Origin of the sequence: Limnospira sp. (genome assembly GCF_051859755.1) — a bacterium.
In the GTDB taxonomy this organism is placed as follows: Bacteria; Cyanobacteriota; Cyanobacteriia; order Cyanobacteriales; family Microcoleaceae; genus Limnospira; species Limnospira fusiformis.
The window spans coordinates 1-45,639 of record NZ_JBIMLI010000024.1 but is presented as its reverse complement, the minus strand read 5'-3'; the positions used below and the strand labels follow the sequence as shown (position 1 = coordinate 45,639).

Annotated in this window: 37 protein-coding genes, 1 tRNA gene and 1 pseudogene; 26 read left to right on the top strand and 13 right to left on the bottom strand. The window is 42.3% G+C overall.

Going from position 1 to position 45,639, the window contains the following annotated elements; translation table 11 throughout:
• Positions 1-354: 354 nt before the first annotated feature.
• Positions 355-428 (bottom strand) — tRNA-Arg (locus ACTIE0_RS06670).
• 271 nt (positions 429-699) lie between these two features.
• Here ACTIE0_RS06670 and ACTIE0_RS06665 point away from each other — a divergent pair.
• The 3 genes from ACTIE0_RS06665 (at position 700) to ACTIE0_RS06655 (ending at position 3,602) form a co-directional block, all read left to right on the top strand.
• Complete coding sequence (locus tag ACTIE0_RS06665) at positions 700-1,371, top strand: Npun_F0813 family protein (protein ID WP_006624902.1); 672 nt, start codon at positions 700-702, stop codon at positions 1,369-1,371.
• 145 nt (positions 1,372-1,516) lie between these two features.
• Positions 1,517-2,512 carry a hypothetical protein gene (locus ACTIE0_RS06660; RefSeq protein ID WP_006624903.1) on the top strand — a complete coding sequence of 332 codons (996 nt, stop codon included), beginning with the start codon at positions 1,517-1,519 and terminating at the stop codon, positions 2,510-2,512.
• A 178-nt stretch (positions 2,513-2,690) separates the two neighbouring features.
• On the top strand, positions 2,691-3,602 hold the full coding sequence (locus ACTIE0_RS06655) for a helix-turn-helix domain-containing protein (protein ID WP_006668241.1): 912 nt from the start codon (positions 2,691-2,693) through the stop codon (positions 3,600-3,602).
• A gap of 93 nt (positions 3,603-3,695) precedes the next feature.
• Here ACTIE0_RS06655 and ACTIE0_RS06650 read toward each other — a convergent pair whose 3' ends face one another.
• The gene (locus tag ACTIE0_RS06650) at positions 3,696-4,193 is read right to left on the bottom strand and encodes a Spy/CpxP family protein refolding chaperone (protein ID WP_006624906.1); all 498 of its coding nucleotides are present in this window, start codon (positions 4,191-4,193) and stop codon (positions 3,696-3,698) included.
• Between the two features lie 178 nt (positions 4,194-4,371).
• On the opposite strand from ACTIE0_RS06650, the gene ACTIE0_RS06645 reads away from it, so the two are divergent.
• The 8 genes from ACTIE0_RS06645 to ACTIE0_RS06610 all read left to right on the top strand — a co-directional run bounded on the left by ACTIE0_RS06645 (position 4,372) and on the right by ACTIE0_RS06610 (position 17,122).
• Positions 4,372-5,730 carry a sensor histidine kinase gene (locus ACTIE0_RS06645; RefSeq protein WP_006668242.1) on the top strand — a complete coding sequence of 453 codons (1,359 nt, stop codon included), beginning with the start codon at positions 4,372-4,374 and terminating at the stop codon, positions 5,728-5,730.
• Positions 5,708-6,370, top strand: a complete 663-nt coding sequence (locus ACTIE0_RS06640) for a response regulator (protein ID WP_006624908.1) — start codon at positions 5,708-5,710, stop codon at positions 6,368-6,370. Before ACTIE0_RS06645 ends, ACTIE0_RS06640 begins: the two co-directional genes overlap by 23 nt.
• A gap of 122 nt (positions 6,371-6,492) precedes the next feature.
• A complete protein-coding gene (locus tag ACTIE0_RS06635) occupies positions 6,493-7,479 on the top strand; it encodes a nodulation protein NodZ (RefSeq protein ID WP_006624909.1) in 987 nt (328 codons plus the stop codon).
• A gap of 293 nt (positions 7,480-7,772) precedes the next feature.
• A complete protein-coding gene (locus ACTIE0_RS06630; RefSeq protein WP_439516862.1) occupies positions 7,773-9,941 on the top strand; it encodes an McrB family protein in 2,169 nt (722 codons plus the stop codon).
• A 6-nt stretch (positions 9,942-9,947) separates the two neighbouring features.
• Positions 9,948-11,531 carry a DUF2357 domain-containing protein gene (locus ACTIE0_RS06625; protein WP_006624911.1) on the top strand — a complete coding sequence of 528 codons (1,584 nt, stop codon included), beginning with the start codon at positions 9,948-9,950 and terminating at the stop codon, positions 11,529-11,531.
• On the top strand, positions 11,524-13,077 hold the full coding sequence (locus ACTIE0_RS06620) for an AAA domain-containing protein (RefSeq protein ID WP_006624912.1): 1,554 nt from the start codon (positions 11,524-11,526) through the stop codon (positions 13,075-13,077). The genes ACTIE0_RS06625 and ACTIE0_RS06620 overlap by 8 nt, the downstream gene beginning before the upstream one ends.
• Positions 13,074-14,771, top strand: coding sequence for a phospholipase D-like domain-containing protein (locus ACTIE0_RS06615; RefSeq protein ID WP_006624913.1), 1,698 nt, complete (start codon positions 13,074-13,076; stop codon positions 14,769-14,771). The genes ACTIE0_RS06620 and ACTIE0_RS06615 overlap by 4 nt, the downstream gene beginning before the upstream one ends.
• 5 nt (positions 14,772-14,776) lie before the next feature.
• Positions 14,777-17,122 (top strand): hypothetical protein, encoded by a 2,346-nt coding sequence (locus tag ACTIE0_RS06610; protein ID WP_235677508.1) that lies wholly within the window; start codon positions 14,777-14,779, stop codon positions 17,120-17,122.
• A gap of 96 nt (positions 17,123-17,218) precedes the next feature.
• Here ACTIE0_RS06610 and ACTIE0_RS06605 read toward each other — a convergent pair whose 3' ends face one another.
• Both ACTIE0_RS06605 and ACTIE0_RS06600 read right to left on the bottom strand, forming a co-directional pair.
• The gene (locus ACTIE0_RS06605; RefSeq protein WP_006668247.1) at positions 17,219-20,431 is read right to left on the bottom strand and encodes a UvrD-helicase domain-containing protein; all 3,213 of its coding nucleotides are present in this window, start codon (positions 20,429-20,431) and stop codon (positions 17,219-17,221) included.
• A gap of 38 nt (positions 20,432-20,469) precedes the next feature.
• Complete coding sequence (locus ACTIE0_RS06600) at positions 20,470-23,121, bottom strand: PD-(D/E)XK nuclease family protein (RefSeq protein WP_006668248.1); 2,652 nt, start codon at positions 23,119-23,121, stop codon at positions 20,470-20,472.
• Positions 23,122-23,280: 159 nt separating this feature from the next.
• Here ACTIE0_RS06600 and ACTIE0_RS06595 point away from each other — a divergent pair, with 159 nt between their 5' ends.
• Positions 23,281-24,873, top strand: a complete 1,593-nt coding sequence (locus ACTIE0_RS06595; protein ID WP_006624917.1) for a serine/threonine-protein kinase — start codon at positions 23,281-23,283, stop codon at positions 24,871-24,873.
• Here ACTIE0_RS06595 and rbsK read toward each other — a convergent pair.
• The 3 genes from rbsK to ACTIE0_RS06580 form a co-directional block, all read right to left on the bottom strand.
• Positions 24,853-25,791: a ribokinase gene (gene rbsK / locus ACTIE0_RS06590; RefSeq protein ID WP_006668249.1), complete on the bottom strand. Its 939-nt coding sequence runs from the start codon at positions 25,789-25,791 to the stop codon at positions 24,853-24,855. The two genes, ACTIE0_RS06595 and rbsK, sit on opposite strands and share 21 nt — an antisense overlap.
• A 33-nt stretch (positions 25,792-25,824) precedes the next feature.
• The gene (locus ACTIE0_RS06585) at positions 25,825-26,127 is read right to left on the bottom strand and encodes a PP2C family protein-serine/threonine phosphatase (RefSeq protein ID WP_338085928.1); all 303 of its coding nucleotides are present in this window, start codon (positions 26,125-26,127) and stop codon (positions 25,825-25,827) included.
• Between the two features lie 283 nt (positions 26,128-26,410).
• Positions 26,411-26,878, bottom strand: coding sequence for an EVE domain-containing protein (locus ACTIE0_RS06580; RefSeq protein WP_006624920.1), 468 nt, complete (start codon positions 26,876-26,878; stop codon positions 26,411-26,413).
• Positions 26,879-27,092: 214 nt separating this feature from the next.
• Between ACTIE0_RS06580 and ACTIE0_RS06575 the strand changes: the two genes are divergently transcribed.
• From ACTIE0_RS06575 to rlmB, 4 genes are all read left to right on the top strand, one after another.
• On the top strand, positions 27,093-29,009 hold the full coding sequence (locus ACTIE0_RS06575; protein WP_006668250.1) for a heavy metal translocating P-type ATPase: 1,917 nt from the start codon (positions 27,093-27,095) through the stop codon (positions 29,007-29,009).
• 107 nt (positions 29,010-29,116) lie between these two features.
• On the top strand, positions 29,117-30,271 hold the full coding sequence (gene carA, locus ACTIE0_RS06570) for a glutamine-hydrolyzing carbamoyl-phosphate synthase small subunit (RefSeq protein WP_006624922.1): 1,155 nt from the start codon (positions 29,117-29,119) through the stop codon (positions 30,269-30,271).
• Positions 30,272-30,448: 177 nt separating this feature from the next.
• Positions 30,449-30,799, top strand: coding sequence for an STAS domain-containing protein (locus tag ACTIE0_RS06565; RefSeq protein WP_174447161.1), 351 nt, complete (start codon positions 30,449-30,451; stop codon positions 30,797-30,799).
• A gap of 104 nt (positions 30,800-30,903) precedes the next feature.
• Positions 30,904-31,818 carry a 23S rRNA (guanosine(2251)-2'-O)-methyltransferase RlmB gene (rlmB, locus tag ACTIE0_RS06560; RefSeq protein WP_006624924.1) on the top strand — a complete coding sequence of 305 codons (915 nt, stop codon included), beginning with the start codon at positions 30,904-30,906 and terminating at the stop codon, positions 31,816-31,818.
• 27 nt (positions 31,819-31,845) lie between these two features.
• On the opposite strand, the gene ACTIE0_RS06555 is transcribed toward rlmB, so the two are convergent.
• Positions 31,846-32,559 (bottom strand): DUF928 domain-containing protein, encoded by a 714-nt coding sequence (locus ACTIE0_RS06555; protein ID WP_006624925.1) that lies wholly within the window; start codon positions 32,557-32,559, stop codon positions 31,846-31,848.
• A gap of 182 nt (positions 32,560-32,741) precedes the next feature.
• On the opposite strand from ACTIE0_RS06555, the gene ACTIE0_RS06550 reads away from it, so the two are divergent.
• The gene (locus ACTIE0_RS06550; RefSeq protein WP_006668252.1) at positions 32,742-35,300 is read left to right on the top strand and encodes an EAL domain-containing protein; all 2,559 of its coding nucleotides are present in this window, start codon (positions 32,742-32,744) and stop codon (positions 35,298-35,300) included.
• A 13-nt stretch (positions 35,301-35,313) separates the two neighbouring features.
• On the opposite strand, the gene ACTIE0_RS06545 is transcribed toward ACTIE0_RS06550, so the two are convergent.
• Positions 35,314-35,589, bottom strand: a complete 276-nt coding sequence (locus ACTIE0_RS06545) for a PEP-CTERM sorting domain-containing protein (RefSeq protein WP_228116355.1) — start codon at positions 35,587-35,589, stop codon at positions 35,314-35,316.
• A gap of 209 nt (positions 35,590-35,798) precedes the next feature.
• On the opposite strand from ACTIE0_RS06545, the gene ACTIE0_RS06540 reads away from it, so the two are divergent.
• Genes ACTIE0_RS06540 through ACTIE0_RS06530 form a run of 3 tightly spaced genes read left to right on the top strand, consistent with a single transcriptional unit; the run spans position 35,799 to position 36,697 of the window.
• Positions 35,799-36,029 carry a hypothetical protein gene (locus ACTIE0_RS06540; protein ID WP_006624929.1) on the top strand — a complete coding sequence of 77 codons (231 nt, stop codon included), beginning with the start codon at positions 35,799-35,801 and terminating at the stop codon, positions 36,027-36,029.
• 3 nt (positions 36,030-36,032) lie between these two features.
• Complete coding sequence (locus tag ACTIE0_RS06535; protein WP_006668253.1) at positions 36,033-36,389, top strand: type II toxin-antitoxin system RelE/ParE family toxin; 357 nt, start codon at positions 36,033-36,035, stop codon at positions 36,387-36,389.
• A complete protein-coding gene (locus tag ACTIE0_RS06530; RefSeq protein WP_006624931.1) occupies positions 36,386-36,697 on the top strand; it encodes a helix-turn-helix domain-containing protein in 312 nt (103 codons plus the stop codon). The genes ACTIE0_RS06535 and ACTIE0_RS06530 overlap by 4 nt, the downstream gene beginning before the upstream one ends.
• A gap of 55 nt (positions 36,698-36,752) precedes the next feature.
• Here the strand turns inward: ACTIE0_RS06530 and ACTIE0_RS06525 are convergent, their stop codons facing one another.
• On the bottom strand, positions 36,753-37,193 hold the full coding sequence (locus tag ACTIE0_RS06525; protein WP_006624932.1) for a sulfotransferase domain-containing protein: 441 nt from the start codon (positions 37,191-37,193) through the stop codon (positions 36,753-36,755).
• Positions 37,111-37,371, bottom strand: a pseudogene (locus tag ACTIE0_RS06520) (HNH endonuclease); the annotation flags it as partial. The pseudogene ACTIE0_RS06520 and the gene ACTIE0_RS06525, both read right to left, overlap by 83 nt.
• Between ACTIE0_RS06520 and ACTIE0_RS06515 the strand changes: the two are divergent.
• Together ACTIE0_RS06515 and ACTIE0_RS06510 are read left to right on the top strand one after the other, a co-directional pair.
• The gene (locus ACTIE0_RS06515; RefSeq protein ID WP_006624933.1) at positions 37,344-37,739 is read left to right on the top strand and encodes an EAL domain-containing protein; all 396 of its coding nucleotides are present in this window, start codon (positions 37,344-37,346) and stop codon (positions 37,737-37,739) included. The pseudogene ACTIE0_RS06520 and the gene ACTIE0_RS06515 overlap by 28 nt on opposite strands.
• A 346-nt stretch (positions 37,740-38,085) precedes the next feature.
• Positions 38,086-38,220, top strand: a complete 135-nt coding sequence (locus ACTIE0_RS06510; protein WP_006624934.1) for a hypothetical protein — start codon at positions 38,086-38,088, stop codon at positions 38,218-38,220.
• A gap of 18 nt (positions 38,221-38,238) precedes the next feature.
• On the opposite strand, the gene ACTIE0_RS06505 is transcribed toward ACTIE0_RS06510, so the two are convergent.
• Positions 38,239-38,856 carry a Uma2 family endonuclease gene (locus ACTIE0_RS06505; protein WP_006624935.1) on the bottom strand — a complete coding sequence of 206 codons (618 nt, stop codon included), beginning with the start codon at positions 38,854-38,856 and terminating at the stop codon, positions 38,239-38,241.
• A gap of 114 nt (positions 38,857-38,970) precedes the next feature.
• Here ACTIE0_RS06505 and ACTIE0_RS06500 point away from each other — a divergent pair, with 114 nt between their 5' ends.
• The 4 genes from ACTIE0_RS06500 (at position 38,971) to ACTIE0_RS06485 (ending at position 44,142) form a co-directional block, all read left to right on the top strand.
• Complete coding sequence (locus ACTIE0_RS06500; RefSeq protein ID WP_006668255.1) at positions 38,971-40,314, top strand: S-layer family protein; 1,344 nt, start codon at positions 38,971-38,973, stop codon at positions 40,312-40,314.
• A gap of 18 nt (positions 40,315-40,332) precedes the next feature.
• The gene (locus tag ACTIE0_RS06495; RefSeq protein WP_006668256.1) at positions 40,333-41,247 is read left to right on the top strand and encodes a tetratricopeptide repeat protein; all 915 of its coding nucleotides are present in this window, start codon (positions 40,333-40,335) and stop codon (positions 41,245-41,247) included.
• 297 nt (positions 41,248-41,544) lie between these two features.
• Positions 41,545-42,912, top strand: a complete 1,368-nt coding sequence (locus ACTIE0_RS06490; protein ID WP_006668257.1) for a CHAT domain-containing protein — start codon at positions 41,545-41,547, stop codon at positions 42,910-42,912.
• A gap of 66 nt (positions 42,913-42,978) precedes the next feature.
• A complete protein-coding gene (locus ACTIE0_RS06485; RefSeq protein ID WP_006668258.1) occupies positions 42,979-44,142 on the top strand; it encodes a DNA cytosine methyltransferase in 1,164 nt (387 codons plus the stop codon).
• A 62-nt stretch (positions 44,143-44,204) separates the two neighbouring features.
• On the opposite strand, the gene ACTIE0_RS06480 is transcribed toward ACTIE0_RS06485, so the two are convergent.
• The gene (locus tag ACTIE0_RS06480) at positions 44,205-45,284 is read right to left on the bottom strand and encodes a PIN/TRAM domain-containing protein (protein ID WP_006624941.1); all 1,080 of its coding nucleotides are present in this window, start codon (positions 45,282-45,284) and stop codon (positions 44,205-44,207) included.
• Positions 45,285-45,639 lie beyond the last annotated feature (355 nt).

Sequence of the window (45,639 nt, the reverse complement as noted above, 5' to 3'; positions counted from 1 at the left end):
CGTGGTTGAAAGCCCGCATTCGCCATTGTATTGAGCAGTTTGATTCTCTCCATGATGCCATGGATTCCGTTCTCAAAGCTGCGTCCTAACCACCTTGACTAATACTATACATCAGGAGCCGTGTGCTGGGAAACTCGCAAGCACGGTTTTGAATTGGAGTTGGGGAAGGCGACTTCCCTTTCGACCATAACTGCTTATTGATTAACCCGTCAATAATTAAGATTTGTTGCTAAGGGATATGCGCTAATTATCCTGTGTGTTAAGACTTAATGAAGTGTATTTTGTGCGCAACGATACCACTATCGGGTTGAGCGATATCACGCGATAGTAGTCAGGATAAGGGTTTACAGTAAACGGGTGTGGTAGGACTCGAACCTACGACAAACGGCTTAGAAGGCCGCTACTCTATCCAGCTGAGTTACACACCCAGGCAAGTCTTGCATTTTACCTGAAGTTGACACCTATAGTATCAACTAGTATCAACCTAAATCAAGTAAACTCAAGTCCCAAGGCTTGATCATCAATGGACACGTGTAGATGATAACATAAAAGCGATCGAGATTGACAGTTGACTGGCAAAAATTATCTGGGATGATTAAGTTTGCCACATTGGAGATTATAGCGCCATGGGTTCAACAAGCACTACAATAACAAACACGAGCCGACCTGCAACTCTGCCAAGAGTAGGTACATAGTGTTATGTTTATTCTGAAACGACAGGATGTTGAGATCTCCACGATCCAACACCCCAATCGGGATCAACAGATTCCCATTCTCTATTATCAAGGGCAGACGTTCCGTCTGATGAAGGTTTTTACTGTTCAGCAAGAAAACGAAGCCAGAGCTTATTGGCGAGACTTGACTGATAACAAGGGTAAAGCCTGCGTACTACTCGAAGAACCAGAACGCTATAGTGTTTGGGGTAAAGTTCGCCTTGAACAACTCGGTAGTGAGGGGGGTGGAGGTACTGATGCTAAGGTATCAGGCCTCATTCGCGCTTCTCTATTGGTCTTACAAGCAGTTTACTTTGATGTTGAGGATTTATTGGGGTCAAGACAAGCTGTAGCCTTTGAAAAGGATCTGCTCAAGATTCTTCAAAAAGGTAAATTTCCCGCCCATGATAACTCAGAGGCGGTCAAAACTCTTTTGACCAAAGACCCCCTGGAAAGTTTACAAATTCCTTCCTGGAATGAAAATAACCTGAAAACATTGCTAGAAGAAGTTTACCGTCTGGGTAAGAGCTACTTCGGAAATACTAGCTTTGCAGAAGGCTTAGATGAAGTTCTACAGGACTTGGCCCAAGAAGACCGGGATTCATTTATCAGTTGGCTGGGTGAATCTACTCTGGGAAATCTCTGGGAGATAAGTTAAGTAATGTTAGGATTTTTTGGTTTTGGTATCTAAATATGGGAGGCTCGAATTGAGATTAGTTTTTGAATGAGTATTCTTGGGCAAATCTATTGCGATCTGGTTTAGTAATGGTTTTCAACTGTAGATTTCTTGTTATTGTATCGCTATGAGTAGCACGTCACAACAAAAATCATCGGTTATATCATCTCTGGTATCTCCGCAAAATCTGCTGATATTTGGCATCACCTGGGTGGTTCTGGCTCTGTTGTTCTTCCTGCTGTTTAGTGTAAGTGCGCCAGGGGAAGAACGACCTTTATGGTATTCCGTTGGCACTTATATCTTTGAATTGGGTGCTTTTCTGATGGCTGCACTGGTTTGCTATAGAAATTGGCGTAGCCCCCAAATGGTCAGCGGACGCAATGTCTGGCTGGGAATTGGTCTAGGATCACTGTTTTATTTTATGGGAGGTTTACTATTTGGTTTATGGGAACTGGTATGGAACCTTGACCCGGTGGTTTCCCTAGGGGATGGGTTCTATGTCCTCAGCTATTTGTTGTTTGGCTGGGGAATGGTTACGGCGGTGACTTCTAAACGCCTAAATCTGGAGGTTTGGCAGTGGGCGACTCTGGCTGGTGTGGCGATCGCTGGTATAACTTTGGCAACCTGGGTAGCTGATCCGTCATTTTTTGGGCTGTTAGGGACTACTGAAGAACCCCCGGGTCAGGAACAGATAGTCACTACCCCTAATGGAGTGGCTATGGTTGATGAAGCCATGGCTGAGGAGGAAGAAGAAAGTACGGCCCCAGATTGGGTGCTGGCAGTTGATGCTAAACTTGAACCTCTGGGATTTTGGCTGAATTTGTTTTACATCTATGGTGATGTGGTGTTGCTGATTCTAGCAACTGCCCTGATTCTGGCTTTTTGGGGAGGGCGCTTTTCTCAGTCCTGGCGTATGATAGCCTTTGCTATCTTCTCGCTGTATGTGGCGGATACTTACTTTAAATGGTCTGATTCTCGGGTCGAAATTGAGTATGAAAGTGGCAACTTGCTAGAAGTGTTTTTTGTCTTTACTGGCATTTTGTTTGTGATCGGTGCGGTCCTAGAATATGACATATCAACTCGTTCTCGCCAAAGCCGACGTAGACGCACCAGCAGAGGCTAGAATGAAAGTTGATATGTCTAGTTTTGTCGCTGGATTTTTCAGAGAACTTCAAGTTTTGATGTTCCTAATCGTTCAAGAAAATCTGTAGAGAAAATTAGCCAAAGAGGCGATCGCACTTAGAGGGATCCCTTCTAAGCCTGTGGAAATTAACTCCAATGTCCAATTTAGACCAAATCTGATGACATCCTCAAAACTTTCTGACTCCCAAAAACAGGAAATCGTTAGGCTTTATCAAGATGTACCGGAGGAAACGACCATCACCCTAGCGGAAAAGTTCGGGGTGAGTAGTTCTACGGTAAGGCGTATTCTACAAAGTGCCGTCCCACGGGATGTTTATGATGTTCTAACTCATCAGAAGCAACGGTTACGAAATCAGAAAAAACCCCAACTCAAGGATAGCAGATCTGAATTTACTGATGGGGAGTCTCAAGCATTGGAATCTGAGGATTCTAAGTTAGATTCTGATGCTACGACGGAGGTCTGCCTGCGGAAACGCTCATCTGTGTTAGAACCTGAGACTGTAGAAGCCACGCCAGATTCAAATTCTGGGGAAACTACCCGTGCGCCGTTGCGGGAACAACCCAATTTGAAAACTCCAAATGATGAGATGGAGGAGTTGATCACACCGGAGTTGTTTTCTGGGGAAGAATTTAGCGATTTTGAGGATGATGAGGATGAGGATGAGGATGAGGATGAGGATGAGGATGAGGATGAGGATGAGGGTTATGGGGACAATGATCAGGATTTGTTCGATCGCCCCCTTACCCCTGATGCTAACAGCTTAGTTCAAATTCTCCCCCTGACGGAGGCTGAGTTACCTAAAATTTGCTATTTGGTGATTGATCGGGCTTCGGAACTGATTGTTAAGCCTTTGAAGGCTTTTGCGGAGTTAGGACGTATCCCGTCGGAAGAAATTCAGGAAAAAACTCTACCTGTTTTTGATAATCATCGGGTGGCTAGTCGGTTTTCGGCACGCAATCAGCGGGTTTTTAAGGTTCCTGATGGCAGGTTAATACAAAAAACAGCCCCCCATTTGCAAGCGAAGGGAATCACTAGGTTGTTGATTGACGGTCAGGTTTATCACTTTTGAGTTGGGTTAATTTAGGGAACAGGAAACAGCTTTCACGCGCCCGGTTTCCTGTTCCTATTGTTGAGGAGTTAGTTAATTGGCTTGATCGCTATTCTAACGAACACTACTAGGAACAACACGACCAGGACCACGACCATTACCGGGACCACCACCGGGACCACGACCATTACCGGGACCACCACCAGGACCAGGACCACGACCCTGACGTTCCCCCATTCTTTCTTGGAGTTGCGATCGCTGTTCTGGGGTGAGAACTTCCCGCATTTCTAACATGGTATCGAACCGCTGGTCACTCAAGGCGCGACTCAACTCTTGGATTCTTTGACGCTGTTGGCGCAATTGTTCTGGACTGGCGTTGCTTTGTTGTAGCGATCGCATTTGTTCCCGACTGGCTTGGAGTTCCTGGCGTTGACGCTCTGAGGAAGTGGCGGCGCGATCGCGAATTGCTTGCATCATCTCCTGTTGTTGGGGGGTTAGGTTCAGACTATCAAAGCATTGACCTTTACGGGGACCAGCAAAAGCGGCGGTGGTAGTTATGGGGACAATTAAGGCGGTAGCAGCCATTAGAGAAAATAAGCGTTGCATATTCATAATCTATAATCCGGGAATATCTTTGAGATTATCGACTCGGTTTGAGCTTTAATCTCATTGTAGGTAGATACAAGCTGCGATCGCCTCGATCAGAATACCCAAATCATGATAGGTCAAAGGTAACGGTTTCTGATAGTCCTAAAGTACCAAAAGAGATATCCGGGGGGGTTGGCTGCTCGTGAAAAATATTTTGGGTCGTCGGAGTTTTCCAGTACCTTTGCTGCTGTATTTAGAGTGGGTGCTGTTGGCGATCGCCCTGTTAACCGCCTTTAGCCCCCCTGTCATCCACAGTCCCGGACAACAGGGACAGGGACACAGGATTCACCGTCACATCCACAGACCAGAAACTATAACGGATAATCAACAGAGGCGATCGGGGTATGGCGCGCGCCAGAGAAACCGGAATTGGGGACACTACCGCAGTCGTCGGTTTCCCCTGGGGATTTTGGTTAGTATTGGGAGTTTGGGTCTCATGGGGTTGAGATTACCTGAGCGATCGCGCACACCTGCGATCCGGTGGGTATATATCGCCTGTGGGTTTACCTTTAGTTGGTTGGCGGTGGTATTTGGGGGGCGGGGGGTGAGTTTTTTATCCGCCCTGTTGCTAGTCGTGGTTATTCGCGCCTGTCTGTTATTTTCCTGGCGCGATCGCATTGCGGTCGCTATTTTTGCCTATGGCTTATTTCTGCTGTGGGTATTTCTGCGCCTGAGACCCCTGGCTGGTAATTGGGCTGATCCAATTCAGGGGCTAGTATTGACTCTGACTTTTAATTCTAGTGTTTTATTTGGGTTAGTATTACTGTTTGTTTTATTGTTAGTAGGAGCGCTATTATCAGAGCAAGAAAGTCGCCAGAAATTGGCGGAAGCGAATCAACAGTTAAGGGAATATGCTATGTTGATTGAGGATAGGGCAATTAGCCAAGAACGTAATCGCATCGCCCGAGAAATTCATGATTCTGTAGGTCATCATTTGACTGCCCAAAGTATTCAATTGGAAAATGCGGCTCTATTTATCGCTGAGGATAAACAACGGGCTGCCCGACATCTTCAACAGGCTAGGGAGTTGGGGAAGGAAGCCTTAAAAGAGGTGCGGGCATCGGTGAAATCTTGGCGATCGCATCCTCTAAAACAGTCTTTTTTGCAGGCACTATCACAGCTAATTTCCGAGTTTGAGGCGACTACATCAGTCCCGGTAGCATCTAATTTACAAATCCCGGATACATTACCCCTTGATATTTCTATCGTTTTATATAGGGTCATTCAGGAGGCTTTGACCAATATATCTAAGCACGCCCAAGCCACAAAAGTAGATTTATTTTTATTAGAAAATAGCCGAGAATTTGCTCTGAAAATTGAGGATAATGGCTGCGGGTTTAATCCTGCCCAAAATACCACGGGATTTGGCTTGCAAGGTATGGGGGAAAGGGTGATGGCTGTGGGGGGTCATTTCGACTTAAACAGTTCTCCCGGTGAAGGGTGTAAAATTGAAGTAAAAATCTGGAAAAATCAGCATCATGATTCGAGTTCTGTTGGTTGATGATCAGGGGATTATTCGGGAAGGGTTACGGAGTTTATTAGAGGCGAAACCAGACTTGGAAATAGTGGGAGAGGCTGAGAATGGGAAATTGGCGGTGGAATTAGCCTTAAAATTAAAGCCGGATGTGGTGTTAATGGATGTGCGAATGCCAATTATGGATGGGGTGGCGGCGATGCGATCGCTTGCTGAACAACAGCCGGAAATTAAGGTTTTGGTATTAACGACTTTTGATGATGATGAATATGTCACCCAAGCTATGGAATCCGGCGCTAAAGGATACCTATTAAAGGATACACCTTCCGATGAACTAGCGCAAGCTATTCGGGCAGTGTATAAAGGATATACACAGTTAGGACCGGGTTTATTTGAGAAGGTGATGGCTGCTAGGTCTAAGGCTTCTAGGGATGAACCTTTACCAGATAATTTACAAGATTTAACTCCTAGGGAATTGGAGGTTTTGCGGTTAATTGGTAAGGGTTACAGCAACCGAGAAATTGCCCAGGAGTTATTTATTAGCGAGAGAACTGTGAAAAATCATGTTTCTAGTATTTTAAGCAGTCTGAATTTACGCGATCGCACTCAGGTGGCTTTACTGGCTAATCAATACCCAATTCTGTCTGATCATCAACCTCCCCCATAATTGACTCTGAGATACTATAAATCCCCGTGCTAGGCTTCCCTGTCAGAAGTGGCGATCGACTCCCAAAATAGTAAAATCGTGCTAAATTAATCATCATAACTTTACCAATAATCATTATAACTATGACTAACTATATTGTTGTCAAGGGAACATCAGGCATTGGTAATCGTGTTTTTGCAGTAGCTACCGGGATTTTATATGCTCAGTTGAGTGGTCGTCAGTTAGTAGTTGATTGGCGAGATGGGAGTTATTCTAATAGTGGAACTAACTTATTTTTCCGGTATTTCGACTGTCCCGTAGCACAGTCCGTAGAAGTGTTACCCGCCACCGATTCGATTTATCCTACCCATTGGCAAAATAAACTTAATCGGTCTTTGGGTTCTGTAATCAATGAGTCGGGTCTTAGTTGCTATAAAGACTTGTCCTTTGATGTGTCTCGTTTGGATTATACCGAAACTATTATAGTGTTGTCCGCTTATACCCATAAAATTGGTTTTATGCGCCCTTTATTTACTGGGTCAGCTAGTCGTTTTGCCTCAATGAATAATCTGGAAATTCTCCAGTTGGTTTTGCAGTCTAACCTCAGCTTAAAAGAGGACATTCGGTTACAGGTTGAGGAATTTAAACGAGAATATTTTGCCGATTATATGATTGGGGTGCATATTCGTTACTCCGATATGAAAGTGCCTTTATCAGAGGTAGAATCATCTCTGGCATCAATCATCAGGTCGGTTAAGTCAAAACACCCTAACTATAAGATATTTGTAGCCACCGATTCTCAAGAGGTGCTGTCTTCATTTAAACAGAAATTTCCGGTTATTATCTCAACTAATAAGTGGTTTTCTGCTTCGGGAAAACGACTGCATCAAAATCCCGAAGAATGCGAGGACTTAATTCAAAATGGCATTGAGGCTCTGGTAGATTTAGATTTGCTGGCTGCTTGTGATGAGTTACTATTTGCATCCCGCTCATCTTTTGGTTTATTGTCGAGTATGTTAATGGATAAACCCCAGGCTATTCGCCATGATATTGATACCCAAAAACCACTAATCAAACGAGTTCAACTCAAGCTAAAAAATCTAGCCAAGAAGCTGAAGATTGGGGGGTAAATCAACGATCACAAAATCGACGATAGCCAATTATAGAAGTCAGTGGCTGATGATTACTGCTTCTATAGCTTGAGGCAGTTGGGGGGAGAGTTGATGAACACTATTATAATGAGGGTGTCAGGTTGAAGGGTTGGTGAAATTCCCCAGAGGAGATTCTAAATTTTCTGGACTTCTACCCTGGACTGTAATTGGGGATGTTCACAAAAATTTACATAACTTGTGCCTGAATTTGCGTAATTTCTCGATGCTGCGCCGATAGGATAGTAGAGATAGAAGAGTTCAGGGTATCTGGGATGATCAAAAATTTGGCGATCGTCGGTGGTTCTTGTCTGTTGGGAGGTGCGGCTGTATTCTTTATTTCCCCATCCCGAGACGCTTGGAGTACCATCTTCGGAAGTACATTGGGGGGATTAGGGGGTGCAACAGTTACTATTGAAAGCATCAAAAAATCTAGCAAAGAAGTCATCAAAACTCAACAGCAAATCCAGGATTTAAAACAAGAACATCAACAGCTATTAGCAAAAGTCCAAGAAATCCAAGATAGACACAATAAATTGACCCAACAATTGAGTCGCGCACAAGGTCAGCTAACTAATAAAAGGCATGATTTAAATAATCTGCAAAACAGAGTTCAGGAAATTGAACAGCAAGAACAGGATTTAAAAGTTCGCCTAGAGAGACTCAGAATCAGCAATCCCCAATTAGAGACGTTAGAACAAATGGCAGCTCAAATCGGAGAATTGAGCCAAAATAAAAGCGGATTAGAAGGTGAAATTGCTGCTCTAAATTCCCAGTTACAAGAGTTAGCGAATCAACGAAATTCCCTCGCCCAAATTGAAGTGCAATATCACGCTAAAAAGGCTGAATTACAGGAACTCACAGAGCAAATTCAAGCTAGGACAGAGTCACTGCAAACCCTTCAGACTCGACAAGGGGAGTTGGAAGTTATCAGAGCGAGTTATGATGCTTTATCTGCTGAACAGCAACACTTGCAAACCAGAATCGAGCAGCTACGTCCAGAAATTCAGCGTTTGGAAGGTGAAAAGCAACGAATTTTACAGGTGATTCAGCAACACCAACAAGATTATCAAGAAATTGAAAATTTAAGAAGGCAAATCAGAAATCTGAATGCTGAAATTCGCAGAAAAATGCTGGATTTACAAGATATAGAGCATAACATAAATACGGCTAATATAACTATGAATGGCTTGCGAGTTAAAAACGCTCAATTACAAGAGGAAAAACAGAGACATCAAGAAGAGATTGATGGTTTGAAAGGAGAATTAGAAAATCTCAGTAATAGCACTGAAGTGGCGATGAAGGCGCTCAAGGATAAGTTGTGGAATCATTTGCCGACACCACCATGGAATATCGGCAATAGCGGAGATATAGAAAAGCAATTTTTACAAAGTTTTACAGCATTCCTGAACTTACAAGGATTGACATTTACTCGGCGGGTAGTCAATGCTTTTCACACTTCTTTAAAAGTGCAGGATATATCGGCTTTAGTGGTTTTGGCGGGGATTAGTGGGACTGGAAAAAGTGAACTTCCCCAAAGGTATGCTGATTTTATTGGCGCACAGTGTTTGACTTTGGCGGTGCAACCCCGTTGGGATTCTCCGCAAGATTTGCAAGGGTTCTACAATTATATCGAAAAGAAATTTAAACCGACGGATTTGATGCGGGGTCTGTATCAATACAATCATGACAATCAGATGCAAAATCGAATCGTTATCGTGTTGCTAGATGAGATGAATTTAGCGCGAGTTGAATATTATTTCAGTGATTTTCTTTCTAAGTTAGAAAGCCGTCGTTCGGGGGACACTTATTTAGAGATTGATTTGGGAAGTTTGCCGCTGAGGGAGGAAGAACGTCGCCTGAAAATTCCAGAAGAGTTTTTGTTTGTGGGGACGATGAATGAGGATGAAACGACCCAAACTTTATCGGATAAGGTGCTAGATAGAGCGAATGTTTTAACTTTTGGTAAGCCAGAAAATTTGAAGCTACGGGAAGACGGTAACAACAGTCCTGGGGTTAATAGACCTCAAGGTTATTTGGATTATGAAAAGTTTAAGGCTTGGAGAAGAAGACCACAAGTTAATTCTCCTGTGGTTCGCAAAGTTAAAGAATATTTGGATAGAGCCAATAATGTGATGGAGAAAATTGGACATCCTTTTGCTCATCGTGTTTATCAAGCTATCACTCAATATGTGGTTAATTATCCGGGAGTTTCTGAGGTTAACTCGGCTGAGTTTCGCTATGCTTTGGCTGACCAATTTGGACAGAAGTTATTGCCGAAATTGCGGGGGTTGATGATTGATGATTATCACGAAGAATTGGAGGAGATGAAACAATTGATTGAGCAATTGGGGGATGAACCTTTGACTAAGGCTTTTGAAAAGTCTAGGAATAGTTCGACGGGTCAATTTGAGTGGAAAGGTTTGATTTATCCAGAGGAGTAGGGAACAATGCAAATTTATCGGAGTTTATTCGCGTATCTGAATGGCGCTAATCCTGTGGCTAATAATCAGGTTTTACAGGTGCGCGATCGCCCCATTATTTTGGCAAATGAAGCCGAAAATTTGACCGGTAAAGAAGCGATCGCTCTCGGTGGGGGATTGTATGAAATTGCTTTTCCTTATTTGGAAATCTCTGACCTGGAACATCAGAATAATAGATTGCTATACGAGTTGACTTTGGAGCCGACTTCGGTGATAATTAAGGTGGCTGATGAGGTGTGCGATCGCGATAATTGTGAGGACGAAAGCCAATCGAAAATCTGGGAGGAAAAATTAGGCGATCGCTTTGATGATACCGTCTCCAGATGCTTACCAGTTTTGACGGGTTTGTGGGAAAACTTGGTGTCGGAAAAATTGGGAAACCAAGCCAGAGTTCGCCTCCTAGATTTACCAAACCAAGATGCTAAAATTCAAGATGCACAAAAACCTTTAATTATCACGTTGCAAAATCGCTATGAATTAAACCAAAAGCTACAAACCATTACTCCCAAAATGCGGCAACAACTGCGACGTAGAGCGGAATTAACCCCCATCGGACGCATTCAAGAAATGGACGCTTATTGCTTGCGAGATTATACGCGCCGTCCTGGCAGAAATGCTGCGGAAAAAGGGGGTTCCCGTCAACAGTTAATGGCGATTAGACGCTATCAAGATTATAACACACCGGAAAATAAATTGCTGATTTATTTTGTGGGTAAAATATTATATTTAGAGTCTACGCGCTTAAGTTCAGAATATGCCACAGATAACCGCAGTTTTAGCAAATCAATTAAGGTATTTAAAAATCAAACCCACGTCCGGGAAATTCTCAGAAAGTTGAGACAATTTCAACTGCTAAAACCCAATTATGTTTTGCTTCAACATCCAATTTATAATAGCTTCTATCGCGCCTATCTGGATTATCTTGCCAAAAGAAAGGAAAAGCAAAAAATCTGGGGTTTTCGGAATCAGTTATTCGCTGACGTTATCGGTATCTGTTTGTTGATGGCATTGACCAAATTAGCAAATTTTTATGTAGATCCCACCGCCGAATTATGGCGGCAAACGGTTCCCGAAAAAGGACGTTATTTCAGCCAAAAAAATGAAGAAAATCTGAAAATTCAAGTTTTCTTAAAAGACAAAGTTTATAATTTTAGGGTGGAAAAACCGGATAATATTAGCTTGGGAGATTGGCTGTTAAACCTAGAAATTCATGATTTGAGGTCAGCGAGTCTGACCACTCGGACAATTAAAATCCCGATTTGGGTGTTTTGGTATGGTCCCAGTAATGAGATGATTTTGGAAGGTATTAACTATCTGAAAAGCCAACAACAACAGCAACCAGAGATTAAAACCGCACTGATTTTTTACTTGCAGATTTCTCCCCATAAATTTTTGTCGGAGATACCCAATTCATGGAATTTTGAGAACCCCAGAAAAGTTTGGCTGATGCAAACTCCTAATTTTCTCGCGGAGGACGGTTTGACGCAGACGGTTAATATGATGTCTGGCTTTATTAAAGGTTTAATTAATCAATTAACGGATAATGAATGAACAACAGTTTTGGTCGCATTTAGACAGATTACTAAATTCTAAACAGGTATCGCGGTCAATGATACAGGCGATACAGCAACGGTTATCGCAGCTACGAAATCAACCGACATTACCGCTAAAGTTAATTGTAGAAACAGTTGGTGCTGGTGGGGTCTATTTGCGACCAGAATCAGGTCTAAATTTTCCCAGTATTACTCCGGTATATTCGCTGACTGGTCATCAGGAAATCGCTTTAGAAATGGGTCTTTCAAATAGTGCGATCGCCTTAATTTCTGGCCCTCCCGCCACCGGAAAAACCCGCATTGCTGCCAGTTTAGCTGATGCGGCTATAAACCACGAAAAGCGAATTTTAATCCTGAGTTATTATCCCACTGTTCTCGATGCTTATGAAAAATTACCCGGCTATCCATTGCGGCTGAATCAATCTGAAAGTCATCAAAACTCCATCGCTGAACAACTGCGAAATCATCACTTATATCAGCCAAAGATGGACTATTTACCCGCCTACTATCTGCCAGATTTGGAATTGGCAAAACTGCGAACTCCCGCCAAACTGGAAACCTGGTTGCCGCGAATTGAAAATAAATCTCACGCGGAAATTTCCCAGCTTCTCCAACGGGAATTTCCCGATTTAACCCCAGCTAGGCGGGATATCGTCGCCATTCAACTGCAACGGCTGACTCCCTTACTCAAACAACAACTCAGCCTCAGTCAACTGTTCGGAAGTCTCCCAGAAACGGAAATCGAACAATTAGCGAAACAGTTGGCAAATAGTCCCCAAATTCCCATCTTGGCAACGGCTAGAGAGTTTTTTGATGTAGCAAATCAATCCCTATGGGAAAGTAAGTTTGACTTGGTAATTGTGGAAGAATCTCAATATTTAAGCTGGGATGAATTGATTTTATTGGCAGGTTTAACTCAAAAATTAGTCTTGTTTGGCGACGAAACCCATACTTATATAAGTCAACGCAATGCCAACACCTTAACCCGCGTTGATGCCTTTTCCTTTCTCTCTCACCATTTACTACCAGCTTATTCCTATAAACTAACTCAACAGTTTCGCTTGCATCCAGAAATTGCGGTTCCTGTCTATTCGCTAATTTCTAATGACTGGATTCAAACTTACACGGAACCTATATACTATAATTTACCGTCCTTAAATCATCGCTTAGTTTGGCAAGATGTTCCCCAAACAACCGAAATTCAAAACATCTCAAACTGCTTAAAAAATTTACCTGACAATCGAGAAGATATCGGCATCATTGCCACGTCGGAAGGAGAACGAGAACGGTTAATTCAGGAATATCCGCAATATTTTATCGACACGATTGATAATTGGAGAGGGAAAGAGAGAAAAATTGTGGTTTTTTGCTGTAGTGGAGAACCTCAAAATGTGAAGTGGGAACAAACAAAAATTGCCTTAACTCGCGCCAAAGATTATTTGATTATGGTGGGAGACTTTGAGCGATGGCGACCTAATTCGCCGTTGCAAAAATTAGCAGTTACTCGATTAAAAAGCACAGAAAGGACGGTAATTTTATCATGAAAGTTGAATGTCAATTTAAAGGAATATTTTATCGTCAATCTCCCACGCCGTTGGGGAGTAGCATCTCTATGGCTGAATTGTTGCGGGAGGTTGAAGCTGTTGCTACTCAAACCCAGAGGCGGACTCCTCGGCTTTTGCGAGAATCTTTTGGTTTGGATTTTGTGCCTAATTCTGTATTAATTGAATTATTAAAACAGTTGCATCAAGTGACTAATGACAATGAATTATATCAATTGTCGGGGTTGCAACTTTTAAATCCCCAGGTTTCCAGGAATCTTCCCCCTCCCCAATTTTACGAGTATAAATTTGTCAGTTACGGGGAAGAAGCACAATTTTCGCTACAACCGGACGATCGCCAAATTCCCATTTTTCCTTATCAAGAGTCCCAACAGGAGGGAATTTATACGTTAATTTTAAATAGCGATCGCCATCCAAATTTATCTCCCCAACTGTCTGAGAAGATCTGGAAAGAGGCGATCGAGACTTGGGAAAACTTGGAAGATTCCGCCAAAATAGATTATTTTTTGACCTCCATATCCGGCGCAGCTAGGGTCACTTTTTCGCCTCAATTATCGCTGACGGTTGAATTGGCGGAACTTTCCTCCTCTCTACAGCAAGCGATTCAATTCCTGCAAAAACGGGAAGATAAACCACCCGAAGATATCGCCGATTTGGTGGAAAAATATAGATGCGATCGACAAATCAAAATCAGTCATTTTCCCAACCATCTTCAACCCCAACCCAGTTTTTCACCCGCCCAAAAGTTTGTTATTAAAAGACAATATCATAATTACATCACCCAAATTATTAATAAATCCGCAGAATTTTTGCTAATATCTAGCTATATCATTGAGGCGGAAGATGTCGTTGAAATGATTTGTCAAAAATCTGAACAACTCTCTCAAGGGGTGTGGATTCTCACCGATTTAAGAGACGAAGTAATTGATAGAATTGACAGTCAAGTGGAGTCCAGACAACAATTACCAATCAGTTACCAAAGGTCCGACCAAAACAAGGTAAGGTGTCTGCGGAAATTGTTGGGAACCAATACCCATAAGCTACAAATTAGAAGCGGAAAATTTCACTTAAAAACCTGTATTTCTGAACAATATGCTTATCTGGGTTCCTGCAATTTGACCGCCGGAAGTTTAAAGCGAAATTTAGAATCAGGGATGATTTGGAGAAATACCCCCTTACATTCCCAACTGATTCAAACATTCGGTCACTTTTGGGATAACCACACCCAAGATGATATCATCGTTTCTGGTAATGTGTTGACCTTGCGTTCCATTCCCCGTCCCTCTCAATCCCAAATTATTTCTAATCCTCAGCTTTTAAATCCCCGCCAATACTATCAAGATTTACTCAACGAACTCCGCGAGTTTCGGGGAAATATCGTTATCATCAGTCGCAGCTTTCGACCTACGCCCGAATTAAGAGAACTTTTAAAGTTATCACAAACGCAAGTTGTTATTGATAGCCAAATGAATAGCCAAGATGCTGATTTTAACATCAGAATTATCGATTATTGCCATGCTAAAATAACCCTACTTCACGATAAAGTTGCCTATATCGGAGGTGTCAATTTTAACTTTTCTAGACGTAGCTTTGATTTGCACGATTTAATGTATAAAACGACCGAATTACAAGAGATTAAGCAAATTTTCAATTCTTTAACCAATCAGGAAAATTAATGATCATGACAACGCGATTATTTAATTTGGAATCTTACGTTGACTGCTGTCAATATGCCAACCAATTTAACAAATCCATAGACAGCTTAACTCCCTCCCCTGGAGATTTACCGAGAGGCTATAAAAACTTGATTAAAGATTATGGCAATTCTCACTATTTGAATCAACCCATTTTTACAGAAAATTATCCGTCAAGGTTGACCCTTCAAACAACAGCAGCGACTTGGATGGGAACCCCGTTATCCGCTGGGGAGACTCCACGACTGTTTATTATTCCCGATACTATCGACTTATTAACTCTTAGTACCAGTCATTTTTTAGCCTCCCAAGAAGCCTATTTATATAGTAGTGCTTATCATTACTGGAATAATTATTCTCTTTGCCAAAAAAGCCGAATAACTAGACCTCTGTTGTTCTTGAATTTAGATAACTGGGTTAGTCGGGAAATGATTACGATTGAAATGAATAATAATATCCCCATTTTGAAGCATCAAACTCCGATTAAACATCAATTTAATTTGAATCCCCTCGACACTTATCAGTCAATATGTAAAGATTTGGCATCAGCAATTTTGCAAAATAATTTTCGGATGTTAGCGAATCAATCACAGACCATTAAACATCTGGCGAATTACTTGCAAAAAGTCGCATTTTTTCAGCAACATATTATCAATCAACAAAATATCATCTTTGTTGGTGAAATCTGGCATCAAGATCGCATTTTTTATAAAAAGGTGACGGTATCTCGCCAGACAATCAGAGAAATTATTTTAAACCGAATCGATTTAACTCAGATTCAAAACCTCATCCAAACTTATCCCCAATATCAATTTGTTTTAGTTTCTCAATATCATCCATTCATCGAATCTCAAGTCCAATCTTTGCTTCCCGGAGTGATTTTTGTTTCTAGCCAGCTTCGAGAATTTGACCGCATTTGGCAATACAAGCAGAATCATGGGTCAAGATTTCCTCTGTTTGGAATTTACCTAGATAAAATCGAGTTTAAGATTGCTATTGAGGGTCAAGAGAGGTGGATTCAACTGACGGAAGGCGATATTATTTCCTATGAAGGGGAATCTCGCGAGTTGATTGGCAAAATCCCGGAACTTGATAATAAAGATACTTTTAGAATCCCCCAAGATAACTTAAATCCGACTCTGCCAATTCGGGTTAATGGCGCAGATTTTTGTAAAAACGATGTTCCCCAAGATTATAGCATTTCTGTGGTGGAAAATGAAGTAACGGAAGATGTAGAGGTGAGGATAAAATTCACCCTCAAACCGGGGTCGTCTCCCCTGCTGGAAGTTGAAGATATTAACAATAAGTATAACATCAAAGCGGAGTTAACTAATCGAATTGTTACGGTCAGATACTATGGTTATATTCCCTATCTGAAGTTGAGTCAAACCCGTGCGGAAAAGTCGCAAACGCAAATAGAGTTATTTAGATATAATAGCGATCGCTGGCAAAATTTACAAGACTATTTACAAAAAGTTATCACTAAATTGGACATAATTTTCCAAAACAACAGACCAGTGACACGCAGAAAATACGAAGAATTAACCCAATTACTATCTCAAATTACCAGTATTTTGCCCAAAAATAGTTATAATCTCGATGTTCTTCAATATATTAATCCAGAAGAATTGACAGAATTAACACAAATTCTCGGAGATTCTCGATGGCACAAAATGACTAATATTCTTAATATTTACCCCACTGATTTTAAGGAAAAAATAAATTGTGTTAAAATTTGTTTAATATGGGTAGGAAAGCTCTATAAATTTTCTGCGTTTATTTGGTCAGATTTTTATTTTAATCAATCCCAAGAATTGCAAATTATAGACGATACAAGAACAAGCATTAACTATGAATATTTCCTTTATTTGGCGAGAACTGCTATAAATGAATCCCGACAACAACGATATTTTAATTTATTGGATAATTCGGAGCGATTCACTAATGAAGGATATATGTGGGGTTATGGTCGAATTTTGCTATGGTATTTTAATTTCCAAGATTCGGGTCATATCTTAAATTATCGCAATCATTTTGGGAAAATTTTAGAGTATTTACGGCAACAAAACCCCAGTTGTTTGAATATTCAATATAAGCAAAATGTGTTTTTATCTCTCTCGTATTTGTTAGGTTTTAGGGAATTTGATAGAAGTTTTTGTCAACCCAGTTCCCAGGAGTATAATTTGGCTGAACAAGTGATTACTAGGTTTGCAGATGACCCGATAAAGTTGAATCAGGTGAGCAGAGAAAAATCACTGAATCAAATATTTGAAGAGTTGCTTAAAGGACAATCGACGGAAACAGATTGTAATAATTTGTTGCAGGGGAGTTGAAAATAATATGGCGTTTTTTAAGCTAGTAAGATGCGTCAGATTGAGATAATTTAGGATAAATAGAAACGCTTTCAACCTTGACGCACCATCCATCATTTATATAGACTCATACCTATGTTCGCAAATTTCACCATAGCGACAGGTTTGGCAGTTTTCTCGTGATGGTTTGGGGGGATAGTATCCCTCTACTATATCTCGAACTATGCTTTCTGCCTCGTGGGCAGTTTTGGCTAATATTTCCGGTGAAAAAGAGTAGCATTTTTTATGGCGTAAATAGGCAATATGTGCCTCCGAACAGTTTAAGGCTTTAGCATAAGCCCATAGTTGTAGATTATGGTGTTCTGGACGCATGACTTTATCGGTTTTATAGTCTAGCACCCAATTATCCCCAATTAAATCGGCTACGCCATTAAAGGTAACCCCTAATATATCTAATTTTAACTCAACTTCTCGCTGATTTTTGGGGTGTATGAATCTTTTAAATTCTTCAGTATTATCAAACTCTTGAGCGAGGTAAATTGCCTCCCTGAGTGATTGTTCATTACTGCCATTTTGGGCGAATTTGCCGAGTTGATCAATGTCTCTGATATCATATTCTAAAGCGTTGTGAACTAACTGACCAATTATCATGCCTTGATTGGCTTCTTCTGATAAGCCTGGATGTCCGAGAATATACATGAATTGAAACCGGGCTGGACAACGTTTATATTCACTTAAAGAGGTTACAGGAAGTTCAAATAAACCAGAGGTCATCGCGTTGGTCAGTAGGGGAGGGTTAATGGCTGGAGGTGGGGGACTTGGGGGGACTGGCGGGATGATATCATCACTATTAATTTCTAGGGTGGTTATGGGAATATTGGCGGCTTGTAACCCTAAGTATAATTTATCTAAATAATTACCTTTTTCCTGGGGGGCGGTTAATAAGATATAATCCCGACTGCGAGTTAATGCTACATAAAGTATTCGCAAGGCTTCGGCTTCTTCTCGCTGTTGATTTCGATATTTTAACCAGTTGTAAAGAACTGGATCTTTCAGGTCTTTGTCGTCGTCTTTGCAGCGGATAGCGACACCATATTCTGGGTCAAAATAAACGGGTACTGATGAGTTGGGACTTGGGCGGCTGAGGTCGGCTACAACTACCATCGGCCATTCTAATCCTTTGGCGGCAAAAATGGTCATTAATGATACTGCATTGCTGGTATTAATGGGGGGACGTTCTACGGTTACGGCTTTATCTTTTAGGCGCTTGAGACGGCGAACTACTCCGAATAAATCATCGGTTCCTTGTTCTAAAATTTGCACTAATTCTCGAAATCCACTAAAGTCGGCTAGGCGACGATTAGAGGCTGGTAAATTGGCGATTATGGCTGTATATCCTGTTAATTGATCTGCTATTTGTAAGAGGCGAGATGGTGGCTCAATCTGGCGTTGTTTGAGCAGTGTTTTTAAAGTATCGATCGCCTTAGCAAATTCGGCGGGTGACGCAGTGGTTAAAATTTGCCACCAACTGATATTTTCTGATGTGGATTTGTGGGATAATTGAGATTGTCTACTAACATTGAATAAAAGGCGATCGCTAATGGCAAAAAAGGGACTTCTTAACAGGGCTACTAATGCGATATCATCTCCAGGGTCGGCTAAGAATTTTAGCAGTGACCAAGCATCTTTAGCTTCTTGGGTTTCTAATAGGTTTCCACCTCCTGAAGGCGCTAAGGGTATTTGGGCGGCGGCTAGGGCTTCTCCATAACTGTCTAAGGGTTCCCAAGTGCGGGTTAAAATAGCGATATCGCCTGGTTGAATAGGTCTTAATTGTTGAGTTTGTTTATCAAATACTGGGATTTGATTATCTAACATTTCTTTTAAGGTTTTAGCAATCAAGTTTCCTTCTGCTATCCGTCTTTGATTAATATCAGTTTCGGCGGTTTTAGGTATCACAAATACTTGCAATGTTTCCCTAGGGGATGGCGGGTCAATGCGGACAGCTTCCAAGTCTTGTCTTAAATCTCCTAATAACGGAGAAAATACCTGATTAATTTGATTGATTAATTTCTGATGAGTCCGGAAACTTTGATTAAGAATTATCTCATCTCCCTGATGATCAATAATGCGTTTTCTAAATTTATTAAAAACCCCAATATCTGCCCGCCTAAACCCATAAATTGACTGTTTTTTATCCCCCACTATAGTTAAATCTCCTGTCTGGGTTAAAAGTTCTAAAATTTCCCCTTGAATAGGGTTGGTGTCTTGAAATTCATCAACTAAAAAGCTGCGCCAGCGTTGTTGATAATAGAGTTGAATCGTGGGATTATTTTGTAATGCGGTCAATGCGCCAATTTCTAAATCTGCAAATGTCAAAACTCGCCCTTGCCATTTTAACTTTTGTAAATGGTCTTTAACTTCTCGGTAGGCTTCTTTTAAGGCGGCTAACATTTCGGCTAGTTTGTGGTCGGCTTCCCCAACTTCTGCATTGATTAAATTTTCGTTGAGAGAAGGTTTAACTAATTCTTCTCGTAAGGCTTTTAAGGCATCTTTAACAGTTTGTATATTTTCCCCCCAGTTTTTTTTGCTACCATATCTGATATCGATTTTATATAAAACTTGCATATTCTCCGAGATATTATCACCGTTTTCTAGGGATAATATGGCGCTAACTGTCCCTTGTCGGATGGCTTCGAGTTTGTCTTCTGGTTTGCCAATATTTGACGTTAAAATGTCTTTTAATTCCCGCCATTGGGGATGATTTACGAGGTCTTCTAAGGCGCGATCGCGCAATTGTTGGGCTAACTCTGACCAGTCTATTTGTTGATTTAATGACCTTTCTGCCATCAAGGGGTCATCTAATAAGGTTGCCAAAATTCGCGATAATAAAGAATAAGGTATGGTTTCAAAAACCTGAATAGGCAATTTAGATAAAGCAGTTTCTAACCCTTCATAAAGCCAGATTTTGCCTTCTAAATCTTCTAAAACTTGGAAGTCAGCAGCAACGTTAGCCGCCTGGGGATGTTCGCGACAAATACGACTAGCTAAAGCGTGAATTGTACTAATGGGGGCGGCTTCTAATTCGGCTAGGATATCGGGACGGTTAGGAAGTTGTTGCCTTACCTGTGAACGAATACGCGATCGCAATTCCTGGGCGGCTTTTTCAGTAAATGTAACCGCCACTATTTCCAAGGGAGAAAGTCCCTTTTCTACTAAATAATATAAATACCTTTCTACTAACATATAAGTTTTGCCAGTCCCCGCCCCGGCTGTGACGATAATACTTTGAGGACTGGTAGCAGCGGCTTGTTGTTCATTGGTTAAACTCATGGTTAATTAATCCTTACAAATTGACGAAAAATCTGGAATTATTTTGATGATGTTTTGCGACTTAGACGGTTACCCTTACGACAAACAGAGTCAAATTCACAATATTGGCAGACTTGCTGTTTCTGGTCTGGCGCTACTGGATAATTACCCTGTTGTAGGCGTTGTTTAACCTCCTCGGCAAAGGCTTCTAAAATGGCGGGTTCGGTTAATTTCGCCTTTAAGTAACGCTGTTTGTTAAGAGAATACAACTTGACATCTACCTCTGGGACTTCGTTAAAGTTTTGGGCGATCGCCTGTTGATATAATGGCATTTGAATATTGATTTTGGCTTTTCCAGAATCATCTTTAATTCCCAATGGTGAGCTACTGGTAGTTTTATAGTCTAACACTAATAGACCCGTGGGGGTGCGATCAATGCGATCGACCCTAGCAATTACCTTTAACCCATACCATTCAGCATCAAAGTAATTTTCACGACTAATAATTTCGGCATTAGCCAGCAAAAAATCTTCAGCTTGTAAATTTAATTCTAACATATTTAAACCTTCTAATCTGCGCGCTTCCCAACCTATAAACTTGTCAAAATTCACATTTTCTTCAGCTTGTAACGCGGCTTCTGCCTGAGATAATGCTTGGTTAATATCTTGTATGTCTAACCGCCTTAAATCCGTTTGAGTTTTGATGTCTTTTAACAAAATTTCTAAGCAGCGATGATATAACCGACCTCGGAGACTGCCAGTGATTTCTGCTTCCGCTTCCGATGGTTCTTTTAAGCATAGTAAATAGGTGGCAAACCACTTAAACGGACATTGACCTAATGCCGTTAATTGCGATGCACTAAAAATCCGATTTTGATAATCAACTCCTATGCCAATAACCCCATCATATTCATCAGGAGATTCGCCACTTTCTCGGCGCTGTTCAACTTGCCAATTTTTGATGATATCATTAACTATAACATCATTAGATAACTGGTATGGCTGCTGTAAGTAATAGCGTCTAGCTTCCTCAATACTGGCTAAATTCAATAGGGGTGGGGGAGTTGTTTCTATTCCTAAACGGGTAGAATAAGGACTAGGTAACAGCGGTTTTTTGTGATGCTGTTCGGCACAAGAAAAAGTCAAAGATTTTGTGGGTATTCTTAATAGTTCATAAAAACATAATTCATTCCGTTGGGCGATATCTATAGCCGTTTCTAGGGTAATGTTGAATTGAGATAGTCGCCGGGATTCGTAAAAGTCTAAAACTGGATCATTTTCAATGGCTGCGGGTAGGATACCTTCCTGAAAACCGATTAAAAAAACATGGGGATAACTCGCACCCTGTAGAGATAATGGGGTGTGAACTTCTATCCCTCCTTTTCCTGGTTGCATGGGGACTTTTAGCTTGGTGATTATCTCTAAAATATCTTGAAAAAACTCTTGTCGATTAAGGCGATCGCCATCAAGTTTTGATAATTCCAGCCAAGCTGTTTCTAGTTGATTAAAGGCGACTATCTCCCGAGACCATTGGCTGCTATTTTTGCGGATATCAAAGAATTTTAAAACTTGTTTGATCCGGTCTACCCAATTTGGTAGGGTATCGCTTTGGGGGAATTTTAATAATGATAAATTTAACCCTAATTCTTCCCATTCAGCTAGGTTATTTGGTCGCTTTTGTCGCGCTTCTAACCATTGTTTATATGTTAAATATCGGGCTAAAGGATGATGCAAAAGTTTAGCGGTAGACTCAAAGGGAAAATTATTTTCGATGACTTCTATCAATAATGCGATCCAATACCCCAGGCGAATATTCCGCAAGGGAATTTTATAAAATAATCGCAGTGGTAACTGATATTCCCAAGCAATATCTAATAATAAAGGCGCATAGGTTTTTTCATCCTGGGTCACTAGGACAATTTTACTGGCTGAGACTCCATCTATTATTAACTGCTTAACTTGGGAGAGAACCCCCCTAATTTCTGCCTCTAAATTTGGGTAAATATGGCATTGGACTTTATGGGGAAGTTCCCCTTTACCCAAAAAGCAGTTTTGCAGTTTTTCTCCTAAGCTAAAGTTATCATCATTTTCCTGATAATTGACCTGCCATCCTTTACTCTCTAAATAGGCGATCGCCTCTCGATTTTTGGCAAAAATTTCCTCTGTTCCTGTCGGTAAAACCCAGATGCTACCTTCCCCTGCTACTAGGTTAATAAATTTTACCTGATCAAGTTGAGGTTGAAAATAACCATAAATTAATAAAGTTTGTGCTGGAGTTGGTGCTTGGGTTTGATAATTAATGGCTTCCCAAAATAATTGATCCTGGTCAATATAGCCCTGCTTTTGTAATTTTTGTTTATAGCGATTAGTCACTTGGGCTAAATCCCTAATTCTCCGAGAATTATGATGAGTTAATAAGTTTAAGTCTACTCCAGATTTTAAGAGTTTTTGGCGGGAGGGTATTAACATTTTCGCGATACCATCAGGGTCATTACTGTTGATATTCTCAGCCACAATGCGCCGCCAAGTTCGATCCATAGTTAACACTGGCGCTATGGTAATTTCATGATTATTTATAGTTTTGATAGCCAGCTTGTCTAAAGATTTATAAGGGACTTTTAAACAACGGGCTACTGGTTGAGTTGGGGTAATAGTAGTTATTTGTGATGGTAGATGGTTTAAATTGTGGGGATTAACAATAAGCGATCGCATAATTAATTACACTCGTTGACAGTATGATAATTTTACCCATAAGTGGCTGTTCTAGTCAAATAGGTGCTGATGATTGTTAACATTTCCCAATTTTCTGGTAACATTAGTCAAGGCTGACCGTCAAATTGAATGCTGAGTTAATCCCTTGAACTTCCCAAAATGATTAATACTGCGCTGCTGTCAGGTCAAATTCTCCGCCACCACTATCTGATCATTCGTGAATTAGGTCATGGTGGCTTTGGACGCACCTATTTAGCTAAAGACCAACACCGCTTTGATGAGTTGTGCGTGTTAAAAGAATTCGCACCCCAACTCAAAGGTAATTATGAGTTAAAAAAATCCCGAGAGTTATTTCAACGGGAGGCGCAAACTCTCTACCAACTTAAACATCCGCAAATTCCCAGATTTCAAGAAATATTTGAGGAACAAATATGCGGTCAAATTTATATGTTTGTAGTTCAGGATTATGTCCAGGGTTTCACTTGCCGAGAATTACTCAAAGAGCGACTGCAAAAAGGTGAATTTTTTAGCCAAGCTGAAATCACCGAAATTCTGTTAAAATTGCTGCCAGTGTTGGATTATATCCACTCATTAGGAGTTATTCACCGTGATATTTCCCCCGATAATATCATCTGCAGAGACTCTGATGGGTTGCCAATTTTGATTGATTTTGGAGGTGTAAAACTGATGAAAGCGCACATCAATTCCGAGTGGTCTTCTCAGAGTTTACACCCCAGCCCCGCCACTCGATTAGGAAAGTTCGGCTATGCGCCAGATGAACAAATGCAGATGGGTATTGTTTATCCCCATAGCGATTTATATTCTTTAGCGGCGACTTTGTTAGTGTTGCTAACTGGTAAAGAACCTCAACAACTTATTGATAGTTATAATTCTACTTGGAAATGGGAACCATATCTAACTTTAAATCCTGAGTTATATCGGATTTTTCATAAAATGTTAGCACGTCAACCTAGCGATCGCTATATTTCCGCGCGTCAAATTTTACAGGATCTTAACCAGATCTCAATATCTCCTCAACCTATTCCCACTCAACCGCCACCAGAGTCAGTCACCCCTGACATATTACCGCCCCCAAAAAACCAGCCCCCTGTGGCTAATTTTAGTCCTCCTACTGTTCAACAAATAACCAAATTCGAGTTTTCTCCTAGGTTGAAAATGGCGAGTTTAGTCCTGTTGTCAATGGTGGTAATGGGTAGTTTTGGCTGGTGGGTGGGTAATGTTTGGGCCGATCGCTTTTTTGTTATGGAAACAGCCAAAGATGAATTTGGTAAAATGTCCGAACTTGAAAGGATAGAAATATTACGCGATCGCCGTCGCCATTTAGGTGTTAATTATAACTTTTTTATGACTTTAGTCAATGAAGAGTTTTATTTTCGCTACCCCCAACAACAAGGGCGACTATTAACTAATGATCCTGTTGATTTCGTTTGGCGAAAACGTTGGGATCAAATCGCCCATGAAGTCTTAAATGAGTTAGAAACCCTCAGTTATGAATCTCGACAAGGTTTAGGAACCTATACCCAAGCCGATCTAAATAGTTGGATTAGTACAGCCAACCGCCTTAATCTTAGCACGGCTGAACTGTTTAATTTAGCCGATACTCAATTCTATCAACTCTTCCCAGAAAGACGTGATCAAGGCTCCATAGAAGCTGAACCTTTAATTCAAATATGGCGGGGAATTGTTCGCGATCGCCTCTCTAATTGGGAATCAATTAATCGTGAAAGTTGACATGGGCGGCATCAATACATCATCTAAGGCTTGGCGATCGGGTAGAGAAGACTGCGCCCCTACCTGGGTAGTCGATAAAGCCCCCGTTGCCGCCCCCCAGAGAATCGCCTCCTTTAGCGATCGCCCTTCGTCTAAAGCCGCCGCCATTCCCCCATTAAAAGCATCTCCCGCCGCCACAGTATCCACCGCATTAACCGCAAAAGCCGGAACCCAAAAAGATTCAGATTTAGTCGCCCAAAATACTCCCTTAGACCCCAACTTAATTACAGCAGTTTTTACCCCAAAATCCAACAGAGTATCCGCAGCTTTTTGGGCAGTTTCTACATTATTGACCGCAAAGCCCACCAGTTGACTCGCCTCCGTTTCGTTGGGGGTAATAATATCCACCAACGGATATAATTGTTGAGGGAAAACATCAGGGGCTGGGGCAGGATCAAGAATTACTCTCACTCCCGCATTTTTAGCCGCATGAATAGCCGCTTCCACTGCTTTTAGGGGAATTTCTAATTGCAATAATAAAGATGTTGCTTCCTCCCATAAAGGTTCTAGTCTCTGCACATCTTCTGGACCAACACAACCATTAGCACCAGGAATAACAATAATCTGATTTTCGCCGTTATTATCTACTGCAATAGTCGCTAAACCAGAATGGGTACAATTATCGCGCAAAACCCCTTCACAACCGACGCGATTAGCTTTTAATCCCTCCAGAAGTTCTTGAGCAAAAGCATCCCCGCCAACTCTTCCTACCATCTCAGTTTTTGCCCCTAACCGCGATGCTGCTACGGCTTGATTTGCACCCTTTCCACCTGCTACCGATAAAAAATTATATCCGGTTAAAGTTTCCCCAGGTTGAGGGAGTCGAGGAGTTTGCACCACTAGATCCATATTGATGCTGCCAAAAACTAAAATACTCATAGTTTGCTGTTAATATTGGGGTGATTAAGGGGATTATTTTTGCTTTAAAATAATCAAGGTAATATTATTAAATATTCGCTGACGACCAATATGCTCAAAAACATCAGAAACAATGGCATTTTTTCTGTCTTCAGATGTCTGTTCATGATGACATAGTGCCACTTCACACAAGCGGTCAATGCCATAATGTTGGCCATAGCTATTTTCCCCCTCAGTAATCCCATCTGTAAATAATATTAGCACATCTTGGGGATTTAGTCTAACCGTAATTTTATGGACAAATTGACTAATATCTGGTTCCAAACCCACAGGAAATCCTAAATCAATGGTATCTATAATTTCTACTTGAGGATCATCACCCGATCGCAGTCAAATCGCTTGTTCATGCTGGCCACTAATTTCTAATCATCCCTGACAATAATCTAACAGCATGAGAGTTCAATTTTGAGCACAATTCATCCGAGCCACATTCTCATAACTCGTCAAGCTGGAGTGACTGACGAATTATCAGAGCAATTTCAGCTACAATATTAGATGTTTCGGATTGCAGCCATCAGGGGGGTGTGTTGACGGTCATGGGTTAATTTTACCTAAAATAAACAGCTTAATTATATCCTATCTAAGATACAGATCGGCTAATTTTCAATTGTAGAATGCGATCGCCAATATCCACTCGAATCGGCATGACAGACAAACGATTACCCCGCCGCACCAGTAACAAGTCATCAGGATCAAATTGCTGTTTGAGGTCGCCAAGAGAAATCATCTGGGGAAATTTATCAATAAACTCTACTCTGACCGTATACCAACGAGGATGGTTAGCCGTAGCTTTCGGGTCATAATAGGGGCTATTTTCATCAAATTGAGTAGGATCAACTATATCAGATTCAATGACTCGCACCAAGCCGACAATCCCCGGAATTTTGGTATTAGAATGATAAAAAAAACACAAATCATTAACTTGCATTTTCCGCAAGAAATTCCTAGCCATGTAGTTACGAACACCATCCCAAATACAAGTTGTATCCGACTGCATTTGGTCAATACTATAAGTTTTTTCCTCAGATTTGATCAACCAATAAACCATTGATCCCAACTCCCGCTGGCCATGATGCTACAATTACTTTAATCCTAGCCGTCTTTCGGAAGCGACTCTCAAAAATTTAATTTTTCTTAATCTAATCTCTAGTTAGAGTTGAGCATCGACTTTCATGGCTGGTATAATATTAATAATGATTTAAGATAAGTCCCTAAAAATCACCCCAAAAAATGATAGTATAGAAAGATTTGGCTCCCACACAATGACTGATAATCAACAGAGTTCCTGCTGTTCATGCAATGGAGACGATCGCCATTCTGATAATCTGGTATCCGAAGTGATACCCCTGGCAATAATCACCGCCATTTATATCCTAGCCTTAATCTTCAACAATTGGCTCAAACTCGCGGTTTGGGGTTGGGGGGAATATATAGTATTAATTCCTGTATATTTACTCACAGGCTGGGAAATCTTAGTCAGCGCCGGAAAGAATATCTGGCGAGGTCAGATATTTGATGAAACCTTTTTAATGAGTTTAGCCACCCTGTGCGCCATTGCTATTAATGAAGTTCCCGAAGCCGTGGCTGTCATGCTATTTTATCGAATTGGGGAAGGTTTCCAAGAGTTTTCTGTGCAGCGTTCTCGGCGTTCAATTAAATCATTATTAGCAGTACGTCCAGACAATGCAAACCTGCTAATAAATGGCGAAATAAAAACCATGTCTCCGCAGTTAGTAAATGTCGGCAGTAGTATTGTCGTCAAAGCCGGAGAAAAAATCCCTTTAGACGGAGAAATCATATCTGGAACCTCCCAAATTGACACTTCACCCCTCACCGGAGAATCCTTACCTCGTGCCGTTAAACCCGGAGAAATAGTCCTAGCGGGAACCATCAATCAAACCGGACTACTAACCATTAAAGTAACCAAACCATTTAACGAATCTTCGATTAGCAAAATTTTAGAATTAGTAGAAAGCGCCCAAAGTCGGAAAGCCAAAACCGAAAAATTTATCACCACCTTCGCACGTTATTATACCCCAATTGTGGTAAGTTTAGCCATAGCGATCGCCTTAATTCCTCCCCTAGTCAATTTGGGCAGTTTTCAAGAATGGTTTTCGCGGGCATTAATTCTCCTAGTAATTTCCTGTCCCTGCGGTTTAGTAATTAGCATTCCTCTAGGCTACTTTGGGGGAGTCGGAGGAGCAGCCCAGCAGGGAATCTTAGTGAAAGGCTCGACATTTTTAGACGATTTAGCTGCCGTTAAAACCGTGATATTTGACAAAACAGGAACCCTGACCGCTGGCGTATTTGAGGTGACAAAAATCGTCCCTCATCATCACTTTACCGAAGCAGAATTAATCGAGATTGCCGCCAAAATAGAATCCCTATCTAACCATCCTCTCGCCCAAGCAATTCGTGAATACTATGGAGATTCACCTACCGAAACCTTAATCGAAGATTATCAAGAAATCCCCGGCTGTGGAGTCAAAGGAAACCTGCAAAATCGGACAGTAATTGCGGGAGGCGATCGCCTGTTACACTTAGAAAAAATCGACCATCCTCTCTGTGATGTAGGCGGCACAGTAATTCATCTAGCCGTAGACTATCGCTATGCCGGATATATCCTAATTGCCGATAAAGTTAGACCCGATTCTGTGGCTGCTATTAAAGCCCTCAAAAAACAAGGAGTGCAGAAAATAGTCATGCTAACCGGAGATAATCAAACCGTAGCCGATCGCCTAGCCAAAACCTTAAATATTGATGAATATTATGCCGAATTAAGGCCCGAAGATAAAGTCAAGCAACTGGAAAAACTACTAAGTCCAGATCATCGTAAAGTTGCCTTTGTCGGAGATGGAATCAATGATGCGCCAGCCATTGCTAGGGCTGACGTAGGTATAGCCATGGGAGGTATGGGTTCAGACGCAGCCATTGAAACTGCCGATGTAGTAATTATGACCGATTCTCCCTCTTATGTCAGTCGTGCGATCGCCATCGGACGAAAAACCCGCCGCATTGTCTGGCAAAACATCGGTTTAGCCATGGGAATTAAAGGCTTTTTTATCATCTTAGGAATTTTCGGACTAGCCAGCATCTGGTCAGCAGTATTCGCCGATGTGGGAGTAGCATTATTAGCCATTCTCAACGCTACCCGCATCTTGGGGAAACCAGTTAATTGATAGCCCTCCACCGCTGAATTGTCATGCAATCAAAACTCAACGATCAGCGGTTTGTCAGATATCTGGCAGAATAGGGAGGTATTAAGTTTAGATGCAAATTGGCTTTTATGTCCCTTATCTCTGCTAAACCAGCTTTACTGGTTCTGATTGATGGTACCAGCTATCGAGGTTGGTCCTTTGGCGCTCCAGGTACAGTTTTAGGTGAAGTGGTGTTTAACACCGGAATGACAGGTTATCAGGAAGTTTTGACTGATCCAAGTTATTGTGGTCAGATTGTCACCTTTACCTATCCTGAATTAGGGAACACAGGAGTTAACCCAGAAGACGAAGAATCCCAAAGACCCCAAGTCCGAGGCGCGATCGCCCGTAATATTTGCACCCGTCCCAGTAACTGGCGTTCTACCCAATCCTTACCGGACTATCTCAAAGAACATAATATTCCCGGCATTTATGGCATAGATACCCGTGCCTTAACCCGCAAACTGCGAACTGTCGGGGCCATGAATGGTGGCATATCCACCGAAATTCTCGACCCCGCAGAATTATTATCCTTAGTCGAACAGGCTCCCAATATGGATGGGTTGAACCTAGTTAAAGAAGTAACTACACCAGAGAGCTACGAGTGGTCTGAGTCCACCGATACAGTTTGGGAATTTAGCCCCAGCTTGGAATCAAAAGACAGCCCAACACCCCCACCCCGTTATACAGTAGTTGCCATTGACTTTGGAGTAAAGCGTAATATTCTACGTCGCCTAGCTAGTTATGGTTGTCGGGTGATCGTAGTTCCCGCCAGCACCCCCGCCGCCGAGATCCTCAAATATAATCCCGATGGCATTTTCCTCTCTAACGGTCCAGGAGACCCGGCGGCCGTTTCCGAAGGTATTTCCACAACCCAGGAGTTACTGAAAAGTAACAAACCAGTATTTGGGATCTGTATGGGACATCAAATCCTCGGTTTATCCCTAGGTGCGAAAACCTTTAAGCTAAAATTCGGACATCGGGGATTAAACCAACCTGCTGGTTTAGAAAAGCGTCAGGTGGAAATTACCAGCCAAAATCACGGCTTTGCTCTCGATCCTGATAGCCTAGCGGAGGATGTAGAAATAACCCATCTGAACCTGAACGATCGCACTGTTGCTGGTCTCAAGCACAAAACCCTACCGCTATTTTCAGTGCAGTATCACCCAGAAGCCAGTCCCGGTCCCCACGACGCTGATTATCTGTTTGAGCAGTTCGTTAAGGAAATGGAAAAAGGCAAGTAATTACCTAGCCAGGTTATTGGGGGACAAGCCGATCACTCGTCCCCCTGTCTCTTGCTAATCTCAAATTTGATCCAACCGAATCAGATACCATAGACAATTATGGCAAAAATGGAATATACTAATAAGGCAGTATATGTGCTATCCAGTTAGGAGGGGGCTATTCCTGAGCAACTACACCTGACCGTTAGCCTCAGAGGGACTCGCGACGTTAAAGATAACTATCAAATATTTCGTCTGACCGGATTACTCGATGCCTTCTCAGAAGGTACGTTTCGGAAAATTATGTCCAAGTGTATCGATAATGGACCAAAACACATTGTGTTGGATCTTTCCCAGATAGACTTCGTAGACAGTTCCGGTTTGGGCGCTTTGGTACAACTCGTCAAGAAGGCTCAGACTAACGGAGGAACTTTACAAATTGTTTCTAATCCTCGCGTCACCCAAACCGTGAAACTGGTTCGTTTAGAAAAGTTTCTATCTCTACAGCAAACCGTTGAGGATGCTGTGGCGGCGGTAAAAAAAAGTTGAGTGACTGCTAGGAGTCTACCTATTTCCAGTAGACCGATAGGGGGTTTCTCTGTCGGTCCTACTATTTGTTGATTAAAAATTGCCTAATCTTCGAGGGTTTTTTAATGAGACCTCCTTCATCTCCCCATCGCAAATCTGGCCCGAACCGAGGAAAGGTTAAGCCTTCTTCTAAGCCACCGCATTCTCCTCGGGAAGATAAACCAGCTATCCATCCCCGTCGTCGCGATCGCCCTGTGGCTTCAGCAGAGACAGAACCGCCAGAGGAAGATCTAATTTATGGCCGCCACACAGTCTTAGCAGCCTTAGAAAACGGCCGATCGCTTAACCGAGTTTGGGTAATTTCCCAATTGCGATCGGATACCCGGTTTCAACCTCTCTTACAAGAGGCGAAAGCTAAAGGTGCTATTGTAGACGGAGCCAGCTATCAGCGCCTAGACCAAATTACCAGAGGCGCTAACCATCAGGGAATTGTCGCACAGGTTACACCGTATAAATATTGGGATTTAACCACCCTAATTACCCAGGCTAAATCTGCCAATAGCCAGCCTGTCCTAGTCGCGGTTGATGGTATCACTGACCCCCACAACTTAGGCGCGATCGTTCGCACCGCTGAAGCGATCGGAGCGCAAGGCTTGATTCTACCCCAGCGCCGGGCTGTTGGTATTAATGCTACAGTGATGAAAGTAGCGGCCGGAGCCTTAGAGACTTTCCCGGTAGCGCGGGTGATCAATCTTAACCGTAGTCTAACTGAACTCAAATCAGCCGGATTTTGGATTTATGGGACAGTAGCCGGGGAATTTCAACCCCTGTATAATGCCAATTTAACCGGAGCGATCGTTCTGGTGGTTGGTAGTGAAGGGGAAGGATTGAGTCATGCGATCGCCGAAAACTGCGATGTACTACTTTCTATTCCCCTACAAGGAACAATCCCTAGTCTGAATGTCTCAGTAGCCACTGGTATGGCACTTTATGAGATATTCCGCCAGCGTCAGAATCAGAATCAGAATCAGAGTCAATAGCGATCGCTGCTGAAAATATGGAGTAAATTATTCGGTAATTACAGGTTCTTGAACCAAAACGCCCAGATCCGCCGATTCCAATAGTTTACTCCAAGCCTCTGAGACTGCCGGATCAGGATTACCATGAGACCGCAACTCAGCCAAAGTTGACATAGCATCAAACCACAGCCCAGCCTTCAAATATAGATCCACCTTCTCCAGTGGACTGGTTTGGTTAATTTGACTAGCCAATGCTGGGTCTATTTCTGCCCACCGGATGCCACCTTCGACTATGATATCCTCCGAACGGTCATCAGGATTACAAACGATGGAAAAGTACCACTTGTAATTATTGTTGGTTTTAATGTTTTGAGTGCTGTGTGATGGTATAGTCACACCCATAATTCCAGCTTTACCTCCGATTTTCAGGGTCTCTTCATAAATCACTGTGTCATTGGTGTTATCAATCAGCACAAACTCTGCCGTTTGGACAGTTTCCATAGCAGGTAAGTAAAAATATAACCTAGGAGAGGCTTGAGCGGTTAATCCTATTGATCGAGAGGGAGCGATCGCCATCAAGGGAGTTTGATCAAATCTACAATTAGGGTTGCCACTCCTAGTCCCTCCTCCCACCAAGCGACCTGGGGGCTGATCATCATCACCTAGCACAGATTCTATTAAAGGTGGTGTCATAGAAACCGCTAACAGAGACACCGTACCGAGGATAACCCCTATCGGACCCGCAAAAAGTTTAAGTTTCATAGTTATATCCCGATTATTTCCTGATTCCGAACATTATGATTATAGCAAGGTCATTAACAGACAGCCATCAGTCAAATTACTGATCCTTAACCATGGTCAGTTAAATATATTAAGCGCCATAGTTAACTCAATCGTCAGGATGATCAACTATTTTGAGGATAAATAAAAACAAGTAAGTCATCATGATTACCATGTATTTCCACCATTGGCAGCCTAAACTCAATGGCTTTTGTCGTCGTATCTTCAAATGCTTAAATCAGTATAGACCGATAAAAGCGCATTTGCCATCACTAAAACAGCTAATTACTATTCTATTAGCCAGTTTATTAACCATAGGGTTAATATCGGGGATTAGGTATTGGGGAATTTTACAACCCCTAGAATTAGAATCCTTTGATAGAATCATGCGCTTAAATAGTGATAATATTCCTGACCCTCGCCTATTAATTGTAGAGATTACAGAAGCAGATATTCAAGCCAACCAAAAATGGCCGTTTTCCGATGAAATTTTAGCCCAAGCCTTAGCCAAACTGCAAGAATACCAACCTAGAGTCATTGGTTTTGATATTTATAGAGATGTTCCGCAACCCCCTGGAAATTTACAAATTTTTGAACAATTCCAAGCAGATAATATTATTGCGATTCAACAAATTGGAAGAGTTGAGCCACCGCCTTATATATCAATTAATCAAGTAGGTTTTAACGATTTAGTTGCTGATTTAGATAATACTATTCGCCGCAACTTAATGTATGTTCGCTATGATGGGGAAGAATTTTATTCTTTTGGCGTAAAAGTTAGCCAAAAATACTTAGAATCTCTCAAAAATCACCCAATTATCCTTGATGCACAACCCGGCTTACTGCAAATAGACGAAACTATTTTTCCGGCTATCAGATCTAATTCTGGTGGCTATCAACTACCCGCATCGGAAGTTGGGGGTAGACAAATATTGATGGATTATCACACCAAAGAAATAGCTAAAACTATCACCATTACCGAGCTATTACAGGGAGAAATTGACGGGAATTTGGTCAAGGATAAAGTGGTGTTAATAGGCACAACAGCCACCAGTTCAAGAGACCTGCATCCCACCCCTTTTAGTGCGGCTAAAACTACTCATCATTTAATGCCAGGAGTAATGATTCATGGTTACATGATTAGCCAAATTCTGAAAGTGATTTTAGAAGGAGAATCTTTATTTTGGTTCTTGCCCATGTGGGGGGAGGTTTTATGGTTGTGGCTTTGGTCATTTTTGGGGGGGATTTTGGTAGTCAAATTTCATCGCCCCTTGTCTTTGGGATTACTAATTAGTATCAGCACGATCGCTCTCTGGACTATCTGTGTTATAGTATTCACTCAAAGCGGATGGATTCCCTTAATTCCCCCAGCTTTAGGATTATTATTTACTGGTGCAATTGTCTTGGCTTATAAAGTTCTTTATGGGTTATCCTATGATATTTTAACTGATTTGCCAACCCGCACCCTACTGAATCAAAAAATTCAGCGCCTTAGTCATCACCCTAAATCCACCCAAATTGCCCTGTTATTTGTAGACATAGACCGGTTTCGGCTGATTAATGAAGGTTTTGGTCATGCCATCGGTGATCAACTGCTAATTTCCACTACCCAACGCATGAAAAAGTGTTTATCTTCTCAGACAATTTTGGCGCGAGTTGGCGGGGATGAATTTGCGGTAATGATGCCGAATATCAAGAATATTGACCAGGCGATCGCCATGGCAAATAAACTGCAAAAAGCTCTCGCCGCGCCCTTTTATCTCAACGGTCAACAGGTATATACCACCATCAGTATTGGCATTGCGTATAGTAACCAAAATCAAGATTTAATTGCCAATGATTTATTAAGAGATGCCCATACAGCCATGTATCGCGCCAAGGCTTTGGGAAACAGTCGTTATCAGGTGTATATCTCCACCATGAAATCTCATGCTTTGCAGCAGTTACAACTAGAAGCCGACCTGAGAGAAGCCATTAAAAATCAAGAATTTCAACTGTATTATCAGCCGATTATGAATTTAAAAACTAATCAGATCGCTGGTTTTGAAGCCTTAGTGCGTTGGATATCTCCCCAGCGGGGGTTTGTGTCTCCTGGGGAATTTATCCCAGTTTCTGAAGAGAGTGGTTTAATTATTCCCTTGGGGGAGTGGATTTTATTAGAAGGCTGTCGTCAGTTGGCAATCTGGAATCAAAAATATTGCCAAAATCCCCCTTTTATGTTAAGCATAAATCTGTCAACCCGTCAATTTTCCCAAGTTAACTTGATTGAATGTGTCGATCAGATTTTGACTCAGACTGGGGTTGACCGCAGTTGTATTAAATTAGAAATTACCGAGAGTGCAATTATGGATGATGTCGATGAGGCGATCGCACTATTAGAAAGATTAAAAGCCCTAGGTATTAAACTGAGTATGGATGATTTCGGCACTGGTTATTCATCCCTCAGTTATTTGCATCGCTTTCCCATAGATACTCTCAAAGTTGATCAATCCTTTGTGCGTCGGATGGATGACAGCCAGCAAAATACAGAGATTGTCAAAACTATTATTATGTTAGGGCATAACTTAAATATGGATATCGTCGCCGAAGGTATAGAAACCGAAGGTAATGTCCAGACTTTGAAAAACCTAAATTGCGAATACGGACAAGGGTATTTTTTCTCCAAACCTTTGCCGGTCACAGCCTTGGAAGACCTGTTAAATAGGACGCTGTATCAATCATGAACTTAACCATAATTTAAGAATGACGCTTGCGGAACAGACCAAAACCCAATATCCCAAAAACTAAGAAGCCGATCGCGCTATTAGGTTCCGGTACACTCACCTTGTCACCCTGATGGTTATTGGCAGTTAAATCACCTTCTCCATTGAAATTCATCCACCAGCGGAAGCGGTTATTAACCAGATTTCCGTTAGCCGCAGAAGGTAAACGCATTAAAGCATCTGCACCCCCTCTAGCTTTTGGAGTCTGGTTTTGATTGCCAAATATGGTATCCAAATTGGTGATCTTCACATCCCAACCCAATATATCCATTAATTGGCGATCGCCATACCACCCCCTCGAATGATGGCATATATGCTATCATTTGATTGAGTTAGCGATCGCCGGCAATGGCGAGGCAATTGTCACCCAGAATGTTAAAGAGTTTCAGCAGCGCGAACTCATCTTTCCCCAGCTTTCTATTATTTCCCCTGAAGCATTGATTAGGGAGTCAGTACAATATGGCAACTTTAACGATTCGTTTACCCGATGAAAAACATTCTCGCCTGAAAGCACTGGCTCAATCTCGTGGCATCATTGTGAATAAATTAATGGAAGAACTCTCGGCGCTTGCACTAGCTGAGTTTGATGATCAGACACGCTTTCAAGCCTTGGCAATGCCGGGTGATGTGGCGCGGGGGTTCGAGATTTTGGATCGGTTAGATGCTTTCAAGGCAACGACTTTGTTATAGTTTATGAAATGGAATGTTATATTCGATCCCGATTTTAAGCTCTGGTTTGATCAACAGGAACAAGAACTTCAAGATGAAGTCTTTTCGGTTTTAATTCTGTTGATGGAATTCGGCCCGTCTTTGGGCAGACCGAGAGTTGATACTCTTAAAGGCTCTTCAATTAAGAATATGAAAGAGCTTCGCATTCAATATAAAGGAGAACCTTGGCGGATTTTATTTGCGTTCGATACCGAACGACAAGCTATTTTACTGGTTGGTGGCAACAAAACGGGTAACAAGCGATGGTACAAGGAAAATATTCCTATAGCAGAGCGACGTTATGAACACTATCTTGAACAACTGAAGCAGGAAGAACAATGAAAGACTATACAACCTTATCATCAGAGTTAGCCAAACTTTCTCCAGAACGACAGGAACGGATTAAAGCTAGAGCGGATCAAATTTATCTTGAAGAATTGACTTTCAAGTATCTGCAAGAGAAGTTAGGATTGTCTGAAGACGAGTTGGAGCAATATTTTACTGAATCGGATCTCGGAAAAGCAAAACTGGAAAGTCGGGAATGTCTGGACTTACATACACTTCACGAGGTGGTCAGTGCATTAGGGGGAACTCTGGAAATTACGATCAAAATTCCCCAGAAAGAGCCTTTTGTTCTGATCGGCGAATAGTAGAAACTAGAGCAGATAAACCGTAGGGTGGGCAATGCGGTGGGAAATGCCCACTCTACCAGTTAAATTTTTGTCTGAGATAATCTTCAAGCTGTTGGTTATACGGTCGAAAATATTTTGTAAGCTGTTGATGTAACTGTCGGCTAATGGCGTTGTATTTTCGAGGATTAAGATTGCGATATTCCGGTAAGGGGTGATGTTCCAGACCTAAAAAGTTGTAAATCTGTTGCATAGTGGCGGGGGAATTTTGAAATAAGTCTTCGCTGGGAAGGACGAGAATCTGTTCTCTGGGAAACTGCTCAAACCACTGGGGGAGATAGCGGATATACTGACTAAAGGCTAAGTGATGAGCTAAGTTTAAACTGATGTCAGTTTGATCAATTGCCTGTTGTTTCAGTAAACATTGCAGCCAGCTAACTCCTGTTGGTAAGGCAGTATAAGTTTGTTCGGAAATGGCGGGATTTAACGCACCGATTAGGGAGATTCTTGTATTCATCCTTTCCGCCTTGGCTTCGAGGTATAATGTGGTCTACCTCAACTAAATCTGATGGGGTAAAGTATTGCCCGCACCAGTTACACTTGCCTTTTTGCGTATTGAGTAATTTGGCTACCCTGTTAGGCGTGTCAATTGCTTGTCCTTTTCTGGTTGCCCAGTAAGTCCAATTTCGGTCATGTCGATGAGGCGATCGCACTATTAGAAAGATTAAAAGCCCTAGGTATTAAACTGAGTATGGATGATTTCGGCACTGGTTATTCATCCCTCAGTTATTTGCATCGCTTTCCCATAGATACTCTCAAAGTTGATCAATCCTTTGTGCGTCGGATGGATGACAGCCAGCAAAATACAGAGATTGTCAAAACTATTATTATGTTAGGGCATAACTTAAATATGGATATCGTCGCGGAAGGTATAGAAACCGAAGGTAATGTCCAGACTTTGAAAAACCTAAATTGCGAATACGGACAAGGGTATTTTTTCTCCAAACCTTTGCCGGTCACAGCCTTGGAAGACCTGTTAAATAGGACGCTGTATCAATCATGAAACGAAAACAGGTAATGGTGCTATCGTTGCATTATCCGGAACCGAAAAAATGTCGCGTAAATGTATCAGTAGAGAACTTAGTTGACACTCCCCTCCCTGCCTAAAGGGGAGGGGATTCTTGATTCATAGACCCAACTGGCTTTGACAGGATTGCAAAAGCCAGAGTAATGGTCGAATCTCAGTCGCACGTTTGCTACGCAACGTTTCACGAACGGGTCTACGACCCTTCGCGCTTGCCCTAGCGTACACAAGGCTTCCTTGAGGATGTTGATCGCAGCATTCCAAATTAGTCACCACCCGCCGAAAATCCCAGAGTCCCATATCCGGCACGGTTGCTCAGGAAGCCTTGAGCCGAAATCGCTTTGTGGAAATGGCGCTCGGACAAAAACTAGCGGGTTCCGGTCGTTTGTTGGACAATACCCAAGTGGCGATCGCCCATCCTGACACTTTTCTAGGACAACTGGAATTGTCAAACGGGTAGGCAATGCCCTCCCTCCTACTACGACTTACCCCAAACTCGACGCAAATCTAATACAAAACCAGGTAACAGGTTCTCTCCGGATAACTCAGTTGGATTGGATAGCATTTCTACGTCCGAATCGGCTCGATAAACTTCTACTATTCGACGTTGCGGGTCGATTAACCACCCCAATTTTGCGCCATTTTCTAGATACTCTTGCATTTTTTCTGGCAGCGATTTTAGAGTATCCGAATCAGAACGTAACTCTACGACAAAATCCGGACAAATCTCTGGAAAAGTTTTCTTTTGTTCCTGGCTTAGTGCATCCCAACGGTCTTGACTCACCCAACAGGCATCGGGAGAACGATTTGCCCCATTGGGTAAAATAAACCCCGTGTTACAGTCGAATGCTTTCCCTTGTTGATAATTTTCGTACCAACAATACAATTGCCCAATGATACTAAAATTACGTTCTCCGGTTTCCCAACCCGTTGGTGGATTCACAATTAACTCTCCTGTGGCGGTTCTCTCCAGTTGTAATTCTCGATTACTGGCGGCTAGGGCGGCAAATTGTTCTTGGGTGACGTGAAGTTTCAGGGTTTTGGGGTATGCCAGCAATAGGGTATCGGTTTCCGATGTTTGAGGGGTCTGTACCATTTTGACTTCTCCGATGTAGAGATAGGCTAGTTAAATTTTAGGCGATCGCCCCCACTCCCTCTACCGACATCAGCCGCGATCGCCTCTAACCCAAGCAACACCGGCTTCAACCCCGTGGTTTCCGGTGCGGGGGCTCGAACTCTTTGCCGGTCATCTACGACCGGCGAACTGGATTCTACAGGTCAAGCTGGTGATATCACTATCAATACTAATCAATTAACTATTTCCGGTGATGGGGCGACTATTTTCAGTGCTACACAAGGTAGCGGTCAAGCGGGGAATATTAGCATTCAAACCCGACAACTACAAGTTAATAATGGCGCTCAAATAGTTGCCACTACTCTCGGTGACGGACTAGGCGGAAATATTGACCTTTTGGCTGAGTCTATCCAGTTAGTCGGAACTTCCCCCACTAGGGAAAATCCCAGCGGCTTATTGACTTCTACGGGAACCCCAGACCGGTTTGGTCAAGGAACCGCACCCGCCGGAAATATCCAAGTAAGAACTGGACAATTACAAATTTTAGACGGCGCTCGCATTTCCGCATCTAGTCAAAATCAAGGGTTAGGAGGAAGCCTGAATATTATCGCTTCCCAAGGGGTAGAATTTACCGGAACTTCACCGGATGGCTTTTTCCGTAGCGGCTTATTTGCGGAAAGTCGCAGTGAAGGAGAAGGGGGAAATATTCACCTCAGCGCGCCGAATGTGCGACTAGACAATGGCGGGACTATTACCACGGAAACAGCATCTAATAATGGGGGTAATATCAGTTTGGCGATCGCCGATACCATCACCCTCCGTCGCCAAAGTAGCATATCAGCCACCGCAGGTAGAAATAGCGGTCAAGGTGATGGCGGAAACATCGATCTAAACACCAAGTATCTATTTGCTATCCCCGTGGAAAATAGCGATATAACCGCCAATGCTTTTTTGGGAACTGGGGGTAATATTACCATCACAGCTAGGGGGATTTTTGGCATTGAGTTTCGCCCAGAATTAACTCCCTTGAGTGATATTACCGTTAGTTCCGCCTTTGGGGTTGATGGGGTAGTGACAATCAATAATCCCGACGCTGACCCCAGTCAAGGACTGTTTGAACTACCCACCGGACCCATTGATGCGTCTCGGTTAGTCATTCTTAGTTGTTTACCGGGGTCGGATAATAATCAATTAATTGTCACCGGACGCGGCGGTTTACCACCCAACCCCACCACCATACACACCGGAGAAACTCCCCTAGAAGATTTGGGTAATATAACTTTAGAATCATCAAATCTACAACGTAGTGCTACAATTTACCAAGATTTTCCCACAGTAGGCAATTCTAGCCTAGTTGAGGCTCAAGGGTTAGTGGTGCATTCTGATGGTCGAGTTAGTTTAATTGCGCGTAGTCCTCATTCTTCCTCGCCTTCTATTCCCTGGCTGAACCCTCAATGTCGTCCTACTGTAATTCCCTAATCGTGTTGTGCCAATTCTATGAAATATCCTAGGCGTTTGACTTTTACCCTGCTGATTTTCTTGGGTTTATTGATTAGCCTGCTGTTAGCAGATACGATCTGGAAACCGGGTTTAACCGAAATTGTACCCACTAAACAGACTCCCATAATTAGCCAAGCCTCCCAGGGGTTACAGGAGGAACAACGGGGACGCGATCGCTATCGACAGGGGGATTTTCAGGAGGCGATCGCTATTTGGGAGTCCGTCGCGCAAACCTACGGAAACGAAGGATATTTCATAGCCCAAGCGCGGGTTCTTAGTAACCTATCTCTGGCTTATCAACACCTGGGAAAATGGCAACTAGCCACCGAAGCGATCGCGCGCAGTATCGCGTTATTAGAGAATGCCGGACTCTCTGGCTTATCTGTTTTCGCCCAAGCCATGAATACCCAAGGTCAATTATATCTGGCGACAGGAAACCCAGAAGCCGCCTTTAGTGCTTGGGAAACCGCCGAAGAGTTATATCATCGCGATCGGCAGGAAATGGGAGTGTTTAAAGCCAGAATTAATCAAGCCACAGCCCTACAGCAACTGGGATTATATCGCCGCGCTTCTTTACTGTTAGCCGATATTAACAACAATCTCCAGCAGCAAGAAACCTCCCCCGAAAAAGCGATCGTCCTCATTCGACTCGGCAACCTACTTAGTACCCTCAGCCGTTTTAATGAAGCCCAATCAATCCTACAAGAGGGTTTAACTATAGCCACCAATTTAAACCTAAACTCCGAACAAGTTACCGCCCTCATTGGTTTGGGAAATGTCGCCAAAAACCGTAAAAATTATACCACAGCCTTAGACTATTATCAACAAGCCCTAAATATATCTCCTTCTCCTCAACAGCAGGCGGTTATAGAACTCGCTAAATTAAGTTTATTTGCTGAAAATCAACAATAGCCAGCCTTTAGTCAACTATTACCCCGCACCAAATATCACCTAAATCAGTTACCATCAAACCAGACAACTATCTATTATCGTCTGAACCTAGGAAAGCATTGGTCAGCCTTTCAACAAGCACAAAATCCCCAATCATCTTGGCAGGATATTCTGGAACTGTATACCCAAGCAACTCAAGAGGCGATCGACCTAGGAGACCAACGCGCACAAGCCTTTGGGTTAGGTTATATAGCCAGTGTTTATGAACAAACCCAACAATGGCAAATTGCCCAAAATATCACCCAAAATGCCTTAATCTTGAGTCAACAAATTAAAGCCCCAGATATTTCCTACTTATGGTTATGGCAATTAGGTCGCATTCAACAGGCACAAGGAAAACCAGAAAAAGCCATATATTCCTACTTGGAAGCCGTCAACCTCATTGGCTCCCTAAGTCAAGATATCGCATCCGTCGGTCGAGAGTTTCAGTTTTCTTTTCAAAATAGTATTGAACCCGTATATCGAGAATTAGTATCCTTACTATTAGAAACCACACCGCCGGGTAATTCTATCAGTCAGAATAACTTATCCCAAGCTATTAATGTAATCGAGTCTTTAAAAGTTGCCGAATTAGATAAGTTTTTTAGGGCTGATTGTGTAGATATTGTCACTAGAAAAATAGATGAAATAGACCCCAGCGCCGCCGTTATCTATCCCATCATCTTAAAAGATAATCTTCATGTGATTGTCAGTAAACCCAATCAACCCCTAGTTCATCATCAAATTAATGTCAGCCAAACCGAAGTAGAAGCCACCATTAAACAACTCTCTGAAGCATTAGTTATTCGCAGCCGCCGCGATTTTTATGAACCAGGACAAAAACTCTATAATTGGGTAATTCGACCCATCGCTGAGGAAATTAATCCCGAACAAATTAAAACCCTTGTTTTTGTCCCTGATGGTTCCTTCCGTAATATCCCCATGGCAACCCTTTATGATGGCGAAAAATATCTCATAGAGACCTATAGTATTGCCATTACTCCCGGATTAAAATTACTATCCGATAAATCCATCAAACAGCTAGATTTAAAAGTTCTAGCCGGAGGATTAACTGAGGAAAGATATGGCTTTAGTCCTCTGATTTATGTAGCCGACGAAATCGCCACTATTCAATCAGAAACAGCCAGCAAAGTCCTACTTAATGAAGATTTCACCAATCAATTAATCCGCCAAAAACTAGAATTCACTAACTACCCCATCGTTCACTTTGCTACCCACGGTCAATTTAGTTCTCAGCTAGATGAGACATTTATTTTAGCTTGGGATAGTCGTATTAATATTCTGGAATTGGATAGTTTATTGACTGAAAAAACCCTCACAGGTCGTACTCCCATAGAATTACTAATTCTCAGCGCCTGTCAAACCGCCTCTGGTGATAATCGTGCCACTTTAGGACTAGCCGGAATGGCAGTTAAAGCCGGAGCGCGTAGTACAGTTGGCACTCTCTGGTCAGTGAATGACCAAGCCAGCAGTGAGTTAATGAGTCAATTCTACAGATTTTTAAACCAAAAGCAATTAAACAAGTCCGAAGCACTCAGGGAAGCGCAATTAAAACTCTTAAACACTTCCTTGTTCCGCCATCCCTTTTATTGGAGTCCCTATATTTTAGTCGGTAATTGGTTATAAACATTTCTCCCCACTGATGGTATAATCATCTAACACCGATGTTGACCAAACACCTGGCTAAGACCCATGACCACCTCAACCGCTAAAACAACCTTTATCGACCTATTTTCCGGAGCCGGAGGGATGTCCTGTGGCTTGGAAATGGCAGGTTTTGAATGTTTGTTAGGTGTCGATTTCGATAAATCTGCGATCCAAACCTTTCAAAATAATCACCCTCAAGCGGAAACAATTTGTGGCGACCTGCGGGAGATTTCTACCGAGCAAATTAGGGAATTAATTGGCGATCGCCATATTAACTTAATTTGTGGAGGTCCCCCCTGTCAAGGTTTTTCCACCATTGGGAGTAACAATAATCTGGATAAACGCAATTTTTTATTTTTAGAATTTCTACGGTTTGTTGAACAACTTAAACCCGACTATATCATCATTGAAAACGTCACGGGTTTATTATCCCGAAAAAACGAAAACACCCTCACATCAATTTTAACTTGTCTACAGAATATCGGATATACTGTTGATGTCCGGGTCCTATCTGCTCATCATTACGGAGTCCCCGAAAAACGCAGGCGCACCATTTTTTTAGGTAATCGTTTCGGCGTACCCAATTTATATCCATCCCCACAATTTCAAGATAATGAACCGGATTTAGACTTTCTTCCTGCTGCTAAAACCGTAGGATTTGCTTGGGAAAATTGGTTAGAATACCAGGGAAAAACGTACAACCACGACCTCAGCACCGCCCAAATTCCCAATCATTTAGAACGTCAAAGAATCCAGCATATTCCCGAAGGTAAAGGCGTTCGTTATCAACCAGACCAACAGGCTTATTTACCCCCCGAATTATGGTATGATATAGATTGGGAAAAGCTGCGAGAATCCCGATTTAGGGAAACCAAACTTAAACGCCTAGCGCGAGATAGTTATTCTCCCACCATCAACACCAGTCGCACCACTTACTATCACCCCACAGAAAACCGTTATCTGACCCCCAGGGAAGCCGCAGCCATTCAGTCTTTCCCCCCCAATTTCATCTTTTACGGAACCGTTACCCAACAGTGGCGACAAATTGGCAATGCCGTTCCCCCTTTATTAGCCAAAGCATTAGGGGAAGCTATTTTAAAATTAGATTTAAAATTAGATAACTCCCAAAACTCAGGAGATAGTCTGAATACAGAATCAGGTATTGAGCAAATTAGAGCTAATGCCTTTAATTATAAAACCAGTGCCTGAGCTTAAAAATTATCGGGTTATTTGACAGATAGGGTACTAAGTCTTAGTACCCTACTGTTAGACTAAGCCATCACAGAATGTTCTGGACGGGCGAAAATCATGCGGCCGGCCGAAGTTTGCAGAGAACTGGTGACAACTACCCGCAGTTGGTCGCCGAGGTATTCGCTACCCGATTCTACCACAACCATCGTGCCATCCTCAAGATACCCAATTCCTTGGGAAGGTTCTTTACCCTCCTTGCGGATTTTCAATTCCAGAATATCCCCAGGTAAATAGGACGGACGCACCGCCTGGGTGAGATCATTAATATTCAGCACTGGAACCTGTTGGACGGTTGCCACTTTAGACAAATTGTAATCATTAGTCAGCAGAAACCCATTAATTTCTTGAGCAAACCGCACTAATTTCGCGTCTACAGTGGCAATATCCTCATAGTCCGCCGAGTGAATTTGAATTCGTTCTGGGTATTCTTCCCGGATACGGTTAAGGATATCAAGTCCCCGTCGTCCCCGCGCCCGTTTTTGATCATTAGCAGCATCAGCTACCAATTGCAATTCTTGCAGAATAAACTGAGGCACGAGAATTTTACCTTCCAGAAATCCAGTTTCTAGTAGAGGTTCAATGCGACCATCAATGATGCAACTGGTATCAAGAACTTTGGTATGAGCAGATTTGAGAGTTCCCTCAGCCAGTAGTGTAGTTTCCAAACTATTGGGGTTGATTAGCTGTAGAAAAGCCCGTCCATGGGTATCAGCCAGGTTAACCCCAGTGTAGCCAAATAGAACACTACATAACACAGCCCCCAGGGGTTTGATAAAGCCAACCTCTTTAGGAATGGGTAACAAAAAGAGGGGAGCGAGCATGAGGTTAGCAATCAGTAAACCGATTACCATACCAATAGAACGGGTGAGTAATACCTCAAGAGGCATTTGGCGGATTTGTTCCTCGACCCGGTGATAAGTGGTTTGTACGACTAAACCGATTACCATACCAATTAGGCCAGTAAAAGCGGCGGTGACAGACCGTAATCCCTCAATATTAGTTACCTGTTCTAGGACACTGCTGGGAAGCAGTTCTATCCCGTAAAAGCCGGTTCCGGCTCCTGCTATGATAAATAAAATGATAATGGTGGCATCTAGCATAGTTCTGGAGAATCCCAATTAAATCTCAATTCCCCTAGAGGGATTGAGTGGTTTTGTATTTTGCTTAATTATATCTTTCACGGGCTAACCGATTTAATTGTGGGTAATTTCGGTAATCACGACTGGTCTGGGGGTGTTAGTGGTTTTCCTGTCTGAGGTTTCGGGTGTTGATAAATTCCTATATTGGTTGATTGGAGGCGGATTGAGGCTGGTTGAGGCGTAACAATTATTTTATAAATTGCTAGAATTAGATCAGAGTCCAGCTAAAGAAGTGTCACTGTCAGCACCCCCGGCTGAAGCACGGGGGCTTCGTGCCCCCCTTTCAGGTAGCTGACCAGCTATAGCCTTAACTGGC

What these genes read in the sequence shown, in the direction of transcription:
- ACTIE0_RS06665 (WP_006624902.1), top strand. Translation starts at nt 700, where the DNA reads ATGTTTATTCTGAAACGACAGGATGTTGAGATCTCCACGATCCAACAC.
- ACTIE0_RS06660 (WP_006624903.1), top strand. Translation starts at nt 1,517, where the DNA reads ATGAGTAGCACGTCACAACAAAAATCATCGGTTATATCATCTCTGGTA.
- ACTIE0_RS06655 (WP_006668241.1), top strand. Translation starts at nt 2,691, where the DNA reads ATGACATCCTCAAAACTTTCTGACTCCCAAAAACAGGAAATCGTTAGG.
- ACTIE0_RS06650 (WP_006624906.1), bottom strand. Translation starts at nt 4,193, where the DNA reads ATGAATATGCAACGCTTATTTTCTCTAATGGCTGCTACCGCCTTAATT.
- ACTIE0_RS06640 (WP_006624908.1), top strand. Translation starts at nt 5,708, where the DNA reads ATGATTCGAGTTCTGTTGGTTGATGATCAGGGGATTATTCGGGAAGGG.
- ACTIE0_RS06635 (WP_006624909.1), top strand. Translation starts at nt 6,493, where the DNA reads ATGACTAACTATATTGTTGTCAAGGGAACATCAGGCATTGGTAATCGT.
- ACTIE0_RS06630 (WP_439516862.1), top strand. Translation starts at nt 7,773, where the DNA reads ATGATCAAAAATTTGGCGATCGTCGGTGGTTCTTGTCTGTTGGGAGGT.
- ACTIE0_RS06625 (WP_006624911.1), top strand. Translation starts at nt 9,948, where the DNA reads ATGCAAATTTATCGGAGTTTATTCGCGTATCTGAATGGCGCTAATCCT.
- ACTIE0_RS06620 (WP_006624912.1), top strand. Translation starts at nt 11,524, where the DNA reads ATGAATGAACAACAGTTTTGGTCGCATTTAGACAGATTACTAAATTCT.
- ACTIE0_RS06615 (WP_006624913.1), top strand. Translation starts at nt 13,074, where the DNA reads ATGAAAGTTGAATGTCAATTTAAAGGAATATTTTATCGTCAATCTCCC.
- ACTIE0_RS06610 (WP_235677508.1), top strand. Translation starts at nt 14,777, where the DNA reads ATGACAACGCGATTATTTAATTTGGAATCTTACGTTGACTGCTGTCAA.
- ACTIE0_RS06605 (WP_006668247.1), bottom strand. Translation starts at nt 20,431, where the DNA reads ATGAGTTTAACCAATGAACAACAAGCCGCTGCTACCAGTCCTCAAAGT.
- ACTIE0_RS06600 (WP_006668248.1), bottom strand. Translation starts at nt 23,121, where the DNA reads ATGCGATCGCTTATTGTTAATCCCCACAATTTAAACCATCTACCATCA.
- ACTIE0_RS06595 (WP_006624917.1), top strand. Translation starts at nt 23,281, where the DNA reads ATGATTAATACTGCGCTGCTGTCAGGTCAAATTCTCCGCCACCACTAT.
- rbsK (WP_006668249.1), bottom strand. Translation starts at nt 25,791, where the DNA reads ATGAGTATTTTAGTTTTTGGCAGCATCAATATGGATCTAGTGGTGCAA.
- ACTIE0_RS06580 (WP_006624920.1), bottom strand. Translation starts at nt 26,878, where the DNA reads ATGGTTTATTGGTTGATCAAATCTGAGGAAAAAACTTATAGTATTGAC.
- ACTIE0_RS06575 (WP_006668250.1), top strand. Translation starts at nt 27,093, where the DNA reads ATGACTGATAATCAACAGAGTTCCTGCTGTTCATGCAATGGAGACGAT.
- carA (WP_006624922.1), top strand. Translation starts at nt 29,117, where the DNA reads ATGTCCCTTATCTCTGCTAAACCAGCTTTACTGGTTCTGATTGATGGT.
- rlmB (WP_006624924.1), top strand. Translation starts at nt 30,904, where the DNA reads ATGAGACCTCCTTCATCTCCCCATCGCAAATCTGGCCCGAACCGAGGA.
- ACTIE0_RS06555 (WP_006624925.1), bottom strand. Translation starts at nt 32,559, where the DNA reads ATGAAACTTAAACTTTTTGCGGGTCCGATAGGGGTTATCCTCGGTACG.
- ACTIE0_RS06550 (WP_006668252.1), top strand. Translation starts at nt 32,742, where the DNA reads ATGATTACCATGTATTTCCACCATTGGCAGCCTAAACTCAATGGCTTT.
- ACTIE0_RS06540 (WP_006624929.1), top strand. Translation starts at nt 35,799, where the DNA reads ATGGCAACTTTAACGATTCGTTTACCCGATGAAAAACATTCTCGCCTG.
- ACTIE0_RS06535 (WP_006668253.1), top strand. Translation starts at nt 36,033, where the DNA reads ATGAAATGGAATGTTATATTCGATCCCGATTTTAAGCTCTGGTTTGAT.
- ACTIE0_RS06530 (WP_006624931.1), top strand. Translation starts at nt 36,386, where the DNA reads ATGAAAGACTATACAACCTTATCATCAGAGTTAGCCAAACTTTCTCCA.
- ACTIE0_RS06525 (WP_006624932.1), bottom strand. Translation starts at nt 37,193, where the DNA reads ATGAATACAAGAATCTCCCTAATCGGTGCGTTAAATCCCGCCATTTCC.
- ACTIE0_RS06505 (WP_006624935.1), bottom strand. Translation starts at nt 38,856, where the DNA reads ATGGTACAGACCCCTCAAACATCGGAAACCGATACCCTATTGCTGGCA.
- ACTIE0_RS06495 (WP_006668256.1), top strand. Translation starts at nt 40,333, where the DNA reads ATGAAATATCCTAGGCGTTTGACTTTTACCCTGCTGATTTTCTTGGGT.
- ACTIE0_RS06485 (WP_006668258.1), top strand. Translation starts at nt 42,979, where the DNA reads ATGACCACCTCAACCGCTAAAACAACCTTTATCGACCTATTTTCCGGA.
- ACTIE0_RS06480 (WP_006624941.1), bottom strand. Translation starts at nt 45,284, where the DNA reads ATGCTAGATGCCACCATTATCATTTTATTTATCATAGCAGGAGCCGGA.